The organism is Huintestinicola butyrica, assembly GCF_025567215.1.
In the GTDB taxonomy this organism is placed as follows: domain Bacteria; phylum Bacillota; class Clostridia; order Oscillospirales; family Ruminococcaceae; genus Huintestinicola; species Huintestinicola butyrica.
Map to the genome: position 1 here is coordinate 43,521 of NZ_JAOQKB010000012.1, position 43,919 is coordinate 87,439.

Annotated in this window: 40 protein-coding genes, 1 tRNA gene and 1 other annotated feature; of the genes, 21 read left to right on the forward strand and 20 right to left on the reverse strand. The window is 47.5% G+C overall.

Going from position 1 to position 43,919, the window contains the following annotated elements; translation table 11 throughout:
* Positions 1–8: 8 nt before the first annotated feature.
* The 9 genes from OCV68_RS11725 to OCV68_RS11760 form a co-directional block, all read right to left on the reverse strand.
* On the reverse strand, positions 9–1,229 hold the full coding sequence (locus OCV68_RS11725; protein ID WP_394803511.1) for a GNAT family N-acetyltransferase: 1,221 nt from the start codon (positions 1,227–1,229) through the stop codon (positions 9–11).
* Positions 1,230–1,245: 16 nt separating this feature from the next.
* Complete coding sequence (locus OCV68_RS11730) at positions 1,246–2,358, reverse strand: Fic family protein (protein WP_262572848.1); 1,113 nt, start codon at positions 2,356–2,358, stop codon at positions 1,246–1,248.
* Between the two features lie 268 nt (positions 2,359–2,626).
* Positions 2,627–3,793, reverse strand: coding sequence for a 23S rRNA (uracil(1939)-C(5))-methyltransferase RlmD (gene rlmD, locus OCV68_RS11735; RefSeq protein WP_147622610.1), 1,167 nt, complete (start codon positions 3,791–3,793; stop codon positions 2,627–2,629).
* Positions 3,794–3,828: 35 nt separating this feature from the next.
* Positions 3,829–4,059, reverse strand: coding sequence for a hypothetical protein (locus tag OCV68_RS11740; protein ID WP_022475825.1), 231 nt, complete (start codon positions 4,057–4,059; stop codon positions 3,829–3,831).
* 15 nt (positions 4,060–4,074) lie between these two features.
* On the reverse strand, positions 4,075–5,325 hold the full coding sequence (locus OCV68_RS11745; protein WP_262572850.1) for an adenosylhomocysteinase: 1,251 nt from the start codon (positions 5,323–5,325) through the stop codon (positions 4,075–4,077).
* A 69-nt stretch (positions 5,326–5,394) separates the two neighbouring features.
* Positions 5,395–5,868, reverse strand: coding sequence for a hypothetical protein (locus OCV68_RS11750; protein ID WP_022475823.1), 474 nt, complete (start codon positions 5,866–5,868; stop codon positions 5,395–5,397).
* 52 nt (positions 5,869–5,920) lie between these two features.
* Positions 5,921–6,328, reverse strand: coding sequence for a hypothetical protein (locus tag OCV68_RS11755; RefSeq protein ID WP_022475822.1), 408 nt, complete (start codon positions 6,326–6,328; stop codon positions 5,921–5,923).
* Positions 6,329–6,358: 30 nt separating this feature from the next.
* Positions 6,359–6,571 carry a PF20097 family protein gene (locus OCV68_RS14775; protein WP_394803512.1) on the reverse strand — a complete coding sequence of 71 codons (213 nt, stop codon included), beginning with the start codon at positions 6,569–6,571 and terminating at the stop codon, positions 6,359–6,361.
* A 76-nt stretch (positions 6,572–6,647) separates the two neighbouring features.
* A complete protein-coding gene (locus OCV68_RS11760) occupies positions 6,648–7,916 on the reverse strand; it encodes an amidohydrolase (protein WP_262572852.1) in 1,269 nt (422 codons plus the stop codon).
* A gap of 194 nt (positions 7,917–8,110) precedes the next feature.
* Here OCV68_RS11760 and OCV68_RS11765 point away from each other — a divergent pair, with 194 nt between their 5' ends.
* Together OCV68_RS11765 and glgB are read left to right on the forward strand one after the other, a co-directional pair.
* Complete coding sequence (locus OCV68_RS11765; RefSeq protein ID WP_262572853.1) at positions 8,111–8,554, forward strand: MarR family winged helix-turn-helix transcriptional regulator; 444 nt, start codon at positions 8,111–8,113, stop codon at positions 8,552–8,554.
* Between the two features lie 24 nt (positions 8,555–8,578).
* Positions 8,579–10,381: a 1,4-alpha-glucan branching protein GlgB gene (gene glgB, locus OCV68_RS11770; RefSeq protein WP_262572855.1), complete on the forward strand. Its 1,803-nt coding sequence runs from the start codon at positions 8,579–8,581 to the stop codon at positions 10,379–10,381.
* Positions 10,382–10,431: 50 nt separating this feature from the next.
* Here glgB and OCV68_RS11775 read toward each other — a convergent pair whose 3' ends face one another.
* The 3 genes from OCV68_RS11775 to OCV68_RS11785 all read right to left on the reverse strand — a co-directional run bounded on the left by OCV68_RS11775 (position 10,432) and on the right by OCV68_RS11785 (position 11,900).
* Complete coding sequence (locus OCV68_RS11775) at positions 10,432–10,950, reverse strand: CarD family transcriptional regulator (protein ID WP_262572856.1); 519 nt, start codon at positions 10,948–10,950, stop codon at positions 10,432–10,434.
* A 9-nt stretch (positions 10,951–10,959) separates the two neighbouring features.
* Positions 10,960–11,160 carry a hypothetical protein gene (locus tag OCV68_RS11780; protein ID WP_022475817.1) on the reverse strand — a complete coding sequence of 67 codons (201 nt, stop codon included), beginning with the start codon at positions 11,158–11,160 and terminating at the stop codon, positions 10,960–10,962.
* 158 nt (positions 11,161–11,318) lie between these two features.
* Positions 11,319–11,900 carry a site-2 protease family protein gene (locus tag OCV68_RS11785; protein ID WP_022475816.1) on the reverse strand — a complete coding sequence of 194 codons (582 nt, stop codon included), beginning with the start codon at positions 11,898–11,900 and terminating at the stop codon, positions 11,319–11,321.
* A gap of 470 nt (positions 11,901–12,370) precedes the next feature.
* Between OCV68_RS11785 and OCV68_RS11790 the strand changes: the two genes are divergently transcribed.
* A complete protein-coding gene (locus OCV68_RS11790; RefSeq protein ID WP_147622605.1) occupies positions 12,371–13,660 on the forward strand; it encodes a UDP-N-acetylglucosamine 1-carboxyvinyltransferase in 1,290 nt (429 codons plus the stop codon).
* Between the two features lie 100 nt (positions 13,661–13,760).
* On the opposite strand, the gene OCV68_RS11795 is transcribed toward OCV68_RS11790, so the two are convergent.
* From OCV68_RS11795 to OCV68_RS11805, 3 genes are all read right to left on the reverse strand, one after another.
* Positions 13,761–14,399, reverse strand: a complete 639-nt coding sequence (locus OCV68_RS11795; protein ID WP_262572860.1) for a TetR/AcrR family transcriptional regulator — start codon at positions 14,397–14,399, stop codon at positions 13,761–13,763.
* 105 nt (positions 14,400–14,504) lie between these two features.
* Complete coding sequence (gene tyrS, locus OCV68_RS11800) at positions 14,505–15,719, reverse strand: tyrosine--tRNA ligase (RefSeq protein WP_022475813.1); 1,215 nt, start codon at positions 15,717–15,719, stop codon at positions 14,505–14,507.
* 107 nt (positions 15,720–15,826) lie between these two features.
* Positions 15,827–16,339, reverse strand: a complete 513-nt coding sequence (locus tag OCV68_RS11805) for a hypothetical protein (RefSeq protein ID WP_262572862.1) — start codon at positions 16,337–16,339, stop codon at positions 15,827–15,829.
* A gap of 41 nt (positions 16,340–16,380) precedes the next feature.
* Positions 16,381–16,601 (reverse strand) — a binding site (T-box leader).
* Between the two features lie 161 nt (positions 16,602–16,762).
* Between OCV68_RS11805 and OCV68_RS11810 the strand changes: the two genes are divergently transcribed.
* From OCV68_RS11810 to OCV68_RS11820, 3 genes are read left to right on the forward strand one after another with little or no spacing between them, the layout of a single operon-like run.
* Positions 16,763–17,401, forward strand: a complete 639-nt coding sequence (locus OCV68_RS11810) for an HAD family hydrolase (protein WP_262572864.1) — start codon at positions 16,763–16,765, stop codon at positions 17,399–17,401.
* A gap of 27 nt (positions 17,402–17,428) precedes the next feature.
* Positions 17,429–17,917 (forward strand): deoxycytidylate deaminase, encoded by a 489-nt coding sequence (locus OCV68_RS11815; protein ID WP_147622744.1) that lies wholly within the window; start codon positions 17,429–17,431, stop codon positions 17,915–17,917.
* Positions 17,914–18,585 (forward strand): alpha/beta hydrolase, encoded by a 672-nt coding sequence (locus tag OCV68_RS11820; protein WP_262572866.1) that lies wholly within the window; start codon positions 17,914–17,916, stop codon positions 18,583–18,585. The genes OCV68_RS11815 and OCV68_RS11820 overlap by 4 nt, the downstream gene beginning before the upstream one ends.
* A 41-nt stretch (positions 18,586–18,626) precedes the next feature.
* Here the strand turns inward: OCV68_RS11820 and OCV68_RS11825 are convergent, their stop codons facing one another.
* Positions 18,627–19,328, reverse strand: a complete 702-nt coding sequence (locus tag OCV68_RS11825; RefSeq protein WP_022475808.1) for a TIGR00266 family protein — start codon at positions 19,326–19,328, stop codon at positions 18,627–18,629.
* Between the two features lie 383 nt (positions 19,329–19,711).
* Here OCV68_RS11825 and rpe point away from each other — a divergent pair, with 383 nt between their 5' ends.
* On the forward strand, positions 19,712–20,356 hold the full coding sequence (rpe, locus tag OCV68_RS11830; protein ID WP_262572869.1) for a ribulose-phosphate 3-epimerase: 645 nt from the start codon (positions 19,712–19,714) through the stop codon (positions 20,354–20,356).
* Here rpe and OCV68_RS11835 read toward each other — a convergent pair.
* Positions 20,346–20,879, reverse strand: coding sequence for an adaptor protein MecA (locus OCV68_RS11835; RefSeq protein ID WP_022475806.1), 534 nt, complete (start codon positions 20,877–20,879; stop codon positions 20,346–20,348). The two genes, rpe and OCV68_RS11835, sit on opposite strands and share 11 nt — an antisense overlap.
* 39 nt (positions 20,880–20,918) lie before the next feature.
* Between OCV68_RS11835 and OCV68_RS11840 the strand changes: the two genes are divergently transcribed.
* The 7 genes from OCV68_RS11840 (at position 20,919) to OCV68_RS11870 (ending at position 31,125) form a co-directional block, all read left to right on the forward strand.
* Positions 20,919–21,989, forward strand: a complete 1,071-nt coding sequence (locus tag OCV68_RS11840; RefSeq protein ID WP_262572873.1) for an RnfABCDGE type electron transport complex subunit D — start codon at positions 20,919–20,921, stop codon at positions 21,987–21,989.
* On the forward strand, positions 21,973–22,566 hold the full coding sequence (locus tag OCV68_RS11845; protein WP_262572876.1) for an Rnf-Nqr domain containing protein: 594 nt from the start codon (positions 21,973–21,975) through the stop codon (positions 22,564–22,566). Before OCV68_RS11840 ends, OCV68_RS11845 begins: the two co-directional genes overlap by 17 nt.
* 24 nt (positions 22,567–22,590) lie before the next feature.
* Positions 22,591–23,190, forward strand: a complete 600-nt coding sequence (locus OCV68_RS11850) for an Rnf-Nqr domain containing protein (RefSeq protein ID WP_022475803.1) — start codon at positions 22,591–22,593, stop codon at positions 23,188–23,190.
* Between the two features lie 41 nt (positions 23,191–23,231).
* Positions 23,232–24,617 (forward strand): putative glycoside hydrolase, encoded by a 1,386-nt coding sequence (locus OCV68_RS11855; RefSeq protein ID WP_262572879.1) that lies wholly within the window; start codon positions 23,232–23,234, stop codon positions 24,615–24,617.
* Positions 24,618–24,632: 15 nt separating this feature from the next.
* Positions 24,633–26,000: a tRNA (N6-isopentenyl adenosine(37)-C2)-methylthiotransferase MiaB gene (miaB, locus tag OCV68_RS11860; protein ID WP_147622600.1), complete on the forward strand. Its 1,368-nt coding sequence runs from the start codon at positions 24,633–24,635 to the stop codon at positions 25,998–26,000.
* Positions 26,001–26,335: 335 nt separating this feature from the next.
* On the forward strand, positions 26,336–27,928 hold the full coding sequence (locus OCV68_RS11865; RefSeq protein ID WP_262572882.1) for a glycoside hydrolase family 10 protein: 1,593 nt from the start codon (positions 26,336–26,338) through the stop codon (positions 27,926–27,928).
* 38 nt (positions 27,929–27,966) lie between these two features.
* Positions 27,967–31,125, forward strand: a complete 3,159-nt coding sequence (locus tag OCV68_RS11870; RefSeq protein ID WP_262572885.1) for an N-acetylmuramoyl-L-alanine amidase — start codon at positions 27,967–27,969, stop codon at positions 31,123–31,125.
* Between the two features lie 117 nt (positions 31,126–31,242).
* Here the strand turns inward: OCV68_RS11870 and OCV68_RS11875 are convergent, their stop codons facing one another.
* Positions 31,243–36,633 carry an Ig-like domain-containing protein gene (locus tag OCV68_RS11875; RefSeq protein ID WP_262572887.1) on the reverse strand — a complete coding sequence of 1,797 codons (5,391 nt, stop codon included), beginning with the start codon at positions 36,631–36,633 and terminating at the stop codon, positions 31,243–31,245.
* A 613-nt stretch (positions 36,634–37,246) separates the two neighbouring features.
* Positions 37,247–37,330 (reverse strand) — tRNA-Leu (locus OCV68_RS11880).
* Between the two features lie 177 nt (positions 37,331–37,507).
* Between OCV68_RS11880 and OCV68_RS11885 the strand changes: the two genes are divergently transcribed.
* The 7 genes from OCV68_RS11885 to OCV68_RS11915 all read left to right on the forward strand — a co-directional run bounded on the left by OCV68_RS11885 (position 37,508) and on the right by OCV68_RS11915 (position 43,442).
* Entirely contained in the window at positions 37,508–38,206 is a 699-nt protein-coding gene (locus OCV68_RS11885; RefSeq protein WP_262572890.1) for an MgtC/SapB family protein, read from the forward strand.
* 39 nt (positions 38,207–38,245) lie between these two features.
* The gene (locus OCV68_RS11890) at positions 38,246–38,950 is read left to right on the forward strand and encodes a pseudouridine synthase (RefSeq protein ID WP_262572893.1); all 705 of its coding nucleotides are present in this window, start codon (positions 38,246–38,248) and stop codon (positions 38,948–38,950) included.
* A gap of 189 nt (positions 38,951–39,139) precedes the next feature.
* Positions 39,140–40,282: an ABC transporter ATP-binding protein gene (locus OCV68_RS11895; protein WP_022474194.1), complete on the forward strand. Its 1,143-nt coding sequence runs from the start codon at positions 39,140–39,142 to the stop codon at positions 40,280–40,282.
* A gap of 200 nt (positions 40,283–40,482) precedes the next feature.
* Positions 40,483–40,686, forward strand: coding sequence for an RNA polymerase sigma factor (locus OCV68_RS11900; RefSeq protein WP_262572896.1), 204 nt, complete (start codon positions 40,483–40,485; stop codon positions 40,684–40,686).
* Positions 40,644–40,952, forward strand: a complete 309-nt coding sequence (locus OCV68_RS11905; RefSeq protein ID WP_262572898.1) for a hypothetical protein — start codon at positions 40,644–40,646, stop codon at positions 40,950–40,952. The genes OCV68_RS11900 and OCV68_RS11905 overlap by 43 nt, the downstream gene beginning before the upstream one ends.
* A 36-nt stretch (positions 40,953–40,988) precedes the next feature.
* Entirely contained in the window at positions 40,989–41,864 is an 876-nt protein-coding gene (locus OCV68_RS11910) for a DUF4367 domain-containing protein (protein WP_262572901.1), read from the forward strand.
* 81 nt (positions 41,865–41,945) lie between these two features.
* Complete coding sequence (locus tag OCV68_RS11915) at positions 41,946–43,442, forward strand: hypothetical protein (RefSeq protein WP_262572903.1); 1,497 nt, start codon at positions 41,946–41,948, stop codon at positions 43,440–43,442.
* Positions 43,443–43,657: 215 nt separating this feature from the next.
* Here the strand turns inward: OCV68_RS11915 and OCV68_RS11920 are convergent.
* A partial coding sequence (locus OCV68_RS11920; RefSeq protein WP_262572906.1) for an MBL fold metallo-hydrolase occupies positions 43,658–43,919 on the reverse strand: 262 nt, incomplete at its 5' end.

The window sequence follows — 43,919 nt, forward strand, 5'->3', positions numbered from 1 at the left end:
GTTCCTCATCAGATGTAATCGGAAATGTACGGCATATTGTGGAGAAGCGTGTCATCAAGCCTCTTCACCGCCTCGGGAGAGGAGCTTATCCTGTTCATGCCGTACAGCTTTTCGGCAGTCTTGTAGCCCATAAGCATGGTGGTAAGCGTGCCTATGGTCATCTTCATGCTGTACTGCGGCACTTCATCGGTGATGCGGCACTTTCCGTTCTCGAACATTACCCTGAAGCTGCCGTTGTTCCATGGGAGCAGCTCGTCCGTTACCACAAATTCAAAGCACACCGCAGGCTTGTGGGTACAGCAGCTGTAATGCCCGAAAAACTGCTCGATGTCGATTATCCTGCCCATGGCATAGGGACGGATAGTCTCCTTGATGTCGCTGTCCTCCAGTTCAAAGGCGATAGGCTCACTGTAGTAGTTGTTGCCGTGAACTTCATCTATCATGGAATCGTGAGCATATATGTATTCCCACAGCCCCAGCTGAGCCTCACGGTTAAGATATATCATTTCCTTGATGTGCATGATGTCAGAGTTGATGAGATATACCATGTAGCCGTATGGGATATCATCATCGGAGTAATATACCGCAACGGCAGTGTCGTCATGATCCCAGCGCCAGTATTCCTCCCAGGCAAGGTCATTGCGGAAAAGGCAGCCGTGGGTCTTCTCGGCAAAGCGGGTGTGGAGCGCCATAAATTCGGGATTGTCCCATTCCACACGGCGGACATAGCCCGGCTCCTTGTTTTTGCGGGGGATCTGGGTGTCCTTCACCACATATGTCATCTTGTTGGAGATTATCTCCCACCCAAGGCGGCGGTAAAGTGGGATAGAATAGGGGTACAAAAGCGCAAAGGAGCGGTGCTTTTCCCTCATTCGGGTAAGGCTCTGTATCATAAGCCGCTTCATGATGCCGTGACCCGTGTATTCGGGGTAGGTGCATACGCTGGTGACAAACCCCACGGAATACTCTGTGCCGTAGATGTTCATATCCAGCGGATATACCGCAAACTGGGCAACAAGGTCGTCCTCATTAAAGCAGCCCAGCACGTCTGCCCTTTGCAGCACGGGGAATTTTGACTGCTTTATCTCATCGTCCTTCCAGCCAGTTTCCTCCAGCTCCTGCTCCGTTACCTGAAAGGCATATCGAAGCAGAGCGTTGTACTGCTCTGCATCATCGGTGGTCAGGGGGCGTATATTGAAATTTTCTTCTTTATTGTGGCTCATGGTCATGTCCGATCCTTTGGATTTATTTTTGTAATGGCGTCACGATTTCCCATTTGCCGTTTCGTTTGCCGTTTTCACGGCGGATAATACCCTTGCTTTGCAGCTCGGCAGTTCGGCGTTTAACGGTACTTTCCGACTTTCCTGTTTCCTGTGCCATCTGCTTCTGAGTGGCATAGGGGTCTTTTTTTATAATGGCAAGTATTGCCATTTCTTCAAATGAACAGTTCAAAGTATCATTCAAAGTGTCATTTTGACACTTTGAAATATTGCTATTGACACTTTGAAATTCTTCTGTACTTTTGTCAGGTTTATAATCAACGTGAAGATATCTGTTTTTCAGTTCATTATGATATCCGAGCAGAAGATTTTCAAAGAAAAGCTCCAGATATTTCACCGTTGCACTTATATTGCTTTTGAAGTCATTGTAATTTGCCCTTACAAGTGCATTCCTGAAATACCATGAATTTTCGGCAAAAACGTCATTGCTGACAGAGAAGCCGAAGGTGCGCAGATATTTAAGGATAAAAACAGCCGTGGTGCGGGTGTTGCCCTCACAGAACGGGTGTATCTGCCAGATGCCTGCTGTGAATTTTGCAATATGCGTTATAGCCTGAGCAGGAGCCAGCCCCTCATATGAAAAGGCTTTTTCCTGACCGAAATCATAGTCAAGAGTGTCCTTTATGCTGTCATATGAAGCGTAAAAAACGGTATTGCCGTTCAGGACCCATTCTTTTTTTGTTATATTGTAAGTCCTGAACTGACCTGCGTGCTTAAAAACTCCGCTGAAAAGCCGCCTGTGTATGGAGGCAAGCTCAGCAGGGGAGAACTGAAAGGTCTTTTCAGATAAAAGTTCGGCAATTCTGGCGGAAACTATGTCGGCTTCCTTGGTGTCAGCTTCGATGTTCCTGCGGTCCGAGCGCTCCTCATAGTAGCTTTCTATACGCTTCTGAGCCGATTTTATATCTATTTTTCCCTCAATATGCTCCTTGGCGGTTTCCAGCAAATAATCGGAGGTTTTCAGCCCGTCAACGTCCTGCAAACCGATAGCCGTTTTCCATGCGGCAGATCTGTCCGCCTGTCCGGGTTCACCCTGACGGATATATTCCTCAAGCTCAAGCATTGGTCTGTCCTGCATTTTTCGGCTCCTTCCTTTTTATATATTGTATCACTCTCTGAACTTATACTAATCACCAATAAAACTATAGACAAAAAATCATCGCATAATCCATATACGCAAGATTATGCTCAATTTTTTGTATAGTTTTTAATTGGTTCTTAGTATTAAACCATGTCATACCACGCAAAATAAAATATTATCTTGCGTCAGATCCGACGTGTTGACCCAAGCATCGCAGAGCCTTGAATAAAGCTCACCGAAAACTATCTTTGTTTCAGTGATGTTCTTATTTTTCGCCTTTCACCAGCAGACAAACCGTCTCAACGTGCGAAGTAAAAGGAAACATATCCACAGGAGAAAGCTTCTTTATCTTATAACCGTTCTTGATAAGGAAGAACACGTCTCTTGACTGGGTTTCCGGATTGCAGGAAACATATACAATTCGCTTGGGAGCGATCTTCACCAGATTGGAGAGAAATCTCCTGTCAGCACCTGCCCTTGCGGGGTCCATTATAACAACGTCCGCACGGAGCTTTTCCTCGGTAAATTCTTCAAGAAATTCGCCGCTGTCCGCACAGATGAACTTCACGTTCTCTGCCTTGTTGAGCTTTGCGTTTATCACAGCGTCGTTTATGGCTGCACGGTTTATCTCGCAGCCGTAAACCGTCCTTGCCTTGTCAGCCGCAATAAGGCTCAGCGTACCTATGCCGCAGTATGCGTCTATCACAGTCTCTTTTCCCGTGAGAGCGGCGTATTTTATGGCAAGAGAGTACAGCTTTTCCGTCTGCACGGGATTTATCTGCGCAAAGGACTTGGGGGATATCCTGAATTTCTTTCCGCAGATGATGTCCTCGATGTAGTCCTTGCCGTGAAGCGTTTCGTATTTTGTTCCCGGAGCTATCCTGTCGGGCTTGCATACCGTGAACACAAGAGAGGTTATCTCGGGACATTTTTTCATAAGCTCCGCAGTGAAATGCTTCTTTGAGGGAAAATCATTGTCAGTGCCGCCGATAACGCACATTATCTCCCCCGTGCCCTTGGCGATCCTTATCATGGCATAGCGCAGGAAGCCCTGACCGCCGTAGCTGCTCCATAAGGATATCTTCATTGCGTTTGCGGTTTTAAGTATCTGCCTTGCAATGCTGTCTGCCTTGGGATTATCCGCAGCACAGCTCTTAACGTCAATAACTCCGCCTGTTGCCGACTGATATACTCCGCACAGGGACTTTCCGCCCTTGAAGTCATATACCGCCGTGACCTTGTATCGGTAGCCAACAGGGTCGTCCATACCAACGATAAGCTCGGGGCGGCAGAGCTTGCCCATGAGCCTTTCTACCTTTATCTGCTTGAAGCGGAGCTGCTCCTCGTAGGTCATGTTCATAAGCTGGCAGCCGCTGCATTTTTTATATACGGGGCAAAGCTCCTTGTCCTTTTTTACATTTGGTTCGTTCATCTTTTTTCCTTTCGGCTTTGTATCATAAAGCACGCTTATCCGTTGATATCGCCCGCAGCGGGAAGTTCCGTTTCTCCGCCTATATCGGGAACTTCCATATTGCCCACCGCACCGTCAACATAATCTGCAGCCTTTGACTCTATAGCGTCTCCTGCCGCATTCTGAGCGCTCTCCAGCGCACCGTTTGCCTTTTCCGTTATTTCGCCGCCGCAGCCTGTGAGAGCCATGGCAGCGGCGAGAACGGCAGCTATGATGATCTTTTTCATATATTACCTCTGATATCAAAGTCCCTTGTTCAGATATGCTTCCTGCTCGGCGGTGAGCTTGTCTATCTCAATGCCCCATGCGGAGAGCTTTCTGTGAGCGATCTCCATATCCACCTCACGGGGAACGTCGATTACCATGTCATCAAATCTGCCCTTGTTCTTTACCAGATAAAGTGCGCTCATTGCCTGAACCGCAAAGGACATATCCATTATCTCCGCAGGGTGACCGTCGCCTGCCGCAAGGTTAACAAGACGACCCTCGGCGATGATGTAAACGCTTCTGCCGTTTTTCAGCTTGTAGCCCATGATGTTGTTGCGGGCAAGCCAAGAGATCTCGCAGTTGTCCCTGAGCCATGCCACATCTACCTCGCAGTCAAAATGACCTGCATTGCAGCAGATAGCTCCGTCCTTCATGTTCATAAAGCTCTTTTCGGTGATAACGCCGTCGCAGCCTGTTACGGTAACAAAGAAATCGCCCACCTTTGCGGCCTCTTCCATCTTCATTACCTTGAAGCCGTCCATAACAGCCTCCATTGCCTTTATGGGGTCTATCTCGGTGACGATAACGGAAGCGCCCAGACCCTTTGCACGCATGGCAACGCCCTTGCCGCACCAGCCGTATCCTGCAACAACAACGTTCTTGCCGGCAACGATAAGGTTGGTAGTGCGGTTGATGCCGTCCCATACAGACTGACCTGTGCCGTAGCGGTTATCGAAAAGATGCTTGCAGTCAGCGTTGTTTACAAGCACCATGGGGAAATTGAGCTCCTTTGCCCTGTTCATGGCAATAAGGCGGATAATGCCTGTGGTGGTCTCCTCGCAGCCGCCGATAACGTTGGGGATAAGCTCCTTGTATTCGGTGTGGATAAGGTGAACAAGGTCGCCGCCGTCGTCGATGATGATGTTGGGGCCTACTTCAATTACCCTTGTGATGTGGCGGTGATATTCCTCTTCGGTGGCATTGTACCATGCAAATACCTTGAGACCGTCATGTACCAGAGCCGCAGCCACATCGTCCTGAGTGGAGAGAGGGTTGGAGCCTGTAACATACATATCCGCACCGCCTGCTGCCAACACCTTGCAAAGGTATGCTGTCTTTGCCTCCAGATGAACGGAGAGGGCTATTTTAAGACCTGCAAAGGGCTTGGTCTCGGAAAATTCCTTTTCAATACCTCTCAGCAGGGGCATATTCTGCTTTACCCACTGAATTTTTCTTGCTCCGCTTTCCCAAAGCTCGGGATCTCTTATCTCACTTGTGTTTGACATATTTTTATATTCCTTTCTGATTATTATTTTTAGTAAATGCCGTTAGCATATATGCTGTCGGTTTATTTATTAAGTGTTTATCTTTCTGATAGTTGGCGGCTCGTTGGAGATAACATCAATGATGTGATTTTCACCATAGATGCCGTAATGCTTTCGGCAGACCTTTTCATTGTCAGTATCCTTGTCAAAAATAACGCTTTCGTAATAGTCAAGAAAATGGGAGCGTTCAAAAATGACAAGGTATTTGCCTTTCATCACTTCTGTCGGGTCATATGATGTGTAGCTTTCATTCCTGCATTGGTAAATGACATATGACCCGAAAGCTATTTCATAAAGCTGCTCTGTGTCCTCAATTACCCGAGTGCTGTGCGAAAGGATATCTTTCAGCCGTGGGTCGGAAATATCATCTGCTGCGGGACAGTTCTTTGGCAGGGCTATTACAATGCTCAGCCTGTTGTCAGGGTCATCTTTTATTGAAAGCACAAAAGGAGCAAGCCGACTGTGCTTGTTTATTTCGCTGTTTTCACTTCCGAATGTAAGCATATTTCACCTCCGGCATTTTATAGCTCAGCACCCCGCTAAATTAGAATTTTTGTTATTCTACGATACCTTCAATATAGCTGTAATCAATATTTCCCTTTGTAACAGAATAGAAAAATGGATCTTTTCTAATTGTATCATCTGAATTGATAATAAAATTATTCCAATCGCCTGCCTCGTTGCCATCAGACAAATAAATAGTAACTTTGAAACTATATCCCATATATCCCAAAGATGGTTTTGACCGCTTTACTTCGACGCCATTCAAATTTTCGACAATATGCTGAATCTGCTCTTTGTCGATAATATGTGTTGCTTTTCCGCTATTGCCATTGAAAACAACTATTTCCATGACCTCATTAGGGTCTAAGTCCATCAAGTCGAGTGGAATATTAAACCATACAACAATGCCTATCAAAAGAATTATCACAACAGACAGCAATATGATGATTTTCTTTTTCATATCAGCTCAACTCCTTTGTCAACTCCCGATTTATCTATTTGCATAATCAATCAAAATCTTCTTACAACTACTACAACGATAAGCTTCACAATGAGAGATTCCTGCTGAACCTTTACTCAATTCCAGATCGTCCGATTTTTTAATACGAAAAACTTTTGTCAGATTATCAACTGTAAAAGTAATGTCTCGTGAACTCATTAGGTATCCTCTTATCATTTCATCACCACAATATGGACATTTCATGAAGATTCACCTCCTATAAATTCCGATTTATATGCACAAACCAAACACGCCAAAACGTCATCGGTTGCAGCTCTACTCAGAATTTCTCTGCAACAGCCTTTGCGTGAGCATATATCTCTTCCTCGTCAAATTTTGTGAGCCTGCCGTGTTCAAGAACGACCTCACCGTCAATGATAACAGTATCGACCTCACTGCCGTTTGCGGAATATACAAGAGCGGAGGACAGGTCATTGCGGGGGCAGAACTGGGGACGGTCAAGGTCAAGAATGGCAATATCAGCCTTTTTGCCTGCTTCTATCGAGCCGATGTCGGGTATGCCCAGAGCCTTTGCGCCGTTAACAGTCGCAAAGTCCAGCACCTCTTTTGCGGTGCATACGGTGGGGCAGCCTGTTGCGCCCTTGTGGAGCAGAGCCGCAAAGTTCATGTCGGAGAACAGGTTCAGGTCGTTGTTTGATGCCTGACTGTCCGTTCCCATGCAGACGTTTATGCCCTTTTCCATCATTCTCGGAATGGGAGCGGTGCCGTTTGCAAGCTTGAGATTGCTCTTGGGGTTGTGGATAACGCTTACGTGCTTTTCCGCCAGAATATCCATGTCGCTGTCGGAAACATGAACGCAGTGAGCGGCGCAGGTCTTTATGTCCAAAAATCCGATGTCGTTCAGATATTCCACGGGGGACTTGCTGCGTTCCTTGTAGCAGTTCTGTACCTCGGTCGTGGTCTCGGAAAGATGAATGTGGAACTCCTGCTCAGTCTCGTGAGCCTTTTCGATAAGCCACCTGAGATAATCCTCGCCGCAGGTGTAGATAGCGTGGGGGCCAAGCTTGAATGTGATGCGGTCATTGCCCTTGAAGCGCTCACGCTCGTCCATGTGCTCATTGTAGCGCCTGATGCCGTCCTTGTCGTTCCTGTCGGAGCCTGTCAGACCTCTTGTCATAACAGCTCTCATGCCAAGCTTGTCCGCAGCGGAGGCGGTCATTGCGGGGAACATGTGCATATCCATAAAGCAGGTGGTTCCCGTCTTTATCATCTCGGCGCAGGAGAGCATAGCGCCCCAGTAAGCGTCTTCGGTGGAAATGGCATCCTCACGGGGCATTATTGCGCCGAAAAGCCAGTCCTCAAAGGAAAGGTCGTCCGCCAGATTGCGGAAAAGCGACATATAGGTGTGGGTGTGGCAGTTGATAAGACCGGGTATCGCCAGCTTGTCCGAGCCGTCTATCACCTTGTCAGCCGCAAACCCCTCGGGAATTACTCCTGCGGAAAGGATCTTGTTCCCCGAAATACAGATATCCCCCTTGGGAGTGCCGCCGTTTATGAGCATTTTTATATTCTTTATCAGTATATTCATTGCGAGCATTCCTTTCATGTGCGCCGTCATGCGGCAATATATATTTTTATTATATCACAATATGCTCTCAAAAGCAATGATAATTTTGCATTTTGACCGCCAAATGGCGGCGCTTGATCCCTATTGACAAGCGGTGAAAATAATGCTATACTCAAATTAGTTAACACTATTAAATATCTTGCGGGAGGTGCTATATGGACAAGGCAGACGCAGGTCTTTCCGACGAGCTGATAGAAGTGCTCCGACAGTACTATTATATGAAAATTCCCTTGGGGCTGGAAAACTTCATGCAGGGCGAAATGAAGGTGCTGTCCTATATCCATTACACCGCAGGCGGCGGAGAGATCGCCACAGGCGATATTGTTTCCGCCCTTGATATGACAGGCGGGCGTGTGGCAGGCATTCTCCGTTCCCTGGAGAAAAAAGGCTTTATCAGCCGCCGCACCGATGAGAACGACCGCCGCAGGATAATGGTAAGTCCCACTTATGCAGGTTCGGATTATGTTGAAAACGGCAGAGAACTGCTCCGCAGCAGGCTTTCCGCTATAATAAACGCAATGGGCAGCGAAAGTGCAGAAAATTTTATCCGCTCCATGGAGGAGTTTGTAAATGCCTGCCGCAAGGCAGATTTCCCTTGATCTTAATAAAAAGGAATGATATATATGGATATGCACGAGTTTTACATGGGCAATGTTTTTGATGCTTACGAGTTTTTCGGCGCTCACCCCAACCCCGACGGCACTGTTTTCCGCACCTTTGCACCCTCAGCTGAGAGGATAACCATAATCGGCGAGTGGAACGACTGGCAGGAGGAAAATATGATAAAGGACGGTCATGTCTGGTCGTATTTTTCCGCCAAGGCAAAAAAGGGTCAGATGTATAAGTATGTCATCTATTCTTCACTGGGCAGAGTGGAGCACTGCGACCCCTACGGTTTTGCAATGGAGCTTCGCCCCAATTTTGCGTCCATTATAACCGACCTTGACGAGTACAAATTCACCGACAGTGAGTGGCTGGAAAAGCGCAGCAAGAACTATAATGAGCCTCTCAATATCTATGAGGTGCACATCGGCTCTTGGCATACCGACCCCGATAATGAAAACGGCTGGTATTCCTATTCCGACATTGCGGACAAGCTTATAAAATACGTCAAGAAGCACCATTATACACATATCGAGTTCATGCCCCTCAGCGAGCACCCTGCCGACTGCTCATGGGGATACCAGAATACAGGCTTTTTTGCCCCCACATCACGCTACGGCACTCCCGCCCAGCTTATGAAGCTCATCGACAAGTGCCACAAGAACGATATCGGCGTTATCATGGATTTCGTTCCCGTGCATTTTGCCATGGACGGCTATGCCCTTGCAAAATACGATGGCACTTGCCTTTATGAATACCCCGACAGCGATGTTACCATCAGCGAGTGGGGAACCTGCAACTTTATCCATTCAAGGCGTGAGGTCTGCTGCTTTTTGCAGTCCGCCGCCAACTACTGGCTTGAAAAATATCATTTCGACGGTCTGCGTATGGACGCAATAAGCCGTGCCATATACTGGCAGGGCGATCCCGAGCGCGGCGTTAACAAATGCACCGTCGATTTCCTTAAAAAGATGAACTCAGGGCTTCATGCCCTCCACCCCACCGCAATGCTTATTGCGGAGGATTCCACCGCATTCCCCAAGGTAACAGCTCCCGTTGAGTATGATGGCCTTGGCTTTGACTACAAGTGGGATCTGGGCTGGATGAACGACACTCTCGATTACTTCCGCACCCCACCTGCAGAGAGAAAATATCACCATGGCAAGATAACCTTTTCCATGCAGTATTTCTACAATGAGCTTTATCTGCTGCCGATCTCCCACGACGAAAACGTTCACGGCAAGGCGACCGTCATTCAGAAGATGTGGGGCGATTATGATGTGAAATTCCCTCAGGCAAGGGCATTTTATATGTATATGTATTCCCACCCGGGCAAAAAGCTGAACTTCATGGGCGGCGAGTTTGCCCAGTTCAGAGAGTGGGACGAAACAAGAGAGCAGGACTGGGATATACTCAAATATCCCCTCCACGATTCATTTCTCAGATATATGACCGACCTTGAAAAGCTCTACACCACACGTCCCTCCCTTTATAACGGCGAATATAATCCCGACTGCTTCAAGTGGATACTTCCCGATGAGTCGGAGCGCTCGGTATTTGCATATAAGCGCTGTGCGGAGAATGAAACAACAATCTGCCTGCTGAATTTCTCCGACAGGGAGCAGACCATGACCATTCCCACAGACGGACTTACAGATCTTAAAGAGCTTATCAATTCCGACAGCAACATCTACAGCGGCAAGACCGAGGTCAAGCGCAGCGTGAAGATAAAGCCCGCAGGCGGAGAATTTTCCGTAAAGCTCAGCCCGTTCTCAGGCAGACTTTTTGACGGAGAAGTGTTTTCTAAACCGGCTGCAAAATAACATATAAAAGTAAAAGCGGAACTGTTTTGCTATGCAGTTCCGCTTTTGTACTATTTATTATTTTGTGCATGGAGCATTGCCAGGCGCTGCTCGATAAATCCCTCCACGCTTGCCTCAGGAATGCCAAGCGCCATTGAAAATTCCTTGTTTATAAGCTTTGAAGCGGCTTCAAACGCCTTTTCATCGGCAGAGATGAGATCTTTTCCGCAGGCGCCCCGCTTCTGCTTTTCGTCGTACAGACCTTTCATCATGCTGAGTATCTGCATATAATCGTCGCTTTTGAGCACCTTTACAAACATATGCCTGCGTTCGTCCCTGTTCTCGCTCCACTGCGCCGATGCCAATGGCATAGCGTCTATCACCGCAAGTACCTGCTCACGACCCATAAGATGACGCACTCTTGCCTCAGCATTCTTTTCCGGCACATAATACGAAGCGGAGGGCGTTTCCACCGGAACGAGCCTCAGATATTTTTCCTCGTTCACGCCGTCAAAGCACCTTTTTACAATATCGCTGACAACGCATATCTCGCTGCCGCCGTAAACCACATGATCGCCTTTTTTCAGCATATCATCACCTCAGCTCATGTAGCTTCCCGTGTCATAATGATTGTACTGCTTTTTGAGCTTTGCTATAACAGAGCCGTCGGGCTGGTCGGCACTTTCAAGAATTTTGTACTTTATTTCCTTGCGGTCCATGGCTGACGAAAATGCGGCAAACTCTTCCGCAGTCTCAAAACGGACAGTCTGCTCTAAGCAGGCGCTTATGATACGTTTCATATAAAACATCCTTTCTTTATTTTATATGTTAATTATATCATATTTTGCGATTTGCTTCAAAGGTGATTTTGTACAAATTTCATAACTTTTTGTGCGTCTCAAAATCGGGATTTTGCCTACAGATACCTGTATTAAGCCGTCAGGACGTCGATATTACGCTATCTCCTGTCCGCCAGCCCCTCCAGAACTATCAGCCCCAGCGTAAGAGGCAGCGTGAAGCTTATGCTCCCTGAGACAAAGAAAAACACCGCCGCAGCGATCCCCATAACAATGCCAAAAGCGTTCTGCACCCCCGAGATGTCAGCAGCAGGGGATATTGCTTCCACGACCGTGCGCAGGATACGCCCCCCGTCAAGGCTTGGCAGAGGGAGCAGGTTAAAAAGCATCAGCGCCAGATTTATCCCCGTTAATATCCTGCTGCCCGTAAGCGTCCCTGCCAGCGCCAGAAGCAGATTTACCAGACACCCCGCCGACAATATGAATATCTCACGGGCAGGGGACAATATCGCTCCGCTTTTCATGCCTATGCCGCCGCTGTAAAATGTAAGGCTCCGTGGCTTTATCCCCATGACCGCCATGGCTGTTATATGCCCGCCTTCGTGGAGCAGGCAGGAAAGCAAAGCCAGCTCGCCTGCTTTTGAAACGGGGGACTGCATTATCAGCACCGACCATACCGCAAAAAATCCGAAAGTAATGCGTATCCTTGTCCCTTTAAAATAAAATTCAGCACCGCTTGTCAAAATATATTCCTCCATGGCAGATATGCGCATTTGGTGCGCTGTAAAAATTTCTGCTGCTTTCCGAGCATATGCGTATATTTTTTATCACTGCGCCCAAAAACTGCGGCGCATAATTACCCGTTCCGACGATTTGGATTCACAAATTATATGATGTAAAACCGCCTTTTATTCCAAAGGTTACACATTGGTTACAGCAATGTTCAGAAATTACAGAAAAGTAACAGTCTGTTGGAATTTATCTTTGCGCCTGATACCACAATAGTTAAATTTTGTTGATATTGACATTAAATTCTTTGTGTCAGCCGTAATTTCCGTCAAAATGTTCAGTTGAAAATACTTTTAATTTGGTTTCGTTTGTGATATAATAGTTAATACAAAAAATCAAAGGCGGTTTTGTCTGTTGCAATAATGTCAGGACAGCCGCACTTTTTCTGCGGACATTATCCGCAGTTTTACAGGAGAGTTGTGTTTTGGAAAAATTTATTATAAAGGGCGGCCGCCGTCTTGAGGGCGAGGTCACTATAAGCGGAGCAAAAAACGCTGTAGTTGCCATAATCCCTGCCGTTATCCTTGCGGACGGTCCCTGCATACTTGAAAATATACCGAACATAAGCGACGTTTCCATTTCTCTGCGTATCCTTTATGAAATGGGAGCTGACGTTCAGCGCATAGACAAGAGCGTTTACCGCATCGATGCAACAGGCATCAAGGACCCTGTTGTTCCCTATGAGCTGGCACGCCTTATGAGAGCTTCCTATTATTTCCTTGGAACACTGCTGGGCAAGTTCGGAAGAGCACGTGTTTCAATGCCCGGCGGCTGCTATCTCGGCGACCGTCCCATTGACCAGCATCTCAAGGCATTTACATCACTGGGCGCTACCTGCACTCTCGATAACGGCATGATAGATATCTGTGCCGATAAGCTCATCGGTTCTCAGATCTATTTCGATAAGATAACCGTAGGCGCTACCATCAACGCAATGCTGGCAGCCGTTAAGGCAACAGGTCTTACAGTTATCGAAAATGCAGCTAAGGAGCCTCATATCGTTGACCTTGCAAACTTCCTCAATTCCATGGGCGCAGATATCATGGGCGCAGGAACAGATGTTATCAAGATAAGAGGAGTTAAAACTCTCAAGGGCACTACCTACGCAATTATCCCCGACCAGATCGAGGCAGGAACATATATGGTGGCAGCTGCCGCAACAAGAGGAAATGTGCTTGTAAAGAATGTTATCCCCAAGCACCTTGAATCTATCACCGCAAAGCTTGCAAAGATAGGCGTTAACGTTGAGGAATATGACGACAGCGTTAGGATCTCCGTTGACGGACCTCTTGTAAAGACCAGCGTAAAGACTATGCCTCACCCCGGTTTCCCCACAGATATGCAGCCCCAGATATCCACACTTCTTTGTCTGGCGGAGGGTACCAGCATCGTTACCGATGAGATATTCAACAACCGTTTCAGATACGTGGACGAACTCAGGAGAATGGGCGCAGATATTTCCGTTGAGGGCCGTGTGGCAGTTATCGAGGGCGTGGGCAAGCTTATGGGCGCACCCGTTACCGCTCCCGACCTGAGAGCAGGCGCAGCCCTTGTTATAGCAGGTCTTGCAGCCAGCGGAGTTACCGAGATAGATGATATCTATCACATTGAGCGTGGCTATGAAGATATCGAGCAGAAGCTCAGAGCTTTGGGCGCAGATATTGTTAAAAAGACAGTTCCCGGGAATTCAGTCCGTCAGGTGTCATCGCTCTGATACAAACAGAACATAAAAAAGCAGCACTTCCGAAAAATGGAAGTGCTGTTTTTTTCTTTGTAATGTTTAACGGCTCAGCATATAACGGCGATAAAAAGTATCACGTTGTTTTGTCCTTCCTGTGGGATATCATAATATCCCTTACGCAGCCCAGAATATGGGGCTTCAGCACCGAAATGTCCGCAGGCTCGCTGTAAAGAACGGCGCTGTAGCACGATGAGCTGATAACATTCGTTATCATAAAGAACATTATCTCAGGCTCATTGTATCCCTGCGCCCGGATTTTCAGCCTGTCATAAATATCCGTCAAAGCGTCATCATCGTCTTCGGGCTGGGTCACAGCGGAACGGAGAGAAACCCAGCTAAGATTTTTTGAGATGAATTTAAGCAGATTGGGATTTTCCGAAAGCTGGTTCAGGATACTGTCCGCAATGAAAACGATGCTGTCCTCAAAGTCGGAGATATTTGCAGTCATCAGTCGGGAAAGCGCATTTTTCAGCAGCTGGGCAGACTTGTGGCATATGAGCTTGTTGTGTATATCATACTTGTCCTTGAAATAAAGATAAAATGTGCCTTTTGCAACGCCTGCCTGGTCAACGATGTCAGAGATAGATGTCTTGCTTATACCCTGACTCATAAACAGCCTGAAAGCCGTATCAAGGAGGGAATCTCTTTTGATCTTTTTGTTGGTATTGAGTTTTCCCGTATTCCCGCTTCTTTCTGTGCGTGATCTATGCAATAATTATAACGCTAAAGAATAGGATTGTCAAGCGTGATGGCAGGGGACAAGGCTTGTCATTTGTTTATTTTCCTCTAAAAAAATTGACACTGCCTTTATCTTCTCTTATGCTCTTGCTACCTTGTGGTAAACCTTCTTGCCCTTCTTGATGATAACGCTCTCTGCTATCTCAACAGCTGCGTTGGGGTCTGTTACCTTTACATCATCAACGGATACGCCGCCCTGCTGTACAAGTCTCCTTGCCTCGCTCTTGGAGGGGCAGAGAGCTGTCTTTACCAGCAGGTCAAGAATGTTTATGCCGCCCTCCAGCTCTGCTGCGGGGATCTCGGTGGTGGGCATATCATCGGTGTTTCCTGCGCCGCCGAAAAGCTTCTTTGCTGCTTCAAGGCACTTGTCAGCCTCTTCCTTGCCGTGGATAAGGGAGGTAAGCTCGTATGCAAGTAGCTCCTTTGCCTTGTTGAGCTCTGCGCCTGTCATGGTGCGCTCCATTTCCTCTATCTGCTCAATGGGCAGGAATGTGAGGAGCTTCAGGCACTTGATAACATCGTTGTCGCCAACGTTTCTCCAGTACTGGAAGAAGTCGTAGGGAGAGGTCTTTTCGGGGTCGAGCCATACAGCGCCCTTTTCGGTCTTGCCCATCTTCTTGCCCTCGGAGTTGGTGAGCAGGGTGATAGTCATTGCATGAGCGTCCTTAGCAAGCTTCTTTCTGATAAGCTCTGTGCCGCCCAGCATATTTGCCCACTGGTCATCGCCGCCGAACTGCATATTGCAGCCGTACTTCTGGAACAGCATATAGAAGTCGTAGGACTGCATTATCATGTAGTTGAACTCTAAGAATGTAAGACCTCTTTCCATTCTCTGCTTGTAGCACTCGAATGTGAGCATCTTGTTTACCGAGAAGCAGGCGCCGACTTCACGGAGCAGCTCGATGTAGTTCAGGTTCATGAGCCAGTCAGCGTTGTTTACCATGATAGCCTTGCCCTCGGAGAAGTCGATGAAGCGGCTCATCTGCTTCTTGAAGCAGTCGCAGTTGTGCTGAACTGTTTCCTGGGTCATCATCTTTCTCATGTCGGACTTGCCTGAGGGGTCGCCGATCATACCTGTGCCGCCGCCGATAAGCACGATGGGCTTATTGCCTGCCATCTGGAGTCTCTTCATAAGGCACAGAGCCATGAAGTGACCAACGTGAAGGCTGTCGGCAGTGGGGTCGAAGCCGATGTAGAAGGTAGCCTTTCCGTTGTTTATCATCTCGCTTATCTCTTTTTCATCAGTTACCTGAGCGATAAGTCCTCTTCTGGTGAGTTCTTCGTATAAAGTCATTTTATTTTCCTCCATTTATATATTTGTTTGAATTGACATTTTTATCGGCTTCTGTATGAGACGGTAACGATCCGCCTCACTGATACCACCGCCTTTCAAGTTGATTTTTATCTTGATTTTTCGTTTATATATCTGCAAAGCTTCATAATAGGCTGATCGTTTATAAACCGCTTGTAGCCGTCGGGGTCGCACATGGGCTTGTCTTCGGGAATATTGAGGTCAACGCAAAGCTTTATTTTTTTCCCGCTTTTCATATGTATAATAAGCTCAAATACATAGCAGTAAAAGCCCAGCCTGCTGCGCTTCTGTGTCACATTATGATCGGCATATTCGATATCCTCATAGCTTATTCTTGAAACAAGAATTTTCCAAGCGCCAAAGCTGTGAACAATGATAAGTCTGTCACTGCGGGCATATATCACTCCACCCTTAATGATATTCAGAACAACGGCAGCCACAACAGAAATAATGAAAGCAATCAGCGAAACGCCCGGAGCCAGACCTCTGTCATCAAAGCTGCCATAAAAAGCGATAGCTGCGGAAAAAGCCATAATCGCAATAAATACAGCTGCTCCACACATAGCTCCTATAGTGCCTGTTGAGTCAAATCTGCATTTCATCATGTCACCCCAACAAAAAAGCCCTCTCAAAGCCTAAGCTTCAAGAGGGCGTGTTTCTTTTATAAGAAAGCGCTGTACCACCTCAGTTCGCCATACGATGTATGACCTCGGGGAGACTGTAACGTGCCTCACTCCGTACACGGCTACTCTGTTCGCCGCATCTGCTCGGGAATGTATCTTCAAAGCGCCGCTGCCTTCTCCCACCCACCGAAGGCTCTCTGAAAGCGGATATGCTCTGCTTTTTTTCCGTCACCGCATTTAACAATATGGTTGAATTATAACACAGGCAATAGATTTTGTCAAGAGGGGAAATGAAAGAATTTCTGCGTGAAAAGCCCGTTTGAATTTATCAAAAAATCTTGCAAAAATCAAATGTCTGTGCTATACTGAATATTAAAGTAAAACAGATCGGGGGAGCAGAAAATGAACGCCGAAAGCATAATTTTTGATATGGACGGAACCTTGTGGGACAGCTCCGAAAATGTGGCCGCTTCATGGTCGGAGACAATAAGATCCAGCGGCGATCCCTTGCTCAGAAACAAGACAATAACAGGCAGCGACCTGCGCAGCGTAATGGGTATGACCATGGTGGAAATAGCGGCAAAGCTTTTCCCCGAGCTTACCGAGACCAGGCGTATAGACATACTTGAAAAATGCGGGGAAAACGAGAAAAACTATCTTGCCGCAAACGGCGGCGAGCTTTATCCTCAGCTGGAGGAGACTCTTTCCGCACTTTCGAAAAGCCACAGGCTTTTTATCGTCAGCAACTGCCAGAACGGGTATATCGAGGCGTTTTTTGAATATTATTCTCTTGAGCGGTATTTCACCGATTATCTCTGCTGGGGCGATACCCATAAGCCCAAGAGCGAGACTTTGAAGCTCATTATGCAGAAAAATCACTGCACAAGCGCCGTTTATGTGGGCGATACCCAGGGGGATTTTGATGCCGCTTCCGCCGCAGGGATACCCTTTATCCACGCAGCATACGGCTTCGGCGAGCTGACCTCACCTCCCGCCGCTTCCGCCGCAAGCGTTTTCGAGCTTGTGAAAATATTTGAGTAAAGGAGCATTTTTATGGACCTGAACCCGATACCCAGAAGAGACAAGATAAACTACTACCTTGATATCGCCGAGACCGTTCTTGAAAGAGGCACCTGCCTGCGCAGGAATTTCGGCGCTATAATCGTAAAAAATGACGAGATAGTTTCCACAGGCTATGTGGGCGCTCCCAGAGGCCGCCTGAACTGCTGCGATCTGGGCTACTGCACCCGTGAAAAGCTGAATATCCCCAAGGGTCAGCGCTATGAACTGTGCAGAAGCGTTCATGCCGAGGCAAACGCCATCATCTCCGCCGCCAGAAGCGACACCATTGATGCTACCATTTACCTTGCCTGTCACGACGCAAAAACAGGTGAGCTTTACGGCGATGTTGAGCCATGCGCCATGTGCAAGCGTATGATAATCAACGCAGGCATTTCCACCGTTATAATCCGCAACACCCACGACAAATACACCACCATCAACGTCCAGAGCTGGATAGAGCATGATGATTCACTGGAAGGCACTGACGGATATTGATAAACGAAACTTTTGAGCTTTGCCGCAGGACTGTCGCAGTCCGTGGGGAGGAAAATGCGGATTTTCTGCTGATACAGCCCATGGGTGATTTTGAGATGAAGTCTTTCGGCACTGAATACGAACATATAAAAAAATGCGGCAGATGTATTTTTGCCGCATTTATAATTGATAACTGGAACGATGAGCTTTCCCCGTGGCAGGCAAAACCCGTGTGGGGGAATGAAGCCTTCGGCGGAAAGGCAGAGGACACTCTTTCCTTTGTTACGACCGAGCTGATACCAAAGCTGAAAGAAAAATACCGCCTTGATGATACCGTAAAAATAGTCATTGGCGGATATTCCCTTGCGGCGCTGTTTTCCCTCTGGGCAGTATATAAGTGTGATGTTTTTTACGGAGCCGCCGCAGCTTCCCCCTCGGTGTGGTTTCCGAACTGGATAGATTTTATTTCACAGGTTCATCCTCATGCTGAGAAGATATATCTCAGCCTTGGCAAAAAAGAGGAAAAGACTAAAAACCAAGTCATGGCGTCGGTAGGGGACAATATCAGAAAAATGTATGAGCTGCTTTCGGGCAGCATGGATATCGTCCTTGAATGGAACGAGGGCGGTCATTTCAATGAGCCTGACATAAGAACAGCAAAAGCGTTTGAGCATATTCTGAGCAAATAAAAAAGCCGATGTGAAAACATCGGCTTTTTGCTTGCAGGTTATCAGTTGGAACCTGTGGGAATAAAGGGCTTGATTGTGTCAGCAAGAACATTTGCGGGCATAGTCTGGAGCCAGATCTTGCCGGGGCCTGTTACCTTTGTGTTGAAGAGACCTTCGCCGCCCATAAGAACATTTCCGATTCCCTTAACGGTCTCGATATCTATGGAGCAGGTTGCTTCCATAGCTGCAAGGTAGCCTGTGTCGATAAGCATGGACTGACCTGCTGCCAGTGTGTATTCGCACACGCTTCCGTCGATCTCAAGGAATACAACGCCGTTGCCGCTGAACTTCTGCATAATGAAGCCCTCGCCGCCGAAGAAGCCTGCACCCAGCTTCTTCTGGAAGAAGATCTCCATATTAACGCCCATGGTGTTTGCAAGGTAAGAGGACTTCTGTGCAACGATGGGGTTTACTGATGTGTCAAAGCAGATGATGTCGCCGGGGAAGCTGGAAGCGAATGCGATCTCGCCTGCGCCGCCCTGAGCTGTGTATGTATTTCTGAAAATGGACTCGCCTGTTACAGCGCTCTTAGCCATCTTGCCGAGTGCGCCCAGAAGTCCGCCTGCGCCGCTGCCGAGACCTGTCTGCATCTGCATGGTGGGGGTCATCCAGGACATAGCGCCCTTCTGGCACTCTATGGACTCGTTGGGGTCAAGCTTACAAATAAGCACGGGAAGGGGAGCGTTCTTTACTTCGTACTGCATATTTCATTCTCCTTGTTATGGTTGGTATTAGATGTCGTACATTGTGCTGAGTTCTGATCTCACAAGTAAATCATACTATATTATTTTAAAAATGTCAATATAATTGCATTAAAATTCTCATAAATTTTAGTAAGAAAATAAATTATAAGGCAATATTATATACTATATCAGTGGCATTATAAAAATTATGGCAACTTACCTGCAGCTGACCTTTTGAAAAAATCCACAAGTGAAAAGTGTATAATTTCTTAGATGATGGTCGAAATGCCGAAAAGAAAAATCCGCCCCTTATGCTATTGACGGCGGAGAAATTGTGGTTTATACTTAATATGTATAGCTGTCTTATGTGACGGCAATTACGCAGAATTTCGGAGGAATATAAAGTGAATACTATAGTTTCGGCTTCCATTCTCAGCGCCGATCTGTGCCGTCTGGGCGAAGAGCTTGACAGAGCAGAAAAATGCGGCTGCGATCATATCCATTTCGACGTTATGGACGGCGTTTTCGTAAATAACATCAGCTACGGCATTCCCGTGCTGGCATCTGTAAGAAAGCACACAAAAATGTTCATTGACGTTCATCTTATGATAACTGACCCTATCAGATATATTGATGCCTTTGCGGACAACGGTGCGGACATGATAAGCTTCCATCTGGAGGCGGCTCCCGATCCTGCCGCTGTTATCAGTGCCATCAAGGCTAAGGGCAAAAAGGCTGGCATTGCCATAAAGCCCGCTACTCCCGTAAGCGATGTGCTTCCCTATGCGGAAAGTGCGGACATGATACTCATTATGACTGTTGACCCCGGCTTCGGCGGTCAGGGCTTTATTTATGAGTCCCTTGACAAGATCCGTGAGCTTAAAGCATATCTGGACAGCCATTCCCTTTCCGTTCACATTCAGGTGGACGGCGGCATAAACGACAAGACCTCCGCTTCGGTTCGTGAGGCGGGGGCTGATATTCTGGTGGCAGGCTCATATCTTTTCAAGGCTGATGATATGGCTGCCGCTGCGGCTTCTATGCGTTAAAATTCAGGCTGAGAAGAGTGTTCAGGGCATTATGGGGAATGATAACTCTGCCGTGCTCTTTTATGCAGGCAAGTGAGATATCGTCGGCGAGGGTGACGCTGCCCTCGGGCAGTGCTGCGCTTTTGGGGATATCTGCCACGAGCCGCAGGCAGTGTTTTTCCCCTGTGAGCAGGGAATTTTCCGACATCACGCCCATTCGGGTAAGACTTCGGCAGATGCCGAAAAGCTCCTTTATCCCTCCTGCGGTGATTATTGCTCTGATATTTTCGCTGCTGCGCCGTTTTTTCGGCGAGATGTAGAAAACGCAGCCTGTGTCCTTTGCGGGAAAGACTTCTATGCTCAGCTCCCCCTCGGGAGGAGTGCGGTTTTTAAGCTCGGGGCAGGCTTTTTCTATCATTTCCGAGAGAAAAATGTCGGAAAGGATATTTTCCCCAAGATCCTCGTACCGCAGTCCCAGCCGCTCAAGCTCGCTGCCGCTGACGGTAACTTTAACTGTGCTTTTTCCGATGTGTTCAATACGCATAGCAGTCTCCCAATAAAAGCTTTAAAAGGCGGTTTACCCATGAAAAACAAAAATCAGCAGATGCTCACCACATTTGTGAGAAACGACGGCGCTGCTCTTGACGGCAGACCTGCCGATTTCGGTGCAATGGCATATATGCTGACGGTACTTATCGTCCTGAACCTTATGGCGGTATATTATTACGGCGTCCGTGCCCTGCTGGTGGCGCTTACTGCGGTGGGCACCTGTCTGGCGGCAGATATAGTCTGCCTGATATTCAGACGCAAGCCCCTGCATATCCATGATATTTCCGCTGCCATAACGGGGCTTACACTTTCGGCAATGCTTCCTGCCTCCGTGCCATATACGGTGGCGGCAGGTGCGGCGGTGTTTGCCGTCTGCATTGCAAAGCACCCCTTTGGCGGCCACGGGCATGAGATATTCAACTGTGCTGCTGCGGGATATATTTTTGCGGAGCTTTCCTATCCGTCGGCGGTGCTGTCATATCCCAAGCCGTTCAGCTCCCTTTCGCTTTTAAACATTGTTCCCGAAACGCTGACAAGCTCCTTTACAAAGTCCGCCATGGTGGCATCTTCTTCAAACTACTCGGACTTTGAGCTGCTCATCGGCAACTTTACGGGGCCTATGGGCTGCACCTTTACGGTGCTGGTGCTGGTCTGTGCGCTGGTGCTCATATCACGCAAGGCAATATCCTCGGCGGTGTTTGTGACGGCTCTGGGAACGGTATTGCTGTGGAGCCTTATAACTGACGGCGTTTACGGTCTCAAGACCGCTCTTTCGGGCGGAATGCTGGTGTTCGGCATCATGGCGCTTTGCTGCGATTATTCACTCGTTCCCCAGACCACGGGGCAGAGGATAATGTTCGGCTTTGCTTCGGCGGTGATGATAATTCTGGTTTCCGAGATATCCACGCTGGAAAATCCTGTGGTGTATGCTTCCGTATTATCCGCACCTCTGGCACGGCTCACTGCCGCCCCCAAGGGCAGAAGCAGGCGCAGGAGGAGGCTCAACAGCATTTTCGGAAGAGCACACAATGAAGCAAGTGCTGCCAATGATATAGGCGAGACCATCGCCATGATCGGAGATAATTCTGATGACCACGGACAATAAGAAAAAATGGTCCTTTATGCAGGGGATAACCACCCACAACCCCGTATTTGCATCCGGACTTGCCATAGCGCCTGCGGTATTTGCGGGCAGCACCCTTTCGGGGGCGCTCACATATGCGGCGTTTTTCTCGGCGGTGACATTCACGGCGCTTTTTTTCTCGTCGCTGCTCCCCCGCAGAATACCATATGCGCTGCGTATAATATTATATACCGCTGCCGCCGCAGCTGTGTATATTCCCTTTTACATTTATTTTGACGGCAGGCTGCCCGCAGACGCTGCAAAGCTGGGAATGTTCCTGCCCATGATAGCCACGAGCCAGTTTGTGGTATCCGCTTCGGAACTGAGATTTTTCAGAATGAGCAGACCGCAGATGATGGCTGACGTGATATCCCACATAATAGGGCTTGATATTGCAATAATTTTTATGGGCGCTGTGCGTGAGCTGTTCTCAACGGGCGGCATAAACGGCGCTCTTTACGGCATAACCCACGTAAATCCCCTGATAGGCGCTCCCTGCGGCGGATTTATAATGATAGGGCTTATGGGTGCGCTCATAAGGCTGTGCTCAAAGAAATGATATTTTTTTTAAGGAGTGAGTGAAGTGGACAGCCATAATTTTTTCGGCGGGCTGATAATATCTGTTATTACGGCGCTGCTGGCGGAAAATTTTGTTTTTGCAAGGGCGCTGGGCGTAAGCACAATGATAATGGCGGCAAAAAACAAGAGAAATCTCCCGGGCATCTGCCTTGGCGTGCTTTACTTCACGCTGACCGCCTCATGGGCGGCATGGCTCCTTTCCCACAGGGCGGCGGATATCCAAAAGCCCTTTGTGCCGCTGACATATGTGCTTACCATCGGTCTGATATATCTGATAACGCTTCTGCTGGCGTTTATTTTCTTCAAGGGAAGATTCGGCAGAATAAAAAAATATGTCCATATATCGGCGTTTAACAGCGTGATTATGGGTACAATATTCCTGAGCATGAACAGCTGCACCGCTTTGTATGAATATCTGCTGTTCGGGCTATGCTCGGGTGCGGGCTTTGCGGCGGCGGCATATATGCTGTCGGGCGTTTACGGTCAGCTTTATTCAAAGGACGTGCCCTCGGTGTTCAGAGGCTATCCTGCGGTAATGATATTCACAGGCATTATCGCCATGGCGCTTTACGGCATTCTGGGTCACATTCCGTCATATATGTAAATATAAAGAACAAAGATTCTCAGCGAAAGGAAACGATAGAAATGAGAAAAAGCAAAAGAATTTTCCGTCCCAAGAGACGTTACAGGATAAAGAAAAGAAACGACAACGCCATAAAGATAATCTCGGGTGTGGCGGCTCTGGCGGTGCTGGTATTTGTGGGCTACAGCGCAGCAGGCCCCATAAGCAGATATCTTGCCAACCGCTCCGTTCAGACTGAGACAGAGCCCTGGACTCCCGAAAACACCGACACTCAGGCGGCTTCGGAAACTGCTCCTGCTGAAAGCGAGGCTGCCGACGACGGTACTGGCGATTTCGCCGCCGAAAGCACCGCACAGCCTGCCGAAACTGCCATTACCGAAAGCACATCTTCCACAGAGGTGACAGATATTTCACAGTCGCAGGAAGATTCGGCGGTAACTCTTCCTGCCGACGGCACAAAGCCCGTGAACATCGGCACTCCCGAAACAACAGCTGTAAATATCCCCGCTGACCTTGACATAAAAGAGGACGGCAACGCATATATGCTCTCCGCCTCCGATATGGCGGATATGCAGTCGCTGGAGGCTGCTCTGGGCAATCTTTCCGTGGAGGGCTACAGCGCAGTTATCTTCCCCATGAAGGAAGAGGGCGGCGCATTCAACTACGCAACCACTGCTCCCCTTGCCCTTACGGACTATGAGGAGGATATTATCCACTCCACACTTACCGCAAAGGACATCGCTTCGGCTGCATATTCCCACGGAATGAGACCCGTTGCACTGGTGTCCGTGCTCAACGACAACAACCGCTACGGCGATTACCGTGACGGCTCATACCACACTCTCGATGATGACGCATGGCTGGACGCTTCCCCCGACAAGGGCGGCAAGCCATGGCTCTCCCCCTTTGAGGACACCACAAAGGAATATATGAGGGACATTGTTACTGAGCTTGCCAACGCAGGCTTCAAGGAGATAATCGCAGATGACTTTATCTTCCCCGAGTTCCGTTCCTCCGATATCGAGCTGCTGGGCGAGCAGGCTGCTCCCTACGGCGACAGATATCTTGCCCTCACAAGCCTTGCAAAATATATGACCGAGGCAGGCAATGAGGCAGGGGCGCAGGTAATGCTCAGGATAACCGCAAACTCGATCATCAGGGGCTACAGCGAGCTTTTCCACCCCGAGGAGCTGGACGGCTGCACTATCATGGTGGATTACTCCGAATACAACATCTGCCGCACCATGACCAACGGCGACACCGAGACGGTGCTGGAGGGCATGGGAATATATGAAAAGACTTCCGCAATTTACGGCGGCATCAACGCACGCTGCGGAGATATTGCTACATATCCTATGATCGAAAAGAACTCCATGACCCCCGATGAATTTACCGAGTGTATCAAGGCTCTTGAGGCGCTGGGATACAAGAAGATATACATTTACTGATGAAAGGCGCTTTTTATGGAACTTAACTACACAGAGCTGGTAAAGGAAATTTTCAGCCGACGTGAGACTCCCCCTCTTTGCTGCGTACACAGCTACGGCTGCCAGCAGAATGTGAGCGACGGCGAAAAGATAACGGGTATGCTCTGCCGGATGGGCTGCGGCGTTACATATGACATGGAGCAGGCGGACGTTATCATACTCAACACCTGCGCTGTGCGTGAGAATGCGGAGCTGAAGGTTTACGGAAACGTGGGCGAGCTGAAGCATCTGAAAGAAAAAAAGCCCGATATGATTATCGGACTGTGCGGCTGCATGGCTCAGGAGCCTGCCACCGCCGAGAAGATAAAAAGGTCATACCGCCATGTGGATATGGTGTTCGGCACATTTGCTTCAAAGGAGCTGCCAAGGCTCATGTATGAGGTGCTGACGGAAAGAAAATTTGCCGTTGACACTGCCGAACGTGCGGAGGAATGCCCCGAGGATATCCCTGCGGTGAGAACGGAAAAATACAAGGCGGGCGTATCAATAATGTACGGCTGCAACAACTTCTGCTCATACTGCATCGTGCCTTACGTAAGGGGCAGGGAGCGCAGCAGAAAGCCCGAAAAGATACTTGAAGAGATCAGGGCACTGGCGGCGGACGGCTGCCGTGAGATAATGCTGCTGGGTCAGAACGTGAACTCCTACGGAAGAAATCTGGAGGAGGATATAAACTTTCCAGAGCTGCTCAGGCGCATCGATGCTCTGGACGGAGATTTCAGGGTAAGGTTCATGTCACCGCACCCCAAGGACGCTACGGAAGAGCTGTTTGACGTTATGGCAAACAGCAGGAAGATATGCCGCAGCATTCATCTGCCCTTGCAGTCGGGCAGCAACAGGATACTTAAAGAGATGAACCGCAGATATACGGCGGAAAAATACATGGAAATAGTGGAATGCGCAAGGAAAAAGATGCCAGGGCTTTCCATTACCACCGATATCATAGTGGGATTTCCCAATGAGACATATGAGGATTTTCAGGAGACTATGAAAATAGTCAGGGCGGTAAAATACGACAACATTTTCTCGTTCATCTACTCAAAGCGCAGCGGCACAAAAGCGGCACTTATGGAGGACAAGACCTCGGAGGAGGACAAGGGAAAATGGTTCAGGGAGCTTCTGGCAGCTCAGAGGGAGATATCCGACGAGCATTACAAGCGTTTCCTGGGAGCGGAATTTGAGGTGCTTTTTGAGAGCGTTTACAAGGACGGGCTTATCAGCGGCAAGAGCGGTGAGTTCATCATCACGCTGGTAAATGGCGATGAGTCGCTTATCGGTACGATGCACAGGGTAAGGGTCACAAAGACGCATAACTGGGCTGTTGAGGGCGAAATAATAGACTGATAACAGAAACGGACTTTCGGGAAGTGAAAGTCCGTTTTTTTGTCCCCCAAAAGATAACAGGTTAAGTGACAAATGAAAAATTCAGCACAAATTAGAGCAGGGTAAAGGGTTTAGGAAGTCCACTGAGGGCAGAGCCATCTGGTCTCTGTTGCCGCAGGTACGGACAAATTTACCTTTCACCTGCACCGCATATCATATTACCCCCGCCAATCCGCACAGAAAAAGTGCGGATATTTTTATGCACTTTTTTTGATTACAGAAGTTCTGCGCCATTGACAAGCCGCATATAATTAGGCTATAATTATATGTGTATATACCCCGAAGATGGAGGAACTATGGAAAGACACGACATAATAAAAGCGGCAAAAATCGCAAATATACTGCTCTGCGCCATGCTTGCAGGCTCCTGCTCCGCCCTTGCGGACGAGCTGCCCGACAGCTATTTTGAAACGGATAATGTTGCCTCCGCCGTGACGACAGCATCAAGCTCCGAAACCACATCGGTTTCCACTTCCCGGACGCAGGAAAATATAGTTTCTCTCGAAACAACGGCTGAAATATACAAAAACACCGTAACAGCCGCCGAATGCACTTTTGAAACAGCTGTTTCAAGAGCTAACGTTCCGGAAACAACAATTTCAGAAACAACAGTTCCCGAAACGATCTCCGAAATAACAGCTTTCGAAACAGCTGTTATCACATCGGAAGAGACAGCCTTTACGGAAGAAATCGCCGCTTCGGAGACTGCATCGCAGACTACCCGGACCGAAACAACCACAGGAGCAGCTGCTTCCGAGAATACCACTGCCGCTCCCGAAAGCGCAGGCACATATTATCCCCGGAACAGCTATTATGCCCTGAACTTTGACAGGCAGAAAGCCGTGTGGATATCATATCTGGAATATGACAGGATAATGAAAAACGCCGATGAAGCGTCCTTTACATCTTCGCTGGGCGAATGTTTTGACAACATAGCCGCCCTGGGCTGCAATACCGTTTATTTTCAGGTGCGTGCCTACGGCGACGCTTATTATGATTCATCGCTTTTCCCCAAGGGTGATCGCCTGACAGGGGACTATGACCCGCTTAAAATCGCCGTAAAGCTTGCCCACGACAGAGGGCTTTCCATTCACGCATGGATAAACCCAATGCGGCTCATGACCGACTCACAGATGTCAGGACTGGGTACAGACTGCGTTATCGGCAAGTGGTATAACGACAGCTCCAAAAAGGGCACATACATTGTTGAAAGCAGCGGCAGATGGTATCTCAGCCCCGCTTACAGTGATACTATCTCCCTTATCTGCGACGGAATAAGAGAGATCCTCACGGGATATGACGTTGACGGCATTCAGATAGACGACTACTTCTATCCCACCACCGATGAGAGCTTCGACAGGGAAGCTTACAGTGCAAGCGGCACAGCCCTTGCCCTGAGCGACTGGCGGCGTGAGACGGTCACAAAAATGGTGAGACAGCTGTATCTTACTGTCCACGGAGCAAATCCCACGGCAGTTTTCGGCATCTCGCCCCAAGGAAATATGAGCAGCGACTTTGATACCCTTTATGCCGACATCTATACATGGTGCGGCTCATCGGGCTACTGCGACTACATCTGCCCCCAGATATACTACGGCTTTGAAAATTCCACCCTGCCCTATGCGGAAACTGTGGATTCATGGGCAAAGCTCACAGGGGATAACATTTCCCTTGTGATAGGTCTTGCGGCGTACAAATCAGGCACTGAGGATACCTATGCGGGGGACGGCAAAAACGAGTGGCTGGATTCAAGCGATATCCTTTCCCGCCAGCGTGACCTTACGGAAATATACAGCGCAGGCTATGCCTTTTTCCGCTATGATTCGCTGTTTGAGCCTGCACAGTCTGTTTCGGTTCATGTGAATAAAGAGCTGGAAAACTTATACTGATAATTAGTATTAAAGAAATAAAACAAAAGAAAAAAAGAATGAACAAGATGATAAAAATGAAAAAGAGAAAAATATTATCGGTGCTTGCCGCCATTGCTATGGCGGTGACGGCACTCCCTGCGGATTTTTTGTCGGTTTATGCCGAAAGCAACGTTACGGAAGAATATGAGGAAATTATCCCCGATGTTCAGCGTGACGAGGAGCTGGACAGCTTCAGTCAGCCCGAATACAGCCCCATGTTTTCGTTTCCCGATGAGGTAAGGGGCGTTTATATCACCCCCGAAAAGGATTTTGACATTTATGACGAAAACGGCGATATGCTGTCGGAAGAAGATATCCTTTCTGGCATAAACTCCGCCCTTGACAGTGCGGAAAATATGAGCCTTAACACGGTGATAATAAACACCTCCTATAACGGAAACGTGTATTTCAGCACGGATATGAACGGCAGCACATCTCCCTCGGAGCTGTGCGCACAGGCGGCAAATGAGCGTGGAATGTTCGTGTATGTCACCTTTGATATCGGCACAGTGCTTTCGGGAATCACGGAGGAGACCGCAAAAGCAAGGATAGACAGGCTTGCCCTGACCGCACACGAGTTCACCGTAAAATATCCCGTGGACGGCATTATCCTTGACGGATATTATTCCTCCAAGGACAGCAGCAGCTTTGCGGACTATATGACCAACGGCTCGGGCATCGGATACGATAACTGGCTTATGGATAACGGCGCATATGTGTTCAGCCTGGTATCGGACGCAGTGCGGCGCACATCTAACTCCGTCCCCGTAGGCATTTCCATAAACGATGTCTGGGCAAACTACACTACAAACGACGAGGGCAGCGAGACCTCAGTAAGCTTTGAAGCCCTTACCGACGGCTATGCCGATACGCTGGGCTACATAAACAGCGGCTATGCGGATTTCATCATCGTCAAGGCAGACGGCTCCCTCAGCAGTCAGTCTATGCCCTTTGAAGAGGTGGCAGGCTGGTGGGACAGGCAGGCGCAGAGCGCAGGCGTTCCCATGATGATAGACCACATCAACGAAAAAATATGCACCGACAGCACAGGCTGGGGCTCTCCCGATGAGCTGGTAAAACAGGTCATCAAGGCAGATGACTACAGCTCCTACATCGGCAGCATTTTCAACTCCCTTTCAGCGCTGGACGCAAATACTGAGGAATCCACCTCGGTGCTGGTTAAGCACTACAATGACCAGATAGACCGTGAGGGCCTTAACAACGAGCTGGAAATGACCCTCCCCCTTGCCACGACCTTCAAAACGGAAGAGCCTACCGTTATTTTCGCAGGCTCCTTTGACCCCAACTTCACCATCTATTTTCAGGGCAAGCCCATTGAGCTGAACGAAGCGGGGCGCTTCTATTTCAATATGGACCTTGATGTGGGTCTCAACACTTTTACATTCAAAAACAAGGGCAAAACTATCACGTACAAAATAACAAGAACCGTAAATGTCCTTAAAAGCGCAGAGCCCAGCGGCGGCGAGATGCGCATTGAGGAGCAGTCGGCAGTAAATCTCAGCGTAATTGCTTACAAAGGCTCCGATGTATCGGCGGAGATAAACGGCAAATCCGTCACCCTCAGCCCAGTGGAGGGTCAGACAGATGAGCTTGACCCCAACTCCAACTACACAAAATATGTTGGCACATATATTGCTCCCGCAGGCATAAAGGGTCAGGATATCGACCTTGGAAACGTGACCTTCTACGGCACATACCACACCAAAACAGGCGACTTCAACGAGAGCCGCACAGGCTGCCACATTATCGTAAACGCCCTTGCGGAAATACTCAACGACTACAGCGGCAATCTTTTGCAGGTGAAAAACGACAACACCATGGTGTACGACAGCAAGACCACCGGCACCGACCCCACCCCCGATATGGCACGTCTCCCTGCGGGCACATTGGATTATCAGGTAAAGACTGTCACCTACTCAGGCACGGAATATTACCTCACAAATTCGGGCAAGCGCATAAAGGTGAGCGACGTGAACGTGCTGGATAACTCGCCCTTAGGCTCAAATCCCGTAAGCGTGGTAAGCGCCGCAAAGGACGGCACGGACACGGTGCTGAAGCTCCACACCAACACAAAAATTCCTTTTGCCATGTCCTTCAATAACCTTAACTGCACAAGCGGCGGCAACGGAAATTACTACATATCCTCATTTAATTCGGACGCTCTTACTATCACCTTTGACTATATCACATCAGTTTCCGCAAGCGATATCACGTTCCCTGAAAGCTCCGTTTTCACCTACGGCAAGTGGGGCACATACGAATCGGGTGAGCTTACCAAGACTACCCTTACCCTGAGCTTCAGACAGGCGGGAATTTTCGGCGGAGTTACATCATATTACGATGACAGCAATAACCTTACATTCCGCTTCAACGGCTACAGAAATTCCCTTGATGGCGCAACTGTCGTGGTAGATCCCGGCCATGGCTACACAGGAGCCGATACCTTTGACCCCGGTGCCGTGGGACACATCAAGGAGCAGGAAGCAAACCTCGCCATCGCAAAGCTGGTAGAGGAAAAGCTGAAAGCTGCTGGTGCAAATGTCATAAGACTAAAGACCGAGAGCGAAACATATGTTACCGCCCAGCGAGCTTCCTACGCAAGGCAGTATAACCCCGACCTTTTCCTTGCTATCCACTGCAACTCCGCAGGAGAGGACGCAAAGGGCGCAGAGGCATATTATTTCACCCCATTCTCCCAGCCGCTGGCGGACAGCATTTCAAAGCGTGTGGGAGCATATCTGGGCAGCAGCGTCCACGGAACAGGCAGCCTTGACAGGGGAGAGAACTACAACTATTTCTTCGTCACCCAGCAGCAGGATTTTCCGTCAGTGCTCATCGAATGCGGCTTTGTGACAAACTATACCGAAGCAATGGCACTGGCAAATCCCACTCATCAGAACGGCATTGCCTCCGCCATAGTACAGGGGGCTTCCGATTTCCTTGCACGGTGCGATTATTCCTGCTACGGAGAGGGCAGCGGAAGCTTCACCAACAGCGGCTCTTACGACAGCACCCCGACCGAAAGCAGCACTTCCGAAAACACTGCGGAAGAAGTTCCCTCAGAAACAACGCCGTCCGAAACGCCCGAAGAGACTGCCCCAAATATCGGCTTTGAGTATAATCCATTCTCAGACCCTTATAACAGCTATTATTGAACAAAAGCTCCTCTGCAAACTGCGGAGGAGCTTTTTTATGCAATGATATTACTAAATAAAATGAGGGACTGCAGCCAATGCCGCAGTCCCTCATTTTATTATAAGTTATAAGTCAATTTACTCAGCAGTCACATAAACAATGTCGGAAGATGTTACGTCAGTGAACTGACCGTCAACATATGCCTTAACAGCAAAGCCGTACTTCTTGCCTGATGTAAGATTTCTTACATACATGCCAAGCTCGGTTCTTTCGCCTGCATATGTCCACTTGCCGTCAGCGAAGTAATATACACGGTACTTTTCAGCACCATTCACAGCAGACCAGTTGAGACCAACGGTTCCCTTTCCTGAAGTGAATGTCTTGGTGATGACAGGTTTAATGTTAGATACAGTCACATAAACAATGTCGGAAGATGTAACGTCTGTCCACTTGCCGTTTACCAGAGCCTTAACGGCAAAGCCGTACTTCTTGCCCTTAGTAAGACCCTTTACGAGCATATGCTCCTCAGTTCTTTCGCCTGCAAGTGCCCACTTGCCGTCAGTATAGTAATATACACGATACTTTTCAGCAGCATAGACCTCAGTCCAGTTGATGCCTATAACGCCCTCTTCGTCGTATGTCTCGATGATCCTGGGCTTAACGTCAAGAGTGGTTGCATAAACGATGTCGGAAGCGGTTACGTCAGTCCATTCACCGTTGAGCAGAGCCTTAACGGCAAAGCCGTATTTCTTGCCGGGTGTAAGGTTTCTTACATACATACCGGTCTCGGTTCTTTCGCCTGCAAGTGTCCACTTGCCGTCAGCGAAGTAATATACACGGTACTTTTCAGCGCCTCTTACCTCGGACCAGTTAACGCCTACAGTTTTTGCGGCAGGTGTTACCTTGGTTATCTCGGGCTTAGCGTAGTCATATATTACCTTGTATTTTGCGTTGAATATAAGAGTATTGACACTGTCCTCGGATAATTCATATCCATCAGGCACCCGGAGGATAAGCTCTGCATAGCCGCTGTCGATCTCTGCACGGCGTTCTATGCCTATTGAGTAGTCGCAGTCGGCATTTTCAACAGTGTAAGCATTGTCGATGTATTCCATAGCCTTTTGGAAGCGTGTATCAGCATCATCAGTCTCCTTTACCTCAATAACGGGGCTAAGTGTCATGCCGTCCTTGAGAGCAAGTGTAGCGCTTGAAACGCCGATGACCTTTGCATTGAAGCTAAGTGTTTCTATGCAGCCCGGCTTTGTGAGGTAGTAGTAATTGCTGCCGTCTTCGGGAAGTATCAGATTTACCTCTCCCTGTACTTGCTCGCCATCCATGGCAGTTGGCGTAATCCTAACACTGCAGCCTTCAAAGCCGTTGATAATGCTGAATGCGTTTTTCATATAGTTAACTAAAGCTTCAGTTACAGCCATGTTGTCGCTCAGATCAGCTGCGGGGATCCTTAATTCGGGAGTAAGCGTTGCGTCAGCTTTGAGGGCAAGGGTCGTATCTACTTCGATTTTCCATGTGGGAGTGAATGTCAGTGAATAATTGTATCCATCCTCAGCATAATCATCGGGGTGAAGCACTACCTTTGCCGTCATGCTTGCAGGGAGACCGTTGTCGCTGTACTCGGTGGTGTATTCAATGTCGTCGAGATCATAGTCAGTGCACATTTCTTTGTCTGAAGCGGGAGCAGGTGCAATCGTTATGTTTTTCTTAATATATTCCTTAAGAATAGCTTCACGGTCTTTGTTTGTGTCGCTGATGTCAGTGGAGAATACAGGCGTAACCGACTCCTTTGAGATCAAGCTTACCGGTGCGGGCTTCTTTTCAGTAAATATTATGGTCTTTGACTCAGCTGTATGTTCTTTTGATTTGAAGCAGTAGTCGTCATTTGTCAGACTTATGGTTATAAGGAACATAGCCTGTCCATCGTCTGCGGTGTAAGGTTGAATGTTAACGCTGTAATCGTCCTCGCTGAGCTCCTCCGCACCTGTTACGGTGAACATTTCCTTCATACGCTCTGTACCAAGAGCAATTCTTGCGTTAAGGTCATCATCGGGCATTACATAAACCACATTGTCGGTAACGTCTGTTGGTTCGAGCTTAAGTTCAACAGCTTTTCTTTCCCGGTATGTAATATTGAACTCAAGGCGTGTAGTTTTTTCTGAGGACAGTACCTCATTATTTCCGTTTTTCATCAAAGAAACAGCGATCGTTGACCCATTGGCGTCGGAACTAACGACCTTGACTTCTACTGAAGTACCCGGCTCCATATCAATGCAGCGTAAGGCATAGTTTTTGGCAAGCCCGAGTCTTGTGAGCACGTCATCATCAGGATTTACCTTGATAACAGCTTCGGTCGAAGCACCATCTGCAAGCTTCAGCTCCTTGTCGGAAACGGTGTATTCAGTGCCGTCGTCTGTATCTATAAAGGTGAAATTCTGTGTGCCCAGATGTAATGTCTTTGCTTCTCTGTTGCCGATAACAAATCTGTTGTCGGTAATATTGAAGGTTGCATCTGCGGTCCTGTTAAAGATGTCAATGTCATTATCGCCGAAACTGAGCTCATATGGATATTTGTCAATGATCTCACCGGTGGTTATGTCACGGATATCGACAGCCTTTACAGCTTCCTTAACAGCCGCTATCTTTTCCGCATCTGTGGAAGTTTTGCTGATATTTACCTTGATGTCAGTATCTATGAAAGTAGGGACGATATAAACATTGAAATCTACCAGCACATTGAAGTTTTGGCCTGTATATACCGTGCCGGCAACATCGCCCTCGTCAAGGTCATAAAAGTCAGCATATTTTCCCTTGAAGCCAAGTGTCAGCAGCATAGAATCACCTGCACCCGTTGTGACGATATAATAGCCGCTGTCGCCGTCTTTGCCGCAGAAAGGTATCGCTATTTTCTTGCCGCTTCCATCGGTAAAGGAAACTGCGTCATCAGCCATTTTCTCTTCTATAGCTGCCATCATGCCGTCACGGTTGAAGGTGTTTAAATTTAATTTGAGCTTGCCGCCGTTCCAGTGAGCGGAGATCGTCTGCTTTTCAACATACTCAACGGGAACTGTTATCTCAGTGGTGGAAAGAGGCTTGTTGTAGTCCTCAGTTCTTGCGATACATATTTCGTCCTTCTGGCTGTCAGCCACCTCGATAACGGCTGTAGCCGTGCTGTCATTGTTTAAGGTTACGGATTTTACGGTGTAATCAACATCTATAGCTTCGCCTGTGTAGGTAGTAAAGCTAAGGTTATCGAAATAGTCCTTTATATACTCATTTGCTTTCTCAGGATCCTTGGGGACAGTAAGAGTGTCAAGCACGGGGTGGGCATCACGCTTGGCATAAACTCTCAGCCTTTTTACAGAATCACTGCTGAGGCAGGTCGAGTTTTCTATCGGGCTAAAAGAGAAAAGCATACTATTGCCGGAGAAAAGTGCGCCTAAACGGAATCCCCTTGCATCATGATTGTCATCTGTAACTTCATATTCTTTTACATTGCCCGTTACAGCTGCATTATTTTTGACAATGTCACTATAGTAAATAAATTTCTGTTGACTGTCTGATCCTTCATACTGTGTAACATAAAGATAATAAGCACTGTCAATTTTTTCTGCATTGGGGAAAGTAATAGTTATCTCGTCCAGAACATTAACAGTTATGTAAGCCTTGGGACCCTGCTCGCCGCCGATAATTCCCTGGGCATATATCTTAGCGCTTCCGGGAGCCACGGGAGTAACAGCGCCTGTGCTTTCATCAACAGTTGCTATTTCGGGGTTATCGGAGTAATACTTTACGGAAGATGCGTCAGTGCCTGTGGGAGAAACTTCAAGATACCGGCTCAGATCAAGCTTTTCGCTTGCATTTTCGGATACGGAAACGCTTTCCTCACTGAATCTGTAGCTTTCCATAGCTGCCTTTACATATACAGTTGCGGAAATGCCTGCATTGTCGGAAGCGGAAAGCTCGTAAGCCTCTTCGCCCTTTTCGGTGAGAACAAATGTAACGGTTACCTTTTGTAAGCCTGTCTTCTCATCGTATGTCATATCGCCTGTAATGATGTCGAAATCGTCGCTTGCTGGAGCATAAACTGTCTCGCCCTCAGGCTCTTCAACATTGGTCTTGTTGTAGCTTGTGTTGCCGTAAAGAAGCTCTGTGGGCATATTGCTGTAGTCCATGTTTTCGGTGGTAAAGGTGAGAGCGCTCTTTATCGCCTCGGACAGGTTTTCCCCGTTAGATGTGTCAATGGGGTTGTCCGCAGTGAATTTGCCCTCAAGCAGTGGCTTCAGGATTATCTTCTTCACATCATATCTGATGGGCAGGTTCATCATGAAGCCGTAATTTTCAACAGAGGGGTCATAGGTCGAGGCGGTCGGGTTAGTGTCGTTGTAGCCCTTGGGGAATATCCAGTTTGCGGCCTCGGGATAATACCCCTTGATGCCATATGCGTGAACATAATCCCTTGTGGCAAGGATCTCACTGTAGGTTTTGTCATATCTGTTCAGGGTGTGTGCCCTGCTGCTTGTTATGTAGGTGTCACCGTTGTAAATGCCGAATTTGTTGCTGAGTATGGCTGCGCTGCCTGCTCTTTCGTTGGCTCTCTCGTAAAGAGATTCGGTGTCCCTCTTGAAAACGGGGACTACCAGCTCCTCGGGAGCGTCCTTGAATATGGGGGATTCCACGTCAAATGGGATTGTCGCAGAAGTATTTTCGGTATCAAAGCAGTAGCAGAGAGCGCCTTCTTCTGTAGGCACTATACTGACATCAACGGAATAAGGGTCAGTGTCGGATATCTTGGCATCTAAGGTATAGTACATGCCGTGCATTGGAATAGGAAAGTCACTTACGCCCCGTACTATTTCAGAGCCGGCGGTAATATCGCTCTGATACTTGTTGGAAAAGCTCACCTGTACAAGTTCGTTTTCGTCGATAACAGTGCCGATGTTATCAGCTGTAGTGCCGAAAGGTATAGATATGCTGTTCGTATATATTTTGGGTATCAGATACGCTGCTGCGGAAGTAAAAGTAAAGCTCTGTGAATACGAAACGTCGCCTACAGTTGCATTTACGGTTATCACAGCAGTGCCCCAGCAGTCAACGTCATAAGCGTACTTGCTCACACCGTTTACCTCTTCCAGCTTGATAAGGCCATAAAGCTTGCTGGTGGCATCGGCCTCATTGTAGGTCACGCTTGTTATTTTAAAGTCCTCAGCACCGTTGGAGTTAACATAGAACACCAGCTTCTGGCTGCCGACTGCTTCAGGACCCAGAGCATAGTAATGCTCAAGAGGCACAGCAGAGTCAGCGGAGCCTGTGATAGTAAAGGGGCAGTCGCTGACAGGATCGCTGAGCAGATCGTAAGCATTGGTCTCCATGCCGATAGTGCTTATAGAGTTAAGGGTTACGTCGTCATCTGTAATGAAAGAGATCTCGTCCGCCCATACAGGGGGGACAGATGAAAATGTGACAGCCAGTGCCATTATCGCAGCAAGCTGTCTTTTAAAATCCTGCTTTTTCAAAAACATTTCTCCTTTCAAAATAAATGCCATAAAATATTCTAAAATTACACACATCACACACTTGAAGTATAACATAATTTTACCGAAATTGCAATAGATTTTACCGAAAAAGTTAAAACTTTCTCCATGCTTATTACACTTTTGCGCATTAACACATCTAATTGACAAAATGAGACCTGTATTCAAAAAGTGCGTGTTTTTGCCCGATTTTGTACCAAAATGCAGAGAACTTTTTTAAGAAATGATGTTTGCAAATTATAAAATCACTTGACAATCTACAAGCGCCGTGATATAATTTTAGTAATGAGATGCAGGCGTTTACCTTTCATCTAACCTCTTTTGTATATCTCCGAACCTCTTTTTGACTTACCTAAAAAGTCCCATTCTTACAGCCGCATTCGGGAACGGACAGCCCCGGATATCGGTGGGACACTGTCCTCTGCATCTCATTTTTATTTGATAAAAAGCCCCTCGGGCATAATCTGCATACCTCCGTCAAACGGCGCATTGAAGCCGTTCGACGGCATCATACAAACGAAAAAGCGGCTCGGATATCCGAACCGCTTTTGCCTTGTAAGCACAAAAAAACACCGCTCAGGATCTGAACGGTGTTTGGTGCGAGAGATGGGACTTGAACCCACACGTCAAAGACACACGCACCTCAAACGTGCCTGTCTGCCTATTCCAGCACTCTCGCATATTTTCTGACCTGTTTAATCAGTCAGCTTTTATATTATAGCACAGACTTTTGTACTTGTCAAGCACTTTTTTAGATTTTTTGCATTTTTCCTCTGCCATTTGCATTTTTTCTCATTATATGATACAATAAATATAGTGAAAATCTCTTATTAAGGCTCAAAAAGGAGGCATGCCCATGTTTGAAAACTATCTTGATATGCTTATACCGTCGGCTGATGCCGCTTTTATGGTCAAGACTATCCTAAGGCTTGGCGTGGCGACCCTGCTGGGCAGCTTCATAGGCAACGAGCGTGAGCACATCAACCGTCCAGCGGGCATACGCACCCATGTGCTTGTCTGCATCGGCGCCGCCCTTATGACTATCACGTCGGAATATGTGTGCCGAAAATACATGGGCGTGATGAACGTTGACCCCACACGCCTTGGTGCGCAGGTGGTCAGCGGCATAGGCTTCCTGGGCGCAGGTACTATAATCAAAGAGGGCTTCAGCGTCAAGGGACTTACCACTGCCGCAAGCCTGTGGGCTGTATCCTGCGTGGGACTTACCTGCGGCACGGGCTTCTACGGGGCAGCTGTTATTGCGACGCTGCTCATATACTTCGCCCTCCAGTTCATAAAAAGGGCGGTCATGAAGCACAGCGAGACCCGTGTGATCTGCCTGATGGTGAGCAGTGCGGACGTGGCTGCAAAGGAAGCCGAGGCACTGTTCAGCAAGCTTTCCCTTGCCATAGTTTCATCGGAGATATCCGTGGCTGACGAGGGTCATCTGGAGCTGAAATATGCGGTCATCGTGAAAAAATCGGAGGAGCTTTTCGATTACGCCATCAACAAGCTGAAAATGACCGACGGGATAATGAATGTACACGTTGAATAATCCCATAACAACGGAAAATAATAAGGAAGGACTGTTCAGATGCGCATAGATAAATTTGCTGCCGAGCAGACAGGCATATCCCGCAGCGATGCAAAGGAGCTTATAAAACGCAGGAAAATAACCGTTAACGGAGCGTCCGTTACCTCGGCGGATATGCACGTTGACCCCGAAAAGGACGAAATAATTATCAGCGGAAAGCCCATATTATACAGGCAGTATATGTACATTATGCTTAATAAGCCTGCGGGAGTTGTGTGCGCCACCAGGGACGAGCTTTCCGAAACCGTGCTGGAGCTTATCCCCCCTGAGCTGCGCCGAAAGGGGCTTTTCCCTGCGGGACGGCTGGACAAGGACACCGAAGGCTTTGTTTTCATAACCGACGACGGCGCCCTTGCACACAAGATGCTCTCGCCCAGGAGCCACGTTGAAAAGGAATACGAGGTCACTCTGGAACGCCCTGCGGAAGAGAGCTACAAGGAGCTTTTTGCCTCAGGAATGACCATTGACGGCGGCGAAAAGTGCATGCCTGCGCAGCTTTTCTTCACCGATGACGACCATGTGGTGCGGCTTATCCTCCACGAGGGAAAGTTCCACCAGGTCAAGCGCATGATGGAGGCTGCGGGCAACAAAGTCACCTTCCTCAGGCGCACAAGGATAGGGGGCATAGAGCTTGACCCCACACTGCCTCTCGGAGGGTGCAGGGAAATTTTGCACAAAGAAGCCCTGAAACTTTATGCAAAATAGTAGCACGATTTCAACACATTTTTCCGAAAAAGTTTATTTTCGTCAAACTAAATAAATAACTTTTTGTAAGTTTGGGTAATAAGAGACTTGAAATTACTGTGCGTAATTTGGTATTATATAATCATAGCCGATATATGTATTGCAAGATAATATCCTCGGCAGCATTTTAATTAGGGAGGTCCACACTAAATGGCAAGCTTATCACTCAGAGGCATCTATAAGAAATATCCCGGTGGCGTTGTTGCCGTATCAGACGTAAACCTTGAAATCAAGGACAAGGAGTTCATTATCCTTGTTGGTCCTTCAGGCTGCGGTAAATCTACTACACTTCGTATGATTGCCGGACTCGAAGAGATTTCCGAGGGCGAGCTTTACATCGGCGACCGTCTTGTAAACGACGTTGCTCCTAAGGACAGAGATATCGCAATGGTATTCCAGAACTACGCTCTGTATCCTCATATGACCGTATTCGAGAACATGGCATTCGGTCTGAAGCTCAGAAAGGTTCCTAAGGACGAGATCGCAAGAAAGGTAGAAGAGGCTGCAAGAATCCTCGATATCTCTCACCTTCTCAGCAGAAAGCCTAAGGCTCTTTCCGGTGGTCAGAGACAGCGTGTTGCTCTTGGACGTGCGATCGTTCGTGAGCCTCAGGTATTCCTTCTCGACGAGCCTCTTTCCAACCTGGATGCGAAGCTCCGTGCTCAGATGAGAACCGAGATTTCCAAGCTCCACCAGAAGCTGGGTACCACATTTATTTACGTAACACATGACCAGACAGAGGCTATGACAATGGGTGACCGTATCGTAGTTATGAAGGATGGCTTTGTTCAGCAGGTTGATTCTCCTCAGAACCTTTACACCAACCCTGTAAACCAGTTCGTTGCAGGATTCATGGGATCTCCTCAGATGAACTTTATCGACGCTGTTCTCAGAAAGATCGAGGGCAAGTACACTGTAGAGTTCGGTTCCGAAGATACCAAGACCACCCGTGGAAAGAAGTACTATGTTGAAATTCCCGAGTCCAAGGTTGATGACCTTGCACTTTCCGAGCTTGTTGACAAGGAGATCATCATGGGTATCCGTCCCGAGAACATTCACGATGAAGAGATGTTCCTCTCCGCTGCTAAGACCGGCGTTATCGAGGCTGACGTTGAAATCACCGAAATGATGGGTGCTGAGACTTACCTGTATCTCACCTGCGAGGGTATTCCCCTTACTGCTCGTGTTGATCCTCGTTCCACAGCACGTCCTCAGGATACTATCAGAGTTGCTATCGATCCTAACAAGATCCACATCTTTGATAAGGAAACCGAGAAGACTGTTATCAACTGATAACATCACAATCGAATTTATTGAGCCGCACTCTTTTGGGTGCGGCTTTTTGTTTTATATGATAAAATATTTATCAAACTTTTTGTGCAGCTATACAAAAAAGTATGCTTTTATAATATTTTTGAAAGAAAAAGGTGCTTTAATGACGTTATATAATAAAAGCTTCCAAAAGTAGAAAACTCAAAGGGGCAAATATTTTTATGTATGATGAAATAGTAGATAAGTATTACAATGAAATATATAACTACTGCTGCACAAAGCTGAATTTCAGCCGAACAGCGGCGGAAGATGTTACACAGGAAGTATTCTTTGCATTGTATAAAAAGCTGGACCGTCTGAAACTGAGTGAAAATATCAGAATATGGCTTTACAGGGCAGCGGATCTGGAGAAAAAAATTATATAAGACACAATCCCTCATTTGTTTCTCTTGAGGAATGCTCTGATGAGATAAGCGCTGCTCCCATTGATTTCCCGTTCTTGTCAGATAATGATCTTGACTGCCTGTCAGATAAAGATAAGGCTATTATCTCTGATTATTACAACGGCGAGGATAAGGAAAGCATAGCAAAAGCCAACGAAATGACGCTTAACGCATTATATATCCACATACACAGGATAAGAAAAAAGCTTGCGGTCAGTGCGAGAAAAGCCAACAAACTAAGGCTGTAATTTTTGTGCACAGCTACAAATTAAAAAATTGTTTTGATGAAAGAAAAACTGTGCTTTCTGACGTTTATACATCAAAGGAGAATGAGTAATATGAAAGGGCTTGCACAAAAAATTATTTCCGATAAAGAGCTTGAAAAAAAGGCTTTTTTATATTTGAAGCGACAGCTTGATGAGGAAACAGCCAAGCCGTCAGGCAAGCGTGATTATGATAAAATTGCAGTCCTTACAAATGAACTGTGCGAACTGTCGGACGGACTTGATCAGTCAAGTGACATTGTGGGGCAGAAGCAAAGATTATACAGTAAAATATCCGAATACAATGCCGGGAAAAACAAAGCTTCCGTCAGGACGCTCAGAAAAATAATACCGATTATCTGCGCTGCTGCCATAGTATTTGCAGCAAACTGTATTTCAGTTTCAGCATGGAACATGAATATATTTTCTCTTGCTGTAGAGCTTACACAAGGCGGCGTGAAAATAGATTTCGGCAATAAAAGTGAAGAGATAGTTCTGCCTACATCTGAAAATGACCCTTACGGAATTATCGGAAAATGCGAGGAAATGGATATTACTGCCGAAACCCCACACTATCTCCCTGAAGGTTTTATGCTTGTATGTATGGAATCCGATAAAAATGATTATATGGATTATATTTTATTTACTTTTGAAAATGGTTCCGAAAAGATTTCCTTATCATATCAGTATTTCCATGATGGCGACCTGTCAAATATCTGTATTCCCAGCGATGAACACAATATTTCAGAAATAACCGTATGTGGTCATCAGGCGATAGTATCAAAGGAAGATAACCAAATGAATCTGATTTTCAACTCGGGTTATTGCGTTATCGATATTTTTACACAGAATGTTGACTATGCGGAATGCGATAAAATTGTTAATTCTATAAAATAACTGAGCAATTATGAAAAAATTTCCATTGTTAAGTTGTTTTATAAGTATAAAGCAGAAATCAGACCGAAAGGAAGGTTCATTATGAAGAAAAACAGAATATTATCAATCATCGCAGCGGCGGCAGTTGTGTCATCTCTTTCCGCATCGGTATTCGCCGATGACTACAGCAAAAGCAAGATCGAAAACAGCATTGCTCTGCTTACACAAAATGAGGAAGTGAAAACCTATTACGACAAGATAACCGCCGATATGTCGTGGCTGAGGACTACCACCGACTCCTTTGCTATATTTGACGTTACGGGCGACAACATTCCCGAGCTTATCGTTACAAGCACCGTAAAGGACAAAGCGGAAAAGGGCGGAGAATATGACAAAAAGCTCCACAAATTCTACAGCCTTAAAGGCGACAAGGCGGAATATATGTACTCCGCAAGTATGTCCTGTACCACGATCGCACCAAGCATGGTGGGCAAAAAGCTTAAATGGGTATATGACGATTATATGCTGGCTCAGGACGACAGCGGTCTGACCATGAACAGCGAATACGGATATATGACCTTCACCGATGAAAAAATTATCCGTGAGCCTGTGTTCAAGGCCACAGAGTCGGTTGACCCCGACACCGATACGATGGAATATTCCTACAAAGGCAATGGCGACAGCTACGGCGCAAGGACGGTAAGAAACTACTCCAAGAAAAAGAAAGGCGCAGATTCATCGGCATCATCAAGATACAACACATGGCAACACGCCGCAGAAAGCTGGGAGGGAACTCAGTGCATAAGCAAAAAGCTCTATCTGCTGGAGCCTGTTGATGACTGCTATCTGCTCATGGCAGACGGCAGCAAGGAATGCGTTTCGGCTTCAACCCCCATTGATGTATATGGCTATTCCGCAGAGAACGGAAAGGCTCCCGTAAAAAAGACCAAGACCATGTTCAGGATGAATGTGGCAGAGCTTCTCAATTACTATTTCAATGAGGAACTGTGGGCCTTTACAGTGGAGGGCTATAATGTGTACGGCGACGAAGATAATGTGCCCGCCGCAAAGCCAGTTATATATCTTTATCCCGAAAAGGAACAGCAGGTGTCGGTAAAAATGGAGCTGAACGGCAAGTTCATGTGTACATATCCCGAATATAAGGACGGCTGGGACGTAACAGCCAAGCCCGACGGAACCATAATCGCCGACGGCAAGGAATATTCCTACCTTTTCTGGGACGCTTCCCTTAACGCAAAGTGGGACTTTTCCACAGGCTTTGTGGTAAAGGGCAGCGACACGGCGGATTTTCTCCGTGAGAAGCTTTCGTACATGGGACTTACTCCCAAGGAGTATAACGAGTTCATCGTATATTGGCTTCCTCAGATGGAGAAGAATCCTTACAACCTTATAAGCTTCCAGACAGAGGCATATGAGAATGCGGCAAAGCTGCACATCTCCCCCGAGCCTGACAGCATTCTGAGGATATTCATGGCATATAAACCGCTGGACGAATATACCGAGGTAGAGGAGCAGAAGCTTGATACCTTTGAACGCAAGGGATTTACGGTTGTAGAATGGGGCGGCGGTCAGTGCTGAGGAAATGGTAAAAGGCTGAGCCACGCTGAAGCCGCAGTGGTAAACTGCGGCTACCTACAAAATCCGCTTGCTGACAGATATCGTAATTAGGTTTATAACGGACAATTTAGCCAATCCCCCACCGCAGAGCCAAGCAAAACAAACAGCAGATACTCGATATAACACGTAAAATCCAATAATAAGGCAAAGGACATTCTTATAAAATTGCTCTCAAATTAACCAAAGAACAGCAAATAAAAGAACGGATTGAAGCCCAAACCTGAAAACATAGCTATAGAAAAAGGTACAAACAGATGAATGGGGTTCGGTCTCCGGCGGCAAGCAAAATGTAGGGGGATAAAAAACGGTAGGGAATAGGGGTTCAAGGAAGAGGTGTGCAGAGGAGAAACCATCAGGGGGAAGGGGAATGCCGTTTTTTGCCCTTGCTTTAGTTTCCTCTTCCCCCTGGTGGTGTCTCCTTTGCATTCGGTACGGACA

Coding starts and splice junctions, on each gene's coding strand:
- OCV68_RS11725 (WP_394803511.1), bottom strand. CDS start 1,229: ATGACCATGAGCCACAATAAAGAAGAAAATTTCAATATACGCCCCCTG.
- OCV68_RS11730 (WP_262572848.1), bottom strand. CDS start 2,358: ATGCAGGACAGACCAATGCTTGAGCTTGAGGAATATATCCGTCAGGGT.
- rlmD (WP_147622610.1), bottom strand. CDS start 3,793: ATGAACGAACCAAATGTAAAAAAGGACAAGGAGCTTTGCCCCGTATAT.
- OCV68_RS11740 (WP_022475825.1), bottom strand. CDS start 4,059: ATGAAAAAGATCATCATAGCTGCCGTTCTCGCCGCTGCCATGGCTCTC.
- OCV68_RS11745 (WP_262572850.1), bottom strand. CDS start 5,325: ATGTCAAACACAAGTGAGATAAGAGATCCCGAGCTTTGGGAAAGCGGA.
- OCV68_RS11750 (WP_022475823.1), bottom strand. CDS start 5,868: ATGCTTACATTCGGAAGTGAAAACAGCGAAATAAACAAGCACAGTCGG.
- OCV68_RS11755 (WP_022475822.1), bottom strand. CDS start 6,328: ATGAAAAAGAAAATCATCATATTGCTGTCTGTTGTGATAATTCTTTTG.
- OCV68_RS14775 (WP_394803512.1), bottom strand. CDS start 6,571: ATGAAATGTCCATATTGTGGTGATGAAATGATAAGAGGATACCTAATG.
- OCV68_RS11760 (WP_262572852.1), bottom strand. CDS start 7,916: ATGAATATACTGATAAAGAATATAAAAATGCTCATAAACGGCGGCACT.
- OCV68_RS11765 (WP_262572853.1), top strand. CDS start 8,111: ATGGACAAGGCAGACGCAGGTCTTTCCGACGAGCTGATAGAAGTGCTC.
- glgB (WP_262572855.1), top strand. CDS start 8,579: ATGGATATGCACGAGTTTTACATGGGCAATGTTTTTGATGCTTACGAG.
- OCV68_RS11775 (WP_262572856.1), bottom strand. CDS start 10,950: ATGCTGAAAAAAGGCGATCATGTGGTTTACGGCGGCAGCGAGATATGC.
- OCV68_RS11780 (WP_022475817.1), bottom strand. CDS start 11,160: ATGAAACGTATCATAAGCGCCTGCTTAGAGCAGACTGTCCGTTTTGAG.
- tyrS (WP_022475813.1), bottom strand. CDS start 15,719: ATGACTTTATACGAAGAACTCACCAGAAGAGGACTTATCGCTCAGGTA.
- OCV68_RS11805 (WP_262572862.1), bottom strand. CDS start 16,339: ATGAAATGCAGATTTGACTCAACAGGCACTATAGGAGCTATGTGTGGA.
- OCV68_RS11810 (WP_262572864.1), top strand. CDS start 16,763: ATGAACGCCGAAAGCATAATTTTTGATATGGACGGAACCTTGTGGGAC.
- OCV68_RS11825 (WP_022475808.1), bottom strand. CDS start 19,328: ATGCAGTACGAAGTAAAGAACGCTCCCCTTCCCGTGCTTATTTGTAAG.
- OCV68_RS11835 (WP_022475806.1), bottom strand. CDS start 20,879: ATGCGTATTGAACACATCGGAAAAAGCACAGTTAAAGTTACCGTCAGC.
- OCV68_RS11840 (WP_262572873.1), top strand. CDS start 20,919: ATGAAAAACAAAAATCAGCAGATGCTCACCACATTTGTGAGAAACGAC.
- OCV68_RS11845 (WP_262572876.1), top strand. CDS start 21,973: ATGACCACGGACAATAAGAAAAAATGGTCCTTTATGCAGGGGATAACC.
- OCV68_RS11855 (WP_262572879.1), top strand. CDS start 23,232: ATGAGAAAAAGCAAAAGAATTTTCCGTCCCAAGAGACGTTACAGGATA.
- miaB (WP_147622600.1), top strand. CDS start 24,633: ATGGAACTTAACTACACAGAGCTGGTAAAGGAAATTTTCAGCCGACGT.
- OCV68_RS11865 (WP_262572882.1), top strand. CDS start 26,336: ATGGAAAGACACGACATAATAAAAGCGGCAAAAATCGCAAATATACTG.
- OCV68_RS11870 (WP_262572885.1), top strand. CDS start 27,967: ATGAACAAGATGATAAAAATGAAAAAGAGAAAAATATTATCGGTGCTT.
- OCV68_RS11885 (WP_262572890.1), top strand. CDS start 37,508: ATGTTTGAAAACTATCTTGATATGCTTATACCGTCGGCTGATGCCGCT.
- OCV68_RS11890 (WP_262572893.1), top strand. CDS start 38,246: ATGCGCATAGATAAATTTGCTGCCGAGCAGACAGGCATATCCCGCAGC.
- OCV68_RS11895 (WP_022474194.1), top strand. CDS start 39,140: ATGGCAAGCTTATCACTCAGAGGCATCTATAAGAAATATCCCGGTGGC.
- OCV68_RS11900 (WP_262572896.1), top strand. CDS start 40,483: ATGTATGATGAAATAGTAGATAAGTATTACAATGAAATATATAACTAC.
- OCV68_RS11905 (WP_262572898.1), top strand. CDS start 40,644: ATGGCTTTACAGGGCAGCGGATCTGGAGAAAAAAATTATATAAGACAC.
- OCV68_RS11910 (WP_262572901.1), top strand. CDS start 40,989: ATGAAAGAAAAACTGTGCTTTCTGACGTTTATACATCAAAGGAGAATG.
- OCV68_RS11915 (WP_262572903.1), top strand. CDS start 41,946: ATGAAGAAAAACAGAATATTATCAATCATCGCAGCGGCGGCAGTTGTG.